Origin of the sequence: Sphingorhabdus sp., from assembly GCF_040079335.1 — a bacterium.
In the GTDB taxonomy this organism is placed as follows: Bacteria; Pseudomonadota; Alphaproteobacteria; order Sphingomonadales; family Sphingomonadaceae; genus Sphingorhabdus_B.
Genome location: NZ_JBEBKL010000019.1, coordinates 1 through 46,273, shown reverse-complemented (window position 1 = coordinate 46,273; position 46,273 = coordinate 1). Strand labels below are relative to the sequence as shown.

At 57.6% G+C, this 46,273-nt stretch carries 35 protein-coding genes and 1 tRNA gene; 13 read left to right on the top strand and 23 right to left on the bottom strand.

Annotation, left to right across the window (positions count from 1 at the left end; genetic code table 11):
* A partial coding sequence (locus tag ABL922_RS07320; RefSeq protein ID WP_349023555.1) for an OmpA family protein occupies nucleotides 1-396 on the top strand: 396 nt, incomplete at its 5' end.
* A gap of 211 nt (nucleotides 397-607) precedes the next feature.
* Here ABL922_RS07320 and ABL922_RS07315 read toward each other — a convergent pair.
* Together ABL922_RS07315 and ABL922_RS07310 are read right to left on the bottom strand one after the other, a co-directional pair.
* Complete coding sequence (locus ABL922_RS07315) at nucleotides 608-3,364, bottom strand: [protein-PII] uridylyltransferase (RefSeq protein ID WP_349023554.1); 2,757 nt, start codon at nucleotides 3,362-3,364, stop codon at nucleotides 608-610.
* Between the two features lie 39 nt (nucleotides 3,365-3,403).
* Nucleotides 3,404-5,110 (bottom strand): class I adenylate-forming enzyme family protein, encoded by a 1,707-nt coding sequence (locus tag ABL922_RS07310; protein ID WP_349023553.1) that lies wholly within the window; start codon nucleotides 5,108-5,110, stop codon nucleotides 3,404-3,406.
* 76 nt (nucleotides 5,111-5,186) lie between these two features.
* Between ABL922_RS07310 and lgt the strand changes: the two genes are divergently transcribed.
* Nucleotides 5,187-6,056, top strand: coding sequence for a prolipoprotein diacylglyceryl transferase (gene lgt / locus ABL922_RS07305; RefSeq protein WP_349023552.1), 870 nt, complete (start codon nucleotides 5,187-5,189; stop codon nucleotides 6,054-6,056).
* Nucleotides 6,046-7,122: an SAM-dependent methyltransferase gene (locus tag ABL922_RS07300; protein WP_349023551.1), complete on the top strand. Its 1,077-nt coding sequence runs from the start codon at nucleotides 6,046-6,048 to the stop codon at nucleotides 7,120-7,122. The genes lgt and ABL922_RS07300 overlap by 11 nt, the downstream gene beginning before the upstream one ends.
* Before the next feature lie 4 nt (nucleotides 7,123-7,126).
* Here the strand turns inward: ABL922_RS07300 and ABL922_RS07295 are convergent, their stop codons facing one another.
* From ABL922_RS07295 to ABL922_RS07280, 4 genes are read right to left on the bottom strand one after another with little or no spacing between them, the layout of a single operon-like run.
* Nucleotides 7,127-7,741, bottom strand: coding sequence for an ABC-type transport auxiliary lipoprotein family protein (locus ABL922_RS07295; protein WP_349023550.1), 615 nt, complete (start codon nucleotides 7,739-7,741; stop codon nucleotides 7,127-7,129).
* Nucleotides 7,738-8,712, bottom strand: a complete 975-nt coding sequence (locus ABL922_RS07290; RefSeq protein ID WP_349023549.1) for an MlaD family protein — start codon at nucleotides 8,710-8,712, stop codon at nucleotides 7,738-7,740. The genes ABL922_RS07295 and ABL922_RS07290 overlap by 4 nt, the downstream gene beginning before the upstream one ends.
* 52 nt (nucleotides 8,713-8,764) lie before the next feature.
* Nucleotides 8,765-9,550: an ABC transporter ATP-binding protein gene (locus ABL922_RS07285; protein ID WP_349023548.1), complete on the bottom strand. Its 786-nt coding sequence runs from the start codon at nucleotides 9,548-9,550 to the stop codon at nucleotides 8,765-8,767.
* Nucleotides 9,550-10,659 carry an ABC transporter permease gene (locus tag ABL922_RS07280; RefSeq protein ID WP_349023547.1) on the bottom strand — a complete coding sequence of 370 codons (1,110 nt, stop codon included), beginning with the start codon at nucleotides 10,657-10,659 and terminating at the stop codon, nucleotides 9,550-9,552. The genes ABL922_RS07285 and ABL922_RS07280 overlap by 1 nt, the downstream gene beginning before the upstream one ends.
* Nucleotides 10,660-10,740: 81 nt before the next feature.
* On the opposite strand from ABL922_RS07280, the gene ABL922_RS07275 reads away from it, so the two are divergent.
* Nucleotides 10,741-11,445 (top strand): HAD-IB family hydrolase, encoded by a 705-nt coding sequence (locus ABL922_RS07275; RefSeq protein WP_349023546.1) that lies wholly within the window; start codon nucleotides 10,741-10,743, stop codon nucleotides 11,443-11,445.
* A 3-nt stretch (nucleotides 11,446-11,448) separates the two neighbouring features.
* On the opposite strand, the gene ABL922_RS07270 is transcribed toward ABL922_RS07275, so the two are convergent.
* The 3 genes from ABL922_RS07270 to pgeF form a co-directional block, all read right to left on the bottom strand.
* Nucleotides 11,449-12,753, bottom strand: a complete 1,305-nt coding sequence (locus tag ABL922_RS07270; RefSeq protein ID WP_349023545.1) for a cystathionine gamma-synthase family protein — start codon at nucleotides 12,751-12,753, stop codon at nucleotides 11,449-11,451.
* Nucleotides 12,754-12,817: 64 nt separating this feature from the next.
* Complete coding sequence (locus tag ABL922_RS07265; RefSeq protein WP_349023544.1) at nucleotides 12,818-14,221, bottom strand: DASS family sodium-coupled anion symporter; 1,404 nt, start codon at nucleotides 14,219-14,221, stop codon at nucleotides 12,818-12,820.
* Nucleotides 14,222-14,339: 118 nt separating this feature from the next.
* A complete protein-coding gene (gene pgeF / locus ABL922_RS07260) occupies nucleotides 14,340-15,122 on the bottom strand; it encodes a peptidoglycan editing factor PgeF (RefSeq protein ID WP_349023543.1) in 783 nt (260 codons plus the stop codon).
* A gap of 164 nt (nucleotides 15,123-15,286) precedes the next feature.
* On the opposite strand from pgeF, the gene ABL922_RS07255 reads away from it, so the two are divergent.
* Nucleotides 15,287-16,108, top strand: coding sequence for an SDR family oxidoreductase (locus ABL922_RS07255; RefSeq protein ID WP_349023542.1), 822 nt, complete (start codon nucleotides 15,287-15,289; stop codon nucleotides 16,106-16,108).
* A 73-nt stretch (nucleotides 16,109-16,181) separates the two neighbouring features.
* Nucleotides 16,182-16,967 (top strand): alpha/beta fold hydrolase, encoded by a 786-nt coding sequence (locus ABL922_RS07250; RefSeq protein ID WP_349023541.1) that lies wholly within the window; start codon nucleotides 16,182-16,184, stop codon nucleotides 16,965-16,967.
* 48 nt (nucleotides 16,968-17,015) lie between these two features.
* On the opposite strand, the gene ABL922_RS07245 is transcribed toward ABL922_RS07250, so the two are convergent.
* The 5 genes from ABL922_RS07245 to gltB form a co-directional block, all read right to left on the bottom strand.
* Nucleotides 17,016-18,605, bottom strand: coding sequence for a wax ester/triacylglycerol synthase family O-acyltransferase (locus tag ABL922_RS07245; protein ID WP_349023540.1), 1,590 nt, complete (start codon nucleotides 18,603-18,605; stop codon nucleotides 17,016-17,018).
* Nucleotides 18,606-18,658: 53 nt separating this feature from the next.
* Entirely contained in the window at nucleotides 18,659-19,582 is a 924-nt protein-coding gene (locus tag ABL922_RS07240; protein WP_349023539.1) for a DMT family transporter, read from the bottom strand.
* Nucleotides 19,579-20,580: a beta-eliminating lyase-related protein gene (locus ABL922_RS07235; protein WP_349023538.1), complete on the bottom strand. Its 1,002-nt coding sequence runs from the start codon at nucleotides 20,578-20,580 to the stop codon at nucleotides 19,579-19,581. Before ABL922_RS07235 ends, ABL922_RS07240 begins: the two co-directional genes overlap by 4 nt.
* Before the next feature lie 96 nt (nucleotides 20,581-20,676).
* Nucleotides 20,677-22,113: a glutamate synthase subunit beta gene (locus tag ABL922_RS07230; protein ID WP_349023537.1), complete on the bottom strand. Its 1,437-nt coding sequence runs from the start codon at nucleotides 22,111-22,113 to the stop codon at nucleotides 20,677-20,679.
* 17 nt (nucleotides 22,114-22,130) lie between these two features.
* Entirely contained in the window at nucleotides 22,131-26,771 is a 4,641-nt protein-coding gene (gene gltB, locus ABL922_RS07225) for a glutamate synthase large subunit (RefSeq protein ID WP_349023536.1), read from the bottom strand.
* A gap of 259 nt (nucleotides 26,772-27,030) precedes the next feature.
* Between gltB and ABL922_RS07220 the strand changes: the two genes are divergently transcribed.
* Complete coding sequence (locus tag ABL922_RS07220) at nucleotides 27,031-29,016, top strand: hypothetical protein (protein WP_349023535.1); 1,986 nt, start codon at nucleotides 27,031-27,033, stop codon at nucleotides 29,014-29,016.
* Between the two features lie 128 nt (nucleotides 29,017-29,144).
* Entirely contained in the window at nucleotides 29,145-30,212 is a 1,068-nt protein-coding gene (locus ABL922_RS07215; RefSeq protein ID WP_349023534.1) for a serine protease, read from the top strand.
* A 17-nt stretch (nucleotides 30,213-30,229) separates the two neighbouring features.
* Here the strand turns inward: ABL922_RS07215 and ABL922_RS07210 are convergent, their stop codons facing one another.
* From ABL922_RS07210 to ABL922_RS07195, 4 genes are all read right to left on the bottom strand, one after another.
* A complete protein-coding gene (locus ABL922_RS07210) occupies nucleotides 30,230-30,493 on the bottom strand; it encodes a hypothetical protein (RefSeq protein ID WP_349023533.1) in 264 nt (87 codons plus the stop codon).
* Between the two features lie 33 nt (nucleotides 30,494-30,526).
* The gene (locus tag ABL922_RS07205) at nucleotides 30,527-32,467 is read right to left on the bottom strand and encodes a TIR domain-containing protein (RefSeq protein ID WP_349023532.1); all 1,941 of its coding nucleotides are present in this window, start codon (nucleotides 32,465-32,467) and stop codon (nucleotides 30,527-30,529) included.
* A gap of 154 nt (nucleotides 32,468-32,621) precedes the next feature.
* Nucleotides 32,622-33,797 carry an acyl-CoA dehydrogenase family protein gene (locus ABL922_RS07200; protein WP_349023531.1) on the bottom strand — a complete coding sequence of 392 codons (1,176 nt, stop codon included), beginning with the start codon at nucleotides 33,795-33,797 and terminating at the stop codon, nucleotides 32,622-32,624.
* Nucleotides 33,790-34,956, bottom strand: a complete 1,167-nt coding sequence (locus ABL922_RS07195) for an acyl-CoA dehydrogenase family protein (protein WP_349023530.1) — start codon at nucleotides 34,954-34,956, stop codon at nucleotides 33,790-33,792. The genes ABL922_RS07200 and ABL922_RS07195 overlap by 8 nt, the downstream gene beginning before the upstream one ends.
* 84 nt (nucleotides 34,957-35,040) lie before the next feature.
* On the opposite strand from ABL922_RS07195, the gene ABL922_RS07190 reads away from it, so the two are divergent.
* Nucleotides 35,041-35,799: a glucose 1-dehydrogenase gene (locus ABL922_RS07190; protein WP_349023529.1), complete on the top strand. Its 759-nt coding sequence runs from the start codon at nucleotides 35,041-35,043 to the stop codon at nucleotides 35,797-35,799.
* Nucleotides 35,800-35,819: 20 nt separating this feature from the next.
* On the opposite strand, the gene ABL922_RS07185 is transcribed toward ABL922_RS07190, so the two are convergent.
* Nucleotides 35,820-35,894 (bottom strand) — tRNA-Thr (locus ABL922_RS07185).
* 199 nt (nucleotides 35,895-36,093) lie between these two features.
* Complete coding sequence (locus ABL922_RS07180) at nucleotides 36,094-36,939, bottom strand: helix-turn-helix domain-containing protein (protein WP_349023528.1); 846 nt, start codon at nucleotides 36,937-36,939, stop codon at nucleotides 36,094-36,096.
* 282 nt (nucleotides 36,940-37,221) lie between these two features.
* Between ABL922_RS07180 and ABL922_RS07175 the strand changes: the two genes are divergently transcribed.
* The 3 genes from ABL922_RS07175 to ABL922_RS07165 all read left to right on the top strand — a co-directional run bounded on the left by ABL922_RS07175 (nucleotide 37,222) and on the right by ABL922_RS07165 (nucleotide 41,941).
* Nucleotides 37,222-38,262, top strand: coding sequence for a quinone-dependent dihydroorotate dehydrogenase (locus ABL922_RS07175; protein WP_349023527.1), 1,041 nt, complete (start codon nucleotides 37,222-37,224; stop codon nucleotides 38,260-38,262).
* Between the two features lie 40 nt (nucleotides 38,263-38,302).
* Nucleotides 38,303-40,051, top strand: a complete 1,749-nt coding sequence (gene ggt, locus ABL922_RS07170; RefSeq protein ID WP_349023526.1) for a gamma-glutamyltransferase — start codon at nucleotides 38,303-38,305, stop codon at nucleotides 40,049-40,051.
* A 132-nt stretch (nucleotides 40,052-40,183) separates the two neighbouring features.
* Nucleotides 40,184-41,941: an AMP-dependent synthetase/ligase gene (locus tag ABL922_RS07165; RefSeq protein WP_349023556.1), complete on the top strand. Its 1,758-nt coding sequence runs from the start codon at nucleotides 40,184-40,186 to the stop codon at nucleotides 41,939-41,941.
* A gap of 3 nt (nucleotides 41,942-41,944) precedes the next feature.
* Here the strand turns inward: ABL922_RS07165 and ung are convergent, their stop codons facing one another.
* From ung to gltX, 3 genes are read right to left on the bottom strand one after another with little or no spacing between them, the layout of a single operon-like run.
* On the bottom strand, nucleotides 41,945-42,628 hold the full coding sequence (gene ung, locus ABL922_RS07160) for a uracil-DNA glycosylase (protein ID WP_349023525.1): 684 nt from the start codon (nucleotides 42,626-42,628) through the stop codon (nucleotides 41,945-41,947).
* Between the two features lie 58 nt (nucleotides 42,629-42,686).
* A complete protein-coding gene (locus ABL922_RS07155) occupies nucleotides 42,687-43,082 on the bottom strand; it encodes a GxxExxY protein (RefSeq protein WP_349023524.1) in 396 nt (131 codons plus the stop codon).
* Between the two features lie 39 nt (nucleotides 43,083-43,121).
* Complete coding sequence (gltX, locus tag ABL922_RS07150) at nucleotides 43,122-44,633, bottom strand: glutamate--tRNA ligase (protein ID WP_349023523.1); 1,512 nt, start codon at nucleotides 44,631-44,633, stop codon at nucleotides 43,122-43,124.
* Between the two features lie 303 nt (nucleotides 44,634-44,936).
* Between gltX and ABL922_RS07145 the strand changes: the two genes are divergently transcribed.
* Nucleotides 44,937-46,273: alkaline phosphatase PhoX (locus ABL922_RS07145; protein ID WP_349023522.1), on the top strand; the 1,337-nt coding region annotated here is incomplete at its 3' end.

Sequence of the window (46,273 nt, the reverse complement as noted above, 5' to 3'; positions counted from 1 at the left end):
CCGGAGCCGGAGCCAGTTGCCCCGCCGCCGCCGCCGCGTCCGGTTTGCAACTCGGGTCCCTACATCGTGTTCTTCGATTGGGATAAATCGAACCTGCGTCCTGACGCAGCCTCGACCCTCGACAACGCGGTTGCCCAGTATGCAAATTGCGGCAATGCACGCGTCATGCTTGCCGGCCACGCCGACAAGTCGGGTGCAGCAAGCTACAACGTCGGTCTCTCGCAGCGTCGTAACGACACTGTTCGTTCGTACCTCGAATCAAAGGGTGTACCGGGCGGCGTGATCGCTACCGAAGCCTTCGGTGAAACAGCTCCGCTGGTTCAGACGGCTGATGGTGTGCGCGAAGCGCAGAACCGTCGTGTTGAAGTGAGCTACGGTCCGGGTTCGGGCATGTAATCACTTCGCAATAAGCGAATAGGAAAAAGGGCCAGCCTAACCGCTGGCCCTTTTTTTTTGTATTTTTTGATTGTTGCTCATGCCGACAACATTGGTGCGGCACGGACAGATTGGAAAAACCAAAGGCCAGTGTGGCCCAACGCACCACGCAATGGTGCTTCTCGCGTGCGTTATCCGGAAGTCCGAGAATTGCGTGTGCACTGCAAAAGTGTCAGGCGACCGCCTTGAGATCGTGGCCGGTGCCGGTGGCGGCTTCCAGCAAGCGGGATTCGAGCGCCTTCAGCCGCGCCTTGTTCTCGATCTTGCCGCCGAACAGGTCAGTGACATAGAAGGTATCGACGGCGCGTTCGCCGTAAGTCGCGATGTGCGCGCTGTGCAGCGTCACTTTTGATTGAAATAGCGCTAGCGCCAGATTGTTGAGCAAAGCGGGGCGATCAGCCGCATTCACCTCAATCACGGTGTATCGGTTGGACGCTTTGTTGTCCACCAGCACCGACGGTGCAATCTTGAAGGCTTCTGCGCGTCGCAAAGCTACAGGCTTGGCCATCAACTTGGGCGACAATTTGCTTTTGTTTGCCAAGGCATCGCCGATCGAATGTTTCAGGCGTTCGATTTGATCATGTTCCTGGAAGGGCCTACCCCAAGGATCCTGAACCAGAAAGTTGTCGACGGCCAAACCATCGGTGCTCGTGTGAATCCGCGCATCGATGATGCTTCCGCCAGCAAGATGAATGGCGCCAGCAATGCGGTAGAAAAGGCCGGGATGGTCGGCGGCCAGCACTGTAATCAGTGTCGCTCCGCGGTCCGGATAATAACAGGCATCGATCGCCAGCGGTTCAAGATCGTTTGCCTGCAATAGCCGGATGTTGCGTTCGATAATGTCATCGGGTTCGGCGATCCAGTACGCCTCAGGCATCCGTTTCGAGAGCCGCTTGAACTTGTCAGGCGCGATGTTGAGCGTATTTTGTAATGCGTCTTTCTTGCTTGCGATCCGTTCTTCGCGACCTTTTTGCTTGTGCCCAAGCCGAAGCACCTCTTCGGTCGCCTCGAAAAGGTCGGACAATAGCTGACGCTTCCAGCTATTCCAAACACCAGGCCCAACCGCGCGAATGTCGACCACGGTCAAGACCAGCAAAAGCCGCAACCTCTCCGCTGAGGTTACCGTCTGCGCAAAGTCCAATATTGTTTTGAAGTCGGACAGATCACGTTTGAATGCTGTCGCTGACATCAGCAAATGATGGCGGACAAGCCAGGCGACGGTTTCGGTTTCAGCCTCGTTAAGCCCAAGGCGCGGGCACAGATGGAATGCGACTTCTGCTCCGAGAACGCTGTGATCTCCGCCTCTCCCTTTCGCGATATCGTGCAGCAGCACGGCCACGAACAAGACCCTTCGACTGACAATCTGACGGACGATCGCAGTAGATAGCGGATGGTCTTCCTTAAGGTCTCCACGCTCGATTTCTGCGAGCAGGCCGATAGCGCGGATCGAATGTTCATCGACGGTATAGTGGTGGTACATGTCGAACTGCATTTGTGCGACGACCCGTCCGAAATCGGGGATGAAGCGGCCAAAAACCGTCGCTTCATTCATCCATCGCAGTACGGCTTCGGGGTTTCGGGGCGAACACAAGGTGTCGAGAAACAGCTGGTTCGCTCGATCGTCGCGCCTGATTTTCTGATCGATCAGTCGCGCATCGCGCCGCGCAGCCCGCATCGCGAGTGGATGGATTTCGAGCGCGTATAAATCGGCAAGGTGGAAGATTTCGATTAGACGAACCGGATCGGTCTGGAAAAAATCATCGGTGGGCAGCGCCAACCGACCACGATCCAGTATGAAACCGTGGAGTTTGCGCGGTTTGCGTGAGAAGCTCGGAAGGAACCGGCGGCCCTTTTTACCGAGAGCCTCGTCCAGATGTGCCAGAAACAGACCGGTCAGATCACCAACCGTTTTTGCATTCAAAAAATAAAGCTGCATGAACCGCTCAACGGCAGAACGACCAGGGCGCGGCGAAAAACGCATCCGTTCGGCAACTTCGCGCTGCAGATCAAATGTCAGCCTGTCTTCTGCGCGTCCCGAAATGTCGTGCATGTGGCAGCGCACAGCCCAGAGGAAATTCTCGGCTTTTTCAAATTTCCGATATTCTTCGCGGGTCAGCAGCCCCACTTCGACCAGATCTGAAGGTGACCTTACCCGGTGTACATATTTGCCGATCCAATAGAGCGTGTGCAAATCGCGCAGGCCGCCTTTTCCGTCTTTGACATTGGGTTCGACAACATACCGGCTGTCTCCCATGCGTTTGTGGCGCTCATCGCGTTCGATCATTTTTTGTGCGACAAAGTCAGCCCCGGTTTTTGCGGCCACTTCGTTCCAGAAGCGTATCGAGGCCTCCTCATATACCTCGCGATCCCCCCAAACAAACCGGCCCTCGAGAAGGGCAGTTCGGATCGTTAGGTCTTCGAGCGCCATCTTGATGGTCTCGTCGATCGAACGGCTAGATTGTCCGACCTTCAGCCCTAAATCCCATAGGAAGTAGAGCATTGCCTCGACGACCTGCTCGGTCCAGCCGGTGCGTTTATAGGGTGTGATGAAGGCGATATCGACGTCGCTGTGCGGTGCCATCTCCCCACGACCATATCCGCCGACCGCGACTACCGCGATTTTTTCGGCTGCAGAACGGTTGGCGACCGGAAACAGCGAGGTCGTGACAAAATCATAGGCAACGCGGATAATCTGGTCGATCAGAAAGGCTTGATCGGTGGCGCTGCTGCGCCCCGTCGACGGCATAGCGATCAAGCGCCGGGAGATTTCCTCGCGTCCTTCGCGCAAGGCGGTCTGCAAGATTGCAAGTGCCTTGCTGCGCTGCTCGCTGACCGAACTGTCGGCGAGAACGGCAGAAATTTCATCCGCCACCGCATTGCGATCAATGATGTCGCGTTGGCGCCTTCGGCCGAGCCCATTTTCCGTCATATGATGGCGCTTAAAAGAAGCGGGGTAGAGGAGAAAGCTCTAATCTTCGAGTTCCTTGACCTTTGCATTATATTCCCGACGCAATGTAACCCGGTCGATCTTCTGGGTGCCAAGCCGTGGAAGCGGCTCATGCACGCGCCAAAAGTGAACAGGCACCTTGAATGGCGCCAGCTTGGCCTGGAGGAAGCTCTTCAGTTCGTCGGGCGAAAGCTCGCTTCCTTCTTTGGTGAAATATACCAGTCCCGGAACTTCGCCAAAGCGGTCATCGGCAATGCCAAAGACCGACAATTCGGCGACTGCATCATGTTCATAAGCTGCGGCTTCAACCTCGGGGCAACTGATATTCTCACCGCCGCGAATGATGATGTCCTTCTTCCGGTCAACGATGAACAGATAGCCATCCTCGTCGAGATAGCCAATGTCGCCGGTGCGGAAGTAACCGTCGGATGTGAACGCAGCCTGGGTTGCCTCTTCATTCTCCCAATATCCGTTGAAATTAGCGATCGAGCGAATGCAGACTTCTCCTCGCTCGCCTTGGGGCATCTTGTTTCCATCGTCATCAAGGATCGCCAAATCGACCAAGGGCTTGGTCGCTGGCCCGGTGCTTGAAGGTTTTGCCAGATAATTGTCGGTGAAATTGCCGCAGCCAACACCGTTGGTTTCGGTGAGGCCATAGCCCAAAAGCGGGAAGCCCCATTCCATTTCCTGCTTGATGCGCTTCACATGCTCGACCGGGCGGGGGGCTCCACCTGCGGCAAAGGCGGTGCACGACGTCAAATCATATTTCAGCCGATTGGGATGCGTTGCAATCTCGATGCTCATTAACGGTACGCCAACGAAATAGGTGATCTTTTCCTTTTCAATCAGCTGCATGGCATGCTCTGCATCCCATTTAGGCATCATCACAAGTTTGCGACCGATAACGAAACTTTGCAGCAATACCGGAACGGCTGCGGTGACATGGAACAATGGCACGTTGAGCAAGGTTGCTGGCTGCATCGTCGGCGCTTCGCCTGTTGATGCCAATATCTCGAAAAACACTAATGTTTGGCCCACATAGCTCATCGCGCCTTGCACCACGCCGCGGTGGTCGGACCAAGCGCCCTTCGACTGGCCAGTTGAACCTGAGGTATAAAGGATTGTTGCCGGATCAAGGGGAGCGATAGGCGGCAAAGCCGTTTCAGCATTTCCACCTTTCGCGAGCAGGACTTTCAGCCCTTCAAGCGGAACGCAGTCATGTTCGAAAATCAGTAGATTGGCTTTGCCAACATCTTCGCCCTGTAGTCTTGCAGCGCGCTGAGCATCGGCAAGCACATATTTGCATCCGACCATGCGGATGCCCTCGGCCAGCTCGCTGCCCTGCCACCAGCCATTGAGCAACGTTGCGACGCCGCCTGCCATCAGGATAGCCATATAGGCGATGATCCAGTTGGCAGAGTTGCGTGCTGCTATGCCGACACGATCACCGACCCGAAGTCCATATCCTTCGCTCAACCCACCCGCCAGCGCGCGAGCCGCTGCGTGGCATTCTGCAAAAGTGAATCTGAGATCGCCGTCGACCAGAAATTCCTTGTCGGCGTTAAGCGCGCAGAACATGTCGAAATAGTCGCGCAGGTTTGCGGGAGCCTGCGCGATCATCGGGATTTGCACGCCATATTTCTCGACATGTGTCACTGACAATGGCCCGCCATTTTCCATCAAACGGGCAACGGTGTTGTCAATTGCCAGATCTAGTGCAGTCGGCATGGCGAATCTCTCCTTTGTTCTTTTTTATGTGCCCCTTTTGGCTATATAGGTCCGCAAATCCAAGAGGGGATGCGACTTGTTTATTGCAACGGCCGCCGCAGCTGCAGGCGACTATCTGAAATTTACCGATCTGGGGGTTGGGCCGGTGGCTCTGGACCTCGGCATTTTCGAATTGCGCTGGTATTCTCTGGGCTATCTGTTCGGGATTCTGTTGGGTTACTGGCTGCTGACCAAATTGATCCGAAAGCCCGGTTCCCCAATGTCGCGCGAACATGCCGATGACATGATTTTGTACGCGACGCTTGGTATCATATTGGGCGGCCGCATTGGATATATTCTATTCTACCAGCCGGGCATGCTGGCGACGCCACTTGAAGTCTTCAAGCTGTGGGAAGGCGGGATGTCACTGCATGGCGGAGCGCTGGGTACGATCTTTGCGATCTGGCTGATGGCCCGCAAGCACGGCCTCTCGTTCCTGCGCATGTGTGATTATATCGCCTGTTGCATACCCTTCGGACTGTTTCTCGTGCGCCTTGCAAACTTCGCCAATAGTGAATTGTGGGGTCGGGTAACCGACGTCAAATGGGCAATCATCTTCCCCAATGGCGGCGATTTGCCTCGCCATCCAAGCCAGCTTTACGAGGCGGGTGCCGAAGGGCTGTTGATGGCAGCGATTTTGTGGCCTCTCTTTTTCAAGACCGATGCGCGATACAAGCCGGGCTTCCTTTTCGGCACAGCGGCGCTGATTTACGGTGCGGCCCGTTTTTGCATCGAATTCGTTCGCGAACCTGATGCCCATTTACAGCATGTTGTCGAACAGACCGGCTTGAGTATGGGCCAATGGCTGACGATTCCGATGCTGCTGGTGGGGCTGTATCTTGTTTTGACGGCCAAAGGGCGCCGGCAGCGCGTCGAACCGGTAGCCGGAGCGGGTAGTGTCGCCTAACAACGCGAACCTCGCCGCGCGGCTTGCCAAGCAGATTGAGGCGTCTGGATCTATAAGCGTTGCGGATTTCATGCAGGCGGCCAATCAGGCCTATTATGCAAAGGGTGATCCGCTAGGCGTCAATGGCGATTTCATAACCGCGCCCGAAATTAGCCAGATGTTTGGCGAATTGATTGGTCTTTGGCTGACAGATATTTGGATGCGGGCCGGGTGCCCCGAAGACTGCAAATATGTCGAACTTGGCCCGGGGCGTGGTACGTTGGCGGCGGATGCCATGCGATCGATGCAACAGTTCAATTTTGCGCCAGAAGTTTTATTCGTTGAGACCAGCGAAGCGCTGAGAGAAATGCAGGCACAGGCCGTAGCCAATGCCACGTTTCTGGATACCGTCGACGACATCCCTTACGATGCACCACTGTTGATTGTAGCGAACGAGTTTTTCGATGCTTTGCCCGTTCGACAACTGGTGTCGACGCATTCGGGCTGGCGCGAGCGTGTCGTTGTTCGCGACCGCGGTACCAAATTCATGGCAACGCCCGGGATGACCGCGATGGATGAGATTGTTCCGTCGGAATTCCGAAATGCTCCAAGCCCAAGCATTTATGAAACTTGCCCTGCTGCAAGTTCGATCATGTATGAACTGGCTGGCCGCATTGCAGCGAATGGCGGAGCGATGCTGATTGCCGATTATGGATATACGCTTCCCGGGATTGGCAGCACTTTGCAGGCGGTTCGGGCGCATGAATATGCAGATCCATTTGAAAATCCGGGCATGCATGATCTGACGGCCCATGTGAATTTTGTCGAACTCGCCAATCTGGCACGTATGCGCGATTTGCGCGTCAGCGGTCCGGTGGAGCAAGGGAGCTGGCTAAAAGCCCTCGGAATCGACGCTCGGACCCAGGCCTTGTCGGCCAGCCGACCGGAACAGGCGGACGAACTGGCTGCCGGGCGTGATCGACTGGTCGAAGCGACCGGAATGGGCAGCCTTTTCAAGATATTGGCCATTTCCCACGCTGAATGGCCGGATCCGGAAGGCTTTGCGGTCAATCAAAGCCTAGGTTGATTATTTAGGGCGCGCTTAGCCAAGTGGCGACGTCTTCTGCTATCTTGTTCGCAACCACGTTGAGAGCTTCGCCTACCTCTTCTGGTTCGATTTTGGTTAAATCATTTCGAGCATCAAAACGCCGTTTTTCCACGGGTTGCCCTTTGCGAATGCGGACTGCATCAAAAATAGCCACGGCTTCCATACCACTTTCATCGACGCCGAACTCGACCAGTTGCCCTGAAAGATAGTTCTCCGCTTTTCCCGCCGTTTCCACTTCGCTGAGAATCAGCGTACCGTTTTTCGCGGCGAGAGTTTCGGCGAGAAGCTGTCGCATCAGGATAGCCGGTTTGTCTGTCCAGACGCTATCCTTCAAATAGGCGATGTTCCCGATGTTGATTTGCACTGGAACACGATTGGTATCGAGCTTTCGCGGCACTTCGGGTACGAGAACGACCATGGCATCCTTCGCCAGACCAGTGTAGCTCGCACCGGCAGTCACCGTCGAATTGGCAGACAACGTCAGCATCGACGTCGGCGCCTTTCCACTCAGGCTGACACAAGAGGGCAAGGCAAGAGCGGCCACTAACAGAGCCGACATGGTCTTGATCTGGCGGATTGATAGAGGTTCAATCATCATTTGCTCCTGCCCGGCTCGTAGTCGGGAAGCTTTGGTGCCGAAACCAGACCGCCAACACCTTGCTGATCAAGCCGCTCAGTTACCGACTGCAGCGACGAAGAGAGCCTGCGCAGATCGCGTGCCAGCTGATTGATTTCGGGCAGCGTCTGGGTGTTTAGGGTTTCCATGGCGGGATTTGCGCTATTGAGCGTGGTTTCCAGCGCAGTGAGGCTGCCATTGGCCGAACGCAGTGTCTTGCGCAGTTCGGTCAGCATCGGCTTCCCTTCACTATCGAGCAGGGCATTGGCGCTGGTCGAAAGCGCAGTCAGCTGTTCCGCCGCAGCCCCGGCTTTGGCGAGTGTGCTGCGCGATTCCTGAATGGCTGCACGCAGATCCGGCGCTTGTCCGGCGAGCGATCCAGACAGGCTTTCGACATTATCGAGAATCTGCTGGATCGATTGCTGGTTCTTGTCGGAAAGCACGGTATTCAGGCGTTCGGTCAGCGTCGAGAGCCGCTCGACCAATAAAGGCGCGCTATTCAATATTTCGCCCAACGCCCCGGGTTTGGTGGGGATAACGGGTCGTCCGGCCGGGCATTCGCTTTTGGGATTCGCTGAAGGGCAGCGGATCGGGGGGGCGCCCTTGATGGCGCCATCAAGCTGGATTTCAGACACGCCGGTGAAGCCCACACCGCTGATGGTTGCGGTCGTCCCCTGCAGGATGGCTGTGTCTGCATCAATGGCTATACGCACGCGTACAAAGTCCGGATCGGGGCGCCACAATTTGATGTCCTTGATTTGCCCGACCGGAACGCCTGCAAACGTTACGGCTGAACCTTTGGCGATGCCGCTGACCGATTGCTGGAAGAAAATATCATATTCGGCTTTGGTTCCGTCGCCGAAACGCGACAACCAAATAGTGAAGCCAGCCAATATGGCTAGCAGGATCAATGTGACCGTGCCGACGAGGACATAATGGGATTTGGTTTCCATTGCGTGCCTTATGGCCTCCCCGGCAATTGCTTGTCCATGCTAATTCCCATTTTCAGCTCTGCCGTTCATGGCCAAGTCGCGCCGCCCTACCACGCGGGCCGGAGAAATATTCGTGGATCCAGGGATGGTCCGTCGCCAGCAGTTCGTCGATCTCGCCGATTGCGATGACTTTCCTGTCGGCAATCACTGCTACACGGTCACAAATTGCATAAAGCGTATCGAGATCGTGGGTGATGAGGAATACGGTCAGGTCGAGCGTTTCCTGCAGGCTTTTGGTCAGTTCATCGAATTTGGAGGCTCCGATGGGATCGAGTCCGGCCGTGGGCTCATCAAGAAACAGCAATTCCGGGTCCATCGCCAGCGAGCGAGCTAGACCGGCACGCTTTCTCATCCCTCCGGAGAGTTCGGACGGATATTTATGTGCGGCTTCGGGTGGCAATCCACTCAGGTGGATTTTGTATCGTGCGATCTCGTCGAGCAGTTTCATGTCGAAATGCGGATAAAACTCACGAAGCGGTACCTGCACATTCTCAGCAACAGTCAGCGTCGAGAACAAGGCTCCGCCCTGAAACATCACGCCCCAGCGTTTGCGCACCTCAAACGCTTCGTCCTCTTCCTTGCCGCGCATCGAGGTGCCGAACACCTCGACTTCGCCTTCGACAGGTTCCTGTAAGCCGATTATTGAACGCATCAGTACGGATTTTCCGGTGCCCGAACCGCCGACCACTCCAAGGATTTCGCCGGGGCGAACATCCAGATCAAGGTGATCATGGATCACCTGATCCCCAAAGGCATTGCGCAATCCGCGAACCGAAATGATGGGCGATGCTTCGACCATCAATTCCAGCCAATCTCGGTGAAGAATACCGCGAAAAAGGCATCTAGGACGATCACGAGGAAAATCGCCTGCACGACGGCTGCGGTGGTTTTGAGGCCTACCTGCTCTGCATTGCCATGCACGCGCATGCCCTGGAAGCAGCCAGCCAGCGCGATGATTGCGCCGAACACTGGAGCCTTCACCATACCCACATAAAAATCGGTGAGCGGTGTGACCTCGCGGATACGCTGAACGAATGTGGTTGGCGGTATATCGAGCGTTATCCAGCAAAATAATCCGCCGCCAATTATCGCAACCAGCGAGGCATATATCCCAAGCAACGGCATCATGATGACGGTGGCGAGAATGCGCGGGATGACGAGCGCTTCGACCGGGACAACGCCGATCGTCCGCATCGCATCAATTTCTTCGGTAATTTTCATCGTGCCGATTTGCGCTGCAAAGGCGGAGCCGGAGCGACCGGCGACCATGATCGCAGTCATCAACACGCCCAATTCGCGCATCGTCAAGCGACCGATCAGATTGACCGTCCAGATTTCGGCACCGAACTGCCTCAACTGCACGGCGCCCTGTTGAGCGATAACGATTCCGATCAGAAAGCTCATCAATCCGATGATTCCCAGCGCTCGAACGCCGACCATATCAAAATGCTGGATAACCGAATGCATCCGAAAGCGGCGCGGGTGAATGATAAGGTTGAAGAACCCTTTTACGCACTGGCCGATGAACCCGACAAATTCGACAAACATGCGGGCGATCTCGACCACTGCCTCGCCGACTTCATGTAAGACCCGCAGTGCCGGAGATAGCCTCGGCGTTTCGACTTCAATATCGTCCGATCCGCTTACCGCCGCAATCAGCCGCTGGGCATCGGAATCCGCCCCGATAATCTGTGCGCCACGGTCGCGCGCGGTTCGATAGACGAGCCAGGCGCCTACGGTATCGATATGGTCGATTTGCGACAGGTCGATTTGTCGGACTTCAGCGCTCGACACCCGCAAGCGCTCGTCCAGTTCGCCGATTTGCGAAATAGCAAGCGTTCCACCGAGGCGGAGGATGGTTCCGCCTTCGGGCAGTTGCTCTTCAGTAAAATCAGCAGCCTGCGCCATGCAGCCATGATTGGCGCATTCTTCGCCGCTTAACAAGCGTCAAGGCTTTGCAAATTCGGAACGCGCCTTATGCTGGTGTCGATGGGCAGCGAAACCAAGATCCGCATTGCGATTTACGACATGGACAAGACGGTGACCCGTCGGGCCACCTATAACGGGTTCCTGATGCATATGGCGTGGAACAAGGCGCCGTGGCGGCTGTTGCTGCTACCAGCGTTGCCCTTTGGTCTGCTGCTCTATTGGTTCAAATTTTGGGATCGCAGCCAACTCAAACAGTTTTCGCAGAGCCTGTTGATTGGTCGAAAAGTCCCTCGCGCGCAGTTTGCAAGGCATCTGGAGCGCCATGCTGACCTAGTCCTTGGCAAAAATGTCTATCAGGAAGCCAAGTGGCGGATCGATGCGGAGAAAGCGGAGGGCTATCGGCATGTGATCGCCACCGCATCCTACCGCCTCTATGTCGATGCGATTGCGTCAAGGCTGGGCTTCGACGATGTGATAGCGACCGAGTTGGCGACCAACGACAGTGGCCATGTGCTCGCACGGATTGACGGTCATAATTGCTACGACACTGCCAAGCTCGATCGGATCAAGGCATGGATGGCGGCAGAGGGCTTGGACCGGGATCACTGCCATATCCGCGCCTATTCGGACCATGTTTCCGATGCGCCGTTGCTCAACTTCGCCGATGAAGCCTTCGCGACCAACCCGCACCCGCCGCTGGAGCGGCTGGCACGGGAAAATGGCTGGCAGATATTGGATTGGCGCGACGGCGATCCCCGTACTTGAGCCTCAAACCTGATCGAGGGCCTGCTTGAAATCGGCGATCAGGTCGTCCGGGTCTTCGATACCGATAGAAATGCGCACCAGATTGTTGGTGATACCCAGCGCCTTTTTGCGCTCTTCGGGAACCGAAAGGTGGGTCATCGCCGCCGGGTGGCTGGCAAGCGTTTCAGTGCCGCCTAGGCTGACCGCAAGTTTAGCGATCTTCAGCGCGTCGAGGAAGCGGAAGCTTTCCTTCTCCCCACCCTTGATGAAGACCGAAAAGGTTGAACCTGCCCCCGTGCAGTGACGAGTGTAGATGTCCTGCTGCGCCTTGTCTTCGATCATGCCGAGATAACCAAGGCCAACCACCTTGGGATGCGTCTTCAGGAACGCGCAGACCTTGGCCGCATTTTCCCCGGCGCGCGTCATGCGCAGTTCGAGCGTTTCGAGGCTGCGCAGCAGCATCCATGCGGTGTTGGGATCACAGATTGTCCCGATCGTGTTGCGCATCGGGCGGATCGCGTCGATCAATGCCTGCTCTCCGCAAACGCCGCCTGCGACGAGGTCCGAATGGCCGCCGGCATATTTGGTGAGGCTATAGACGACCAATTCGGCGCCCTGTTTGATCGGTTGTTGCCACAACGGACCGAGGAAGGTGTTGTCGATGGCGATGGCGGGTTTCTGATCGCCGGTGAAAGCGGCATCGCGTGCGGCGCGTACGGCCTCGACATCGACCAGCGCATTGGTCGGATTGGCCGGGCTTTCAAGATAGACCAGCGCGACCTTGCCGCCCTTTTTCTTTGCCATCTTCTGCGCGCTAGCGAGTATCTTGTCGATTTCCTTGCGGCTAGCGCCAGCAGGAAAATCGACAAAGGAAACGCCAAAGCGGGACAGGATGCGGGCAATCAGCGTCTCGGTTGCCGCGTAGAGCGGGCCCGAATGGACAATCACGTCATTCTGGTTGACCAGTGCGAGCAGAAGAGTGGCGATCGCCGACATGCCGCTCGAAAAAACCAGCGCATCGTCAGCGCAATCCCAGACGGCCAGCCGGTCTTCGAGGATTTCCTGATTGGGTCCGTTGAATCGCGAGTAGACAAGGCCGTCAGCCGGTCCTTTGCGCTTTCCGGTGATGTGTTCGAAGAAGCGCTTGCCTGCGGCTGCATTTTCGAAGGCAAATGTTGAGGTGAGGAAGATTGGCGGCTTGAGCGCACCTTCGGAAAGCACGGGATCGTAGCCATGCCCCATCATCAGCGTTGAAGGTTTGAGGGTGCGTCCGCCGATTTTCTTGATCGGCGATTTGCCCTTGCGACGGGGCGTGGTGGCATCGGTCATACGTCAATCTCCTTGACGCCGGCTTTAGCAATATTTGTTTCAATTGAAACTAAATTACGCGCCCTTAGTGAAAAGTCGCGATAAACCAGACGACACCGACGATCAGCGGAACCCCGAACAGATCGATGAGCACGCCAGCCCGCAACATACGCGGCAACGCAACATGGCCGGTTGCCCAAGCTATCGCATTGGGGCCCGTTCCCGAAGGCATCATGAAGCCCCAGCTTGCGGCGATAGAGGCGCACATGGCGAGTAGCCAGGGATCGGCACCGGTTGCTGCGACCAACCCGGCAATCACCGGCATCACGCCGCTGGCGGTGGCGACATTGCTCGCAAATTCGGTGATCAGGATGACCAGCGCAGTGACAGCCGCTGCGATAATCAGGGGATGCACGCCCGCCAGCGGTTTCAGCGCTTCGCCCAGCCAATCGGCCAGTCCGGATTCGCTGATCCCTGCCGCCAGCGCCAAACCCCCGCCGAACATCATGATCACCCCCCAGGGCGCACGGTCGGCTTCTTTCCAGTTGAGCAGCGGACGACCACTGCCGTCTGGAACAAGGAACAGCAGCAACGAGCAGGCTATGGCGATGGTGCCGTCAGTAACCGATCCCTTTGGTAGTAGCGCTTCAAGTTGCGGTTGCGCCAGCCAGAGCGCGATCGCCAACAGGATGATCGGCAGCAGTCGCTTCTCTGCGCCAGTCCAAGGCCCTTGGGCGCCGATCGCATTACGGGCCGCCTTTGGATCAAAGGCCGTTGCTTCTATCCTTTGCACCTTTGCCAGAATCAGAGCAGTAACAGGAACTGCGACCAGAAGGATCGGCACGCCGAAAGACATCCAGTCAGCAAAGCTGATGTTCATTCCAACCTGTTTTTCGATCAGACCAACAGCAATCGGGTTGGTCGGCGACCCTACCAATGTCCCGAGGCCGCCGAGCGAAGCGGCGAAGGCAACGCCCAGCACCAGCGCACCCGCCATCCCATCGGTTTCGTCGTCGGCTATCCCTCCCGCACCAAGCACCGCAAGCGCGATGGGCATCATGATCAGCGAGGTTGAAGTGTTGGAAATCCACATCGAGATAAACGCGGTCGCTGCCATAAAAGCCAGCAACAATCCAAATCGGCTTTGACCGGCAAAGCCCAAAATCCACAGCGCTATCCGCCGGTGCATCCCGGTTCGCTCAATGGTGAGGGCTATGAAGGCACCGCCCAATATCAGAAACAATATCGGCGAATAATATTCCTTCGCGACATCCCCCGCACTCAAGATGCCCATCAGGGGCAGAGCCAGAAACGGCAGCAGGGCCGTTACAGTCAGGGGGAAGGCCTCGGTCATCCACCAGATCGCCATCAGCAAGGTGAGGGCGGCAACATGCCAGGCGGGCGCGCCCATTGACGCAGGCGGACCAACCAGCAGCATGAGCAGGAAAATGGCGATACCGCCCCAAAACCCAGCTCGTCTTGTCATCATTTCCACTCACCTTCGTCATTCCCGCGAAGGCGGGAATCCAACGCCTGCCGTTTAAGTTCGCGCCTCCGGGGTTGGACCCCCGCCTTCGCGGGGGTGACGAGATGTTGGAGATACGGGATCATGTTGCCAATCCGATCAATGAAATTTCGCGCCCATAACCTGGCTCGTCCCGATGGCAGCTGCGGCGATAGCTGAAAAAGCGATCCGGCTGCGAATAGGTGTCTTCACCTAGACATTCGACTTTGGTTATACCTGCCACCGCCAATCGAGCGGCGACATAGCCCTCAATATCAAACTGCCAATGACCCGGTTTCCCGCTGCCAAAGAAGCGCTCATGTTCGTCGGCTTGCTCGACAAAGCGGCGGTAGAAGCCATCGTCGACCTCATAGCTTTTTTGCGCGATGCAGGGGCCGATTGCGCAAGCGATGCGACTACGATCCGCGCCCAACGCCTCCATCGCGACCAAAGTATTGTCGGTGATGCCTGAAATCGCACCCTTCCAACCGGCATGGGCAGCGCCGATGATGCCAGCCTTATGGTCGGCAAACAACACAGGCACGCAGTCTGCGGTCAATATGCCGAGCAAAAGGCCCGGCCTATCAGTGACCATCGCATCAGCCTGCGGGCGCGCATCCAAGGATACCGCTTCGGTCACGGTCACAACATCGGGCGAATGGATTTGGTGGACAGTGACCAGCTCGGCGCTGGACAATATAGCCTCAGCAGCGCGTCGGCGATTTTCGAGCACGGCCGCGCGGTCATCATCCGATCCCAGTCCGACATTCAGGCCTGCGTGGATGCCCACTGAAACGCCTCCGCGTCGCCCCAGAAAGCCATGCGGAATGTTGCCCAGCAGTTTGCTGCCCAAAACTTCGATAATGTCCTTGGGACCGCTCACCATTTGATTCTATTCGCAGGCCATGCAGACTTAATCAACACTCGTCATTCCCGCGAAGGCGGGAATCCATCTCCGATCGGATAGGTTTACTCCAGCGTCGCAAGGTTTAAACCGTGGGCTCAAGTGATGGATTCCCGCCTTCGCGAGAATGACGAAGAGCTAAGAATGTGAGCAAGTTATTCATTTTCGGAATGGGTTATACGGCGAGCCGCTTGGCTGTGCAATTGCGCAGCGACGGCTGGGAGGTGGTTGGCACCAGCCGGAAAGCATCATCCGCATCGATTGCCTTCAACGATGATGTCGCCATTCTCAGCGCTCTGTCTGAGGCGACGCACATTTTATCTTCTGTGCCGCCGTCGCGCGACGGGGGCGATCCTGTGCTCGAACGCTATGGAGAAGCTATCGCAGCCGCGTCTGCCCAATGGATCGGCTACCTCTCCTCAACGGGCGTCTATGGCGACACGCAAGGCGCATGGGTCGACGAAAGCGCGTCGGTCGGGTCTGGCAGGCGCAGCGCGCGCGCAGCCGCCGATTTGGAATGGCAGCAACTTCGCGATGATGTGCGCATTTTCCGGCTTCCTGGCATCTACGGCCCTGGACGCTCCGCGCTGGAAAGGGTGCGCGAAGGCAAGGCACACCGCATTGATTTGCCCGACCAGATATTCAGCCGTGTCCATGTCGACGATATTGTGTCCGGGTTGATGGCAAGCTTTTTCGGGCCATTGGGGATCTACAATCTGTCAGACGATTTTCCGTGCAGCCAGAATGCCGTCATCGAGTTTGCGAGCTTGCTATTGGGAACTGCGACACCACTGATGCTGTCCCTGGAACAGGCGCAGCTTTCGCCAATGGCCGCGGCCTTTTATGCCGAAAATCGACGGATTTCGAACCGAAAAGCCAAAAGAGTGTTGGGGTGGGGTCCGCAATATCGGGATTATAAACAAGGGCTTACTGCGCTGTTCCACAGTTTTGGGCAAAAAGTCGATTGACGGCGACTCCTGCTTAGGACAGCCTCTTCCAAAATCCGGCTTAGAACCGGCAAATATTCGCAGGAGAGTGCTATTGGCAACTGCCGCTATTGAAGACGTGTCGCGTCCCTCGCTGTTTCTCGCATTGACCGAATTGCCTCGCGCAATGGCCGAATTGGGCTCGATGCCCTGGGCAAGCCCTATCCTGATGCAGGCCCCCAAGGGCGACGGCCATCCGGTGCTGTTGCTGCCCGGCTTCATGGCAACCGAATTTTCGATGCGGCCGCTTCAGGCCTATCTCGACAAGCTGGGCTATAATGTTTTCCATTGGGAACTGGGCCGCAATTTGGGGCCCCGCGCCATTGGCCATGATGGCGAGCATCTGATTGCGCGGCTTGAGCAGATTTTTGCCGAAACCGGTCGCAAGGTCACGCTCGTAGGCTGGTCGCTGGGCGGAACGCTGTCTCGCCAGCTTTCGCGCCGTCGTCCGGATATGGTGCGGCAGGTTATTTCGCTGGGTTCGCCCATTGTCGGCAGCCCCAAATCAACCAATGCTTGGCGCGCCTATCAGTTGCTGACCGGGCACAATATCGAGGATCCCGACGTACAGGCGCAACTGGCAGAAAGCCATGAAGTGCCGCCAGTGCCTTCCACTGCGATTTTCTCGCGCCAGGACGGCGTGGTTGCATGGCAAAACAGCCGTGAACCCAAGGCACCACAAACCGACAATATCGAGGTCAAGGGCAGCCATTGCGGACTTGGCGTCAACCCGACGGTGCTGTGGGCGATTGCCGACCGGCTGGCTTTGCCCGAGGGTGAATGGAAGCCGTTCGAACGTGGTGGCGTGAAAAGCCTGATCTACCCCTCTTCAGGGCATTGATTTCTAAGACTTAACGTGAACGTGGACCGGGGGAACACCCGGGCCTTTTCACTTTTTGGTCTTGGCTTTTGGTTTGGCAACCGGCTTTGCCGCCTTTGCTAAAGTCTTTTTCACTGTCTGCTTTTTCGTTGCCGTTTTGGCCTTTACTGGCTTCACCACTGCCTTTTTTGCTGGTGCTGCCTTAGCCTCAGGCTTCACAGCTGTTTCTGCCTTCGGTGCAGCCTTGGGCGTCGCGCCCAGCAACTCCTCATAGGCCTCGTTCAACGCTGCGGCATAATTAGCCGGATCGGGGATCATTTCGCGGTCGCTGGTGAAGGAAATCGCGATGTCTGGCCCATAGCTGTAGATCGCATTGATCATGCCCATGCCGTCGAAAATCGGCCCCGTGCCCATCATCCGGACCATCTTGGCACCAGCAAAGTATAACGGGACACGCGGACCCGGCACATTGGTTGCGACCACATTGAACACCGGCGAATGCAGGTTCGAAACGCCCAGTCGCGAGTAAAGTCGAGCCCCCAGTCCGGCGAGGCCGGAGGGGATGAACTGGCTATATTCGGTCAACGTCCGCGCCCCGACCGCATTGGTCATCGCCTTCGAGTTGAGCGCTTCCTTGCGAACAAAGGCCAGCCGTTCCATCGGGTCTTCGATATGCGTGCCGAGTTGCACCAGCATCGCCGAGACCAGATTGCCCAGCGCCTCCTTTTCGCCCTCTGCGCGCACCGAAATAGGCGCCATCGCAGTCAGGCTGTCCTTGGGCAGGGCTTTGCGTTGCTGCAGATATTTGCGCAGGCCACCGCCAATAATGGTCAGGATAACATCGTTGACGGTTGCGCCCTCGATCCGGTCCTTGATCGACCTTATCCCTGCCAGCGGCAGGACAGTGCTGTCCCACACACGGTGCGGGCTGACCTTGCCGTTGAGAATGGTCTGCGGCGCCATTTTTGCGCCCTTCAGCGATACGTCGCCGCCTGCGACCTCGCGAATGAGCCGCGCTGCGCCGGGCACGGTCTGAGCCAGAGTCTTGGCAAAGCGCACCGGTTGGGTGACCGAATTCATCCATGTGCGCATCAGCATTTCGGTGACGGCAGGCTCGTTCTCGCCCTTCCATTTCGGTTTGGCGGAACGGTCCACAGGTACAGGTTCGATGTCGTGCACGGCGGCGGACAATTCGACCCCCGACATACCGTCGATCGCCGCATGGTGCACCTTCGCCACCAGAGCGAAACAGCCCTTGGGCAAGCCCTCGATATTGTCGAGGCCCTCTACAATGTTGAATTCCCACAGCGGTTTGGAAAGGTCCATTCCGCGCGCATGGAGGCGCGCGACCTGAATGCACAATTGCCGCCAGTCGCCGGGGTGGGGCAGGGCGATGTGGCGGACATGATATTCGAGGTCGAAATTGGGGTCGTCGATCCAGTAGGGATGGTCGAGATCGAAGGGAACGCGGACGAGTTTCTGGCGGAAACTGCGCGCCTTGTCCAAACGGCTTTCGACATGCGCTAAAATGTCCTTGAAACGGACAAAGCCCCCCGGTGCTGTCGACGGATCATAAATCCCCACTGATCCGATGTGCATCGGTGTATTGGGGGTATCGAGATAGACGAAACTTGCGTCCTGCCCGCTTAGCTGCTCCATGATTTTCTCCTCTCCAAAGAGGAGACTAACGCCGCTTTTGCCGCTTGGCGAGTCTAACGCGAACGCATTGCTACGACGAGGCCCAGCGTGGCCAATATGGCGCCTCCAGCAGCCAGCGCCGACCAGTCATAGCCTTCGAAAAACGTCGATAGCAGCATCGCGACAACGGGGATGAGCACGCTGGTATAGGCGGCTTTGCCGGGGCCAATCTTGCGGATGAGGTCGAAATAGAGCGGGAAGGTGACCACCGAGCCGATGATGCCCAGATACAGCACCCCGCCCAGATAGCCAGCACGCATCTCTATTGCCGGCGGACCGTGGTAGATGAAGGACCAGGCTGCATTGGCGAGCGCACCCCACAACATCGACCAGGCAAGGATCGTCGTTGTAGGATAGCGGCTGACCGAGGGAGCCACCTGCATCACGTTGGAGACCGAGGCGCATATGACACTCACCAGCGTCAGCGCGGTCCCTAGTAGCACTTCATGCCCGCCAACCGGTGCGGCACGATATTCCTGCGCCATCAGCAAGGCGACACCGGCGGTAGCGATGATGGAACCGATGACGAAGTTACGGCTAAACTGGCGACCGAGCCACCATTTGCCGAGCAAGGCATTGGGAATGATCAGCAATGCGAAGATAACGGCGACCAGCCCTGATGTGATGTGATGCTCCGCCGCATAGACGAAGTTGAAATTCAGCGTGAACTGCATCACGCCGAGCAATAAGGTCCACTTGAGACCGGTGCCGTCGATGCGCAGCGATTGGCGCATGATTGCAGACAGCATGAACATTCCCGCCGCCGCCACGGCAAAGCGGTAACTGACCGACCAGCTTGCGGGCACCGTGCCCAACTGGTCACGGATGACGAGCCACGTTGAACCCCAGATCAGCGAGACGACCAGGAAAGGGATTGCAATGCGCGGGTTAAGCAAGCCGGGTTCAGCGGCTGTGGCAGAGGGTGGGGAAGGGGTCACAGCGTCGCGATAGCTTTGGCGAGTGGTGCAATATCCTCTTCACGGTGATGCCAGCTGGTTACAAGGCGCGCAGCACCGTCGCCCCAATCGTAAAAGTCGAAGCCTTGCGACCGAAGCGTAGCCGCCTCAGCCGCAGACAGTCGAACGAATATTTCATTGGCTTCAACCGGATAGAGCAACCTTTCGGGCGCGGCCCCGGCGATGATTTGTGCAGCGGCATTTGCGGCCTTGGCGTTATCGAGCCACAAATCGGCTTTCAGGAACGCAAGTAGCTGCGCCGCCAGAAACCGCCCCTTGGATAGCAAATGCCCTGCGCGCTTGCGACGATAGCGCGCTGCATCAGCAAGCGCCGGATCGAAATAGACCAAAGCCTCGGCATTCATTCCACCATTTTTGGCGAACCCAAAGCTGAGGACATCAACCCCGGCGCGCCACGTCACGTCTGCAGGTGTGCAGCCAAGTGTCGCAACCGCATTGCCGAACCGCGCGCCATCCATGTGCAGACCCAGCTTGCGTTCGGCGCATAAGGCGCCAAGTGCCGCGACTTCTTCAGGCCGGTAAACCAGCCCATATTCGGTCGCGTTGGTCATGGAAACCGCTGCAGCCTGCACCTGATGCACATCGGGCCGGATGGTCGAAAGAAGGTCGCAGACGGTTTGCGGCGAAATCTTCGCGCCGTCGCCATCCACCAGCATTAATTTGGCGCCGCCGGTGTAAAATCCAGGCGCGCCGCATTCGTCGACTTCGATATGCGCTTCGCGGTGGCAGATGATGCCCTGATGCGGCTGCACCATTGACGCGAGCGCGAGGCAGTTGGCGGCTGTGCCGGTTGAAACCCACAACACGGCCACATCGCGTTCGAACAGTTCAGAAAATGCTATATCCAGCCGATGGCTTAAAGCGTCGCCGTCATAGGCCGTATCGACGATGTTTGCATCGGCTATGGCCTGCATGATCTTTGGATGCACGGGGGCAGCGTTGTCGGAAAAGAAGCGCATGCCGTCGCCCAACGCGAAAACGAACCTGCCGTCAAGAGAGCGAATTAGCCTGCCGCAAATGGGAAGCAGTTTAAATGCTTCCCAGACAGCTAATATCTATTGCGGTAGCTCGGATGCGCCCATCAGGTGCAAATCGACCGATCGTGCGCATTGCCGTCCTTCCCGGATCGCCCAGACGACAAGGCTCTGGCCGCGCCGCATGTCACCACAGGCGAACACACCTTCCTGGCTGGTCATATAGTCGCTGATGTTGGCAGCAACATTGCCGCGGGCATCCAATGCGACTTCGGACTGGTCGACCATTCCGGCCTTGCGCGGGCCGGTGAAGCCCATCGCGAGGAAAATCAGGTCGGCTTTGATGACAAACTCGCTTCCGGCAACCTCTTCCATCCGACCGTCCGACCAGTCGAGGCGGATGCATTCGAGCCCGGTGACCTGCCCGTTTTCGCCAATCACGCGCTTGGCATTGATCGCCCAATCGCGGTCGCAGCCCTCTTCATGGCTGGACGAGGTGCGCAGCTTGAGCGGCCAATCGGGCCAGACCATAGCCTTGTCCTCACGCACGGGCGGCTTGGGCATGATTTCGATCTGTGTCACCGAAGCGGCACCCTGACGGTTGGAGGTGCCGACACAGTCGGAGCCGGTGTCGCCGCCGCCGATGACGATAACATGCTTGCCGGTTGCGACAATCGAACCACGCGGCGCCGCGCGGGTTTCGTCGTCACCTGCATTGCGCTTGTTCTGCTGGGTCAGAAATTCCATCGCGAGGCGCACGCCTGCCATTTCGGCACCCGGAATGTTTAGCTGGCGCGCTTCTTCGGCGCCGCCGGACATCACCACAGCGTCGAAATTCTCGCGAAGAGACTCCATCGAGACATGCACACCGATTTCGGTCGATTCTTTGAGCACCACACCTTCGGCCTGCATTTGCATCAGGCGTCGGTTGATCAGGTCCTTCTCCATCTTGAAGTCGGGGATGCCGTAGCGGAGCAGACCGCCCATCCGGTCGTTCTTTTCGAACAGGGTCACGCTGTGCCCGGCGCGCGCCAGTTGCTGCGCACAGGCCATGCCTGCTGGGCCAGCGCCGACCACAGCCACCGACTTACCCGTTTTGCGCGCTGGAATTTGCGGCTGGATCCAGCCTTCCTGCCATCCGCGATCGACTATGGCGCATTCGATCGACTTGATCGTGACAGGTGCGTCATCAATGTTGAGCGTGCAGCTTGCCTCGCACGGGGCGGGGCAGATACGGCCTGTGAATTCGGGGAAGTTGTTGGTGCTGTGCAGCACTTCCAATGCATTCTGCCAGTCGCCTTCATAGACCAGATGGTTCCAGTCCGGGATGATGTTGTTCACCGGGCAGCCATTGTGGCAATAGGGGATACCGCAATTCATGCAGCGTGACGCCTGTGCCTTCAGCTTCTCCTCGGGCAGCGGCACGACAAATTCCTTGTAGTGCTTCAACCGCTCCTCGGCGTCTGAATAGCTCCGGTCTTGCCGGTCGAGTTCGAGAAAGCCTGTTGCCTTGCCCACTTTATTGCTCCGTAATCTTATTCAGCCGCGACATGGGCAGCGGAAAGGCGTTCGGCCTCGAGCTGCTTCAGCGCGCGTTTGTAATCCTTCGGCATGATCTTGACGAATTTGCCAAGTGCGTTCGGCCAGTCGTCAAGAATAGCGCGAGCGCGCTTGCTGCCGGTGTAGAGATGGTGGCGTTCGAGCAGGATGCGCAGGCGTTCTGCTGAATGGTAAAGCATATCGCCCATGCCGAAGTCGGTTACGCTCGATGCGCGCTGCGCCGGTGCGCCTGTGCTGTTTTCAGCCTCGGGACCATCGGGCTCGATTGCCTCGACATCGACCATCGCCATGTTGCAGCGTTCGCGGAAGCGGCCATCCTCGTCATAGACATAGGCGACGCCGCCTGACATGCCCGCGGCAAAGTTGCGCCCGGTCTTGCCGAGCACAGCGACAACGCCGCCGGTCATATATTCACAGCCATGATCGCCCGTGCCTTCGACCACCGCGAGCGCGCCCGAATTGCGAACGGCAAAGCGTTCGCCAGCCACGCCGCTGAAATAGGCCTCGCCTGCGATCGCACCATAAAGCACGGTGTTGCCGACAATGATATTCTCGGTCGGCTCGCGCTTCACATGTGCCGGTTGCTTCACGATCACGCGACCGCCCGACAGGCCCTTGCCGACATAGTCATTGGCATCGCCAGTGAGTTCGAGCGTGATGCCATGCGCGAGGAACGCGCCAAAGCTCTGCCCCGCAACGCCGGTGAAGGCGATCTGAATGGTGTTTTCGGGCAAGCCCGCATGACCATATTTCTTGGCCACCTCACCCGAAAGCATCGCGCCGACGGTGCGGTTGAGGCTCCTCACCTCCCGTTCGATCCGGACGGCTTCGCCCTTTTCCAAAGCGGGGGCGGCAGCAGCGATCAGATCCTGATCGAGCGCCTTGTCAAGCCCGTGATCCTGCGTTTCCGTGTGGTGCAGCGGCAGGCCCTTGGTGTCGACGACATGCAGCAGGCGCGACAGATCAATGCCCTGCGCCTTCCAGTGATGGATCGCCTTCTTCATGTCGATGCGGTCGACGCGGCCGACCATTTCCTCAAGCGTGCGAAAGCCCATTTCGGCCATGATCGCGCGCAATTCTTCGGCGACGAAGAAGAAGTAATTGATAACATGCTCAGGCTGGCCGGTGAAGCGCGCGCGCAGAACTGGGTCTTGCGTTGCCACACCCACAGGGCAGGTATTCAGATGGCATTTGCGCATCATGATGCAGCCCGCCGCGATCAGCGGTGCAGTGGCAAAGCCGAACTCGTCCGCACCCAGCAACGCGCCAATGGCCACGTCGCGTCCGGTGCGAAGCCCGCCGTCAACCTGCACCGCAATGCGGCTGCGCAAATTGTTGAGCAGCAGTGTTTGCTGGGTTTCGGCGAGGCCGATTTCCCAAGGTGAACCCGCATGGGTCAGCGAGGTCAGCGGCGATGCGCCGGTGCCGCCCTCATAACCCGAAATCGTGACATGGTCCGCACGCGCCTTTGAAACACCAGCGGCAACCGTGCCAACGCCGACTTCGGAGACGAGTTTCACCGAAATCCGCGCACCGGTGTTGACGTTTTTCAGGTCGTGGATCAGCTGCGCCAGATCCTCAATCGAATAGATGTCGTGATGCGGCGGGGGCGAGATGAGGCCGACACCCGGAGTCGAATGGCGGGTTGCGCCGATGGTCTTGTCGACCTTGTCGCCGGGCAGCTGGCCGCCTTCTCCGGGCTTTGCACCCTGCGCCATCTTGATCTGGATATCGTCGGCATTGACCAGATATTCCGCGGTCACGCCAAAGCGGCCGGAGGCGACCTGCTTGATCGCCGAGCGCATCGAATCGCCATTGGGCAGCGTCTTGAACCGCTTCGGGTCTTCGCCGCCTTCGCCGGTGTTTGATTTGCCGCCAATGCGGTTCATCGCCACGGCAAGCGTGGTATGCGCCTCCCACGAAATCGAGCCATAGCTCATCGCGCCGGTGGCGAAGCGCTTGACGATTTCGGATGCGGGTTCAACCTCGCTGATGTCGATCGGCTTTTCCGCTGGTTTCAGCTCCATCAGCCCGCGGATGGTCAGCAGGCGTTCGCTCTGTTCGTTGATCGACTTGGCGAACTCGGCATAATTTTTGGGATCGTTGCCGCGCACGGCATGCTGCAGCTGGCCGACATTGGCTGGCGTCCAGGCATGGTCCTCACCCCGGATGCGATAGCCATAGATGCCGCCGACATCGAGCATGTTTTTGTAGATAGGATTGTCGCCATAGGCTGCGGCATGGCGACGGACGGTTTCTTCTGCGACCTGCGCCAAGCCGACGCCTTCGATCGTGGTTGCGGTGCCGGTGAAATAGTTACCGACAAATGCAGACGACAGGCCGACTGCGTCGAAAATCTGCGCACCGCAGTAAGATTGGTAAGTCGAAATGCCCATCTTGGACATGACCTTGAGCACACCCTTGCCCACCGCCTTGATATAGTTTTTCTGAACCTCGTAAGTCGATAGCGAGAGGCCCTGACGCACGCGGATTTCCTCGAGCGTTTCAAAGGCGACATAGGGGTTGATCGCTTCGGCCCCATAGCCCGCGAGCACGCAGAAATGGTGCACTTCGCGCGCTTCGCCGGTCTCGACCACAAGGCCAGTCTGCATACGCAGGCCTTGACGGACGAGGTGGTGGTGGACGGCAGCCGTTGCCAGCAAGGCGGGCATGGCAATCCGGTCGGGCCCTTGGGCGCGGTCGGAAAGAATGAGGATATTCTTGTCCTGCAACACCGCTTCCGTGGCGGCCCAGCACATTTCCTTGATCGCCATTTCAAGGCCCGCGGCGCCGCTCGCCGCATCCCAGGTCATATCGACGGTTTCGGCGCGGAACGCGGCATCGAGCGCATGTTCGACCGAACGGATCTTGGCGAGATCGGCATTGGTCAGGATTGGCTGGTCAACCTCAAGCCGCTTGTGCGTGCCCGCATCATGGCCGAGCAGATTGGGTCGCGGGCCGATCATCGAGACGAGGCTCATTACTAGCTCTTCGCGGATCGGATCGATCGGCGGGTTGGTGACCTGCGCGAAATTCTGCTTGAAATAATCGTAGAGCAGCCGCGACTTGTTCGACAGCACAGCTATCGGAGTGTCGGTACCCATCGAGCCCAGCGGGTCGTCGCCATTGGCAGCCATCGGCTCAAGGAATTTGCTGATATCCTCTTGCGTATAGCCAAAGGCCTGCTGGCGATCGAGCAAGGCGGCGTGATCGTTGACCAGCGGCGCTTCGGCGACTTCGACATCGTCGAGGTCTTTCAGCTTATACTGCGCGGCTTCGAGCCATTTGGCATAAGGCTCTGCCGTCGCCAGCTCTGCTTTGATTTCCTCATCCTCGATGATGCGGCCCTGCTCCATATCGATGAGCAGCATCTTGCCCGGCTGGAGCCGCCATTTGCGGACGATATTGTCTTCCTTGATCGGCAGTACACCGCTTTCCGACGCCATGATGACATGGTCGTCGTCAGTCACACAGAATCGGGCAGGACGCAGGCCGTTGCGGTCGAGTGTGGCGCCGATCTGGCGGCCATCGGTGAAGGCGACGGCGGCCGGGCCATCCCATGGCTCCATCAGCGCTGCATGATATTCATAGAAGGCGCGGCGGTTGGCATCCATCATCGGATTGCCGGCCCATGCCTCTGGGATCAGCATCATCACCGCATGCGATAGCGAATATCCACCAGCGAGCAGCAGTTCGAGCGCATTGTCTAGGCACGCCGTGTCCGACTGGCCGTGCGGGATGATCGGCCACATCTTGTCGAGATCTGGCCCCATCAGGTCCGATTCCATCGTGCGGCGGCGCGCATTCATCCAGTTCACATTGCCGCGAACCGTGTTGATTTCGCCATTATGTGCCACCAAGCGATAGGGGTGCGCGAGTTTCCAGCTGGGGAAAGTGTTGGTCGAAAATCGTTGGTGGACCAGTGCGAGAGCAGATTGGCACAGCGGGTTGCGCAGATCGTCATAGAAGCTGCCGACCTGGCCCGCGAGCAGCAACCCCTTATAGACCACCGTGCGCGTCGACATCGACGGGATGTAGAAGCTCGAAAGACCGGGCAGTCCATGCTTTTCTTCAAGCGCCGCCAACGGATTTTGTGCCTGCTTGCGGATCGCTAGAAGTTTGCGTTCAAACGCTGCTTCGTCGGCACAATTCTCGCCACGCCCGATGAATAGCTGACGGATCACCGGCATCTGCTCGATCACCGCCTTGCCAAGGCCATCCAGCGTCGTTGGCACATCGCGCCAGCAAAGGATTGTCTGGCCTTCCTTGACGATGAAGCTCTCAAAATTTGCGATACCGAATTCGCGCGCCGCTTCATTTTGCGGCAGGAAGCACATGACAACGGCATAATCACCCGGCGGCGGCAGGGTGACACCTGCGCCCTTGGCCCAGTCACGGTAGAGTGCATCAGGAATCTGGATCAATATGCCAGCGCCATCGCCCAGCAACGGATCGGCGCCCACCGCACCACGATGGTCAAGATTGACGAGAATCTGCAGGCCGCGCTCGATGGTCGAATGCGTTTTGGTTCCCTTTATATTCGCGATGAAGCCGACGCCGCAGGCGTCATGCTCATTACGTGGGTCATACAGTCCCTGTGCCGGAGGAAATCCCATGGCGTACCCTTGTCGTCCGAATCTGGTGAAATTTGATTCGCGGTAGCGGGATGTTTGCGTAATTAAAAGTCATCTTGCGACGTTTGTCGAAAGTAAACTTGCAGGGCTGTTAAGCTAGGGTTTCCACCGATCGTCTTTCAAAAGCTCCATTCCGCAAAACAGCGACGGTGGAACGACAGCAGAGGATTCAGAGAGCTTGAACTAGCCAATCTCTCGCTTTAGTCTTTCAAACGAATTGTCAGAGGGGCAGGGACAGCGAATGCTACGAGACGATGCCGACAATTCAGGCTTGATTGCGCCAAAAGTCTCGCTTGATATCGGCATTACCGGCCATCGCACTAGGCACCCGGTTTTTTCCGCAAACAGTGCAGCGATTGCCCGCAGCCTTACTGAACTGATAGCGTTTCTCGATCAAACAGCTGTCAAAATGGCCCAAACCTCAGACAAAGCGCGCCCGCTGGTTCGGCTGCATTCATTGCTCGCCTATGGTGCGGACTTGATGGCCGTCAAATCCGCAACCGCCACTGGTTGGCCGGTGATCGCGCCGCTCCCTTTCGGTCGGGCGCTCAATCTGGCCGTCAATGCGCAGCCGACAAGTCTGGATGATATGCGCGCATTGTTGAACGGGCAGGACCCGATTGATCCGATGACCTCCGACCGCGCTGCCGAAATCCGTTCGACTGAATATGAGGTCAGTGCATTCGAACTCGCCGAACAGGACGATGTCGTAGAGGCTCTGTTCGCAACCCACCTCACCGACACCAGCGATGGCGCCGCCGAGCAGGCATTTTTTGCGCTTTGCTCGGATCGTGCGGCAATGGCGGCGCGGGTGATGATTGAGCAATCTGATATCGTCATCGGGATTTGGGACGGCGTAACGCACGGGTCGATTGGCGGCACAAGGCACACGATAGAGGCTGCTCTTGAGCAAGGTGTCCCAGTCATCTGGATCGACGCCCGAGACCCGCAAGGCTGGCACCTGCTGCAAGCAAAGGAGCAACTGGCTGCACTTACCGGTAGGGCGTCTGCAGCAAGAGATAAGTCAGGCATATCGGCGTTGATACATGTTGCCCTTTGTCCTTCCGGGGATGGCTGGAAGGGCGTCAGCCGGCATGAAAAATGGCGGGACAAAAGCAATCCTTTGCTCCATGCCTACCGCCGTATCGAGGCCATGTTCGGCGAGCCACGGAACCGGCCACTGCGAAACCTGACCCAGCATTATGAGAAGCCTGACGCCATTGCCGCGGGTAGTGGAGCAGAGATGCTGGCTGCGGCGGCCAAGCTGGACGGCATTGATCCTGCCATGCCCCCGCGTATTGCAGACGAAGTGATGCGTCCTTTTGCCTGGGCCGACGGCGTTTCGACCTGGCTGTCTGATGCCTATCGCGGCAGCATGGTCGCCAGCTTTTTCCTCTCTGCCTTCGCGATCGTCGGTGGGATCGCCTATCTGCCCTTTGCCAGCATTGAACAGAAATGGTGGTTCGCTGCCTTTGAATTCGTGTTGCTTTTTGCCATCATTGGCATCTTCTTTACGGGCAAACGCAAGCGTTGGCATGAGCGCTGGTTCGAAATCCGGCGCGTCGCCGAATATTTCCGCCATGCGCCCATCCTGCTGTTGCTGGGTGCAGCACGCCCTATCGGGCGATGGCCGCGCGGATCAGGAGGAAACTGGCCCGAATGGTATGCGCGGCACGCGTTGCGAAACATCGGTTTGCCGCAGATCAGGATAACGTCGACCTTTCTAAAAGGTGCCCTGGCGCTGATGTGCGATCATCATGTTTGCCCGCAGCGCGATTATCACCGCATCAAGGCCGCCCGGCTAAAGCGTGCGCAACACAATCTGGACCGCTTGTCCGAAATATTGTTCCTGTTTGCTGTAATATCTGTGGCGGTGTATCTGTTGATCGAGATTGGCGCGGTAACTGCCTGGCTTCCGGCGGGCTTGCCGCATTCGGTCGCCAAGCTTTTCACCTTTCTGGGAGTTTTGTTTCCGACAATGGGTGGAGCGTTTGCGGGTGTACATTATTTCGGAGATTTTGAACGCTTTGCCGCGATATCGGAAATCACGGCTGAAAAGCTCGACGATATAGCAACGCGGATCGGCTTTTTGCGGTCGGCGCCGGACAGAGAGATCACCTATGCACGCGTTTCTGGTCTTGCCCATGCCATTGACGATATTGTGGTGGACGAAATCGAAAACTGGCAATCGGTGTTTGCAGGCAAACGCATAACCGTTCCGGTTTAAAAGCGAGCCACGGTCGACAGTAAGGCGACATTGACTCGTCCTTTTTTTGGGTGCCTTATCGCCACAATTCGGCAGACAGAACCTGGAGAGAGCCCATGTCTTGGCGGTCCATTTTTTTTTCGATTATAGTGCTGGCGACCAGTAGCGGTGCATTCGCACAAGCCGATGGGGATATTCAAGCAGACCAGCAAGAGGTTGACCAACAAGAAGAAGAGCAACCGCTCCCCCCAAATGTCGGAGTTGAGTATCTCTCGGCAGAGTCGCCCGAATCCTCCTGGCTCGAATCTGATCTGACCGACAGCAGTGATCCTGAAGAAGAGTCGGACAGCAGTGAACGCGGGGAGGAGCTTATTCGCGAACCCACCGGTATTCCCGACGTCGAAGCTGTATATTTCGACGCATCTGATGCCGAGCAATCGGCAGGTCCTACACGTGGTTCGTTTGGCGGCCACACGGTCAACGATGCCGAGGCGCCCTGGCAAGCCCAGATTTTCTATCCGGGGAATGCGCCCGTATATGCTAAATATCTCGCCAAAGGGGAAAAATTGTGGGCCTTGCAGCATGTCTGTGGAGGCGCGCTGATTCATCGACAATGGGTGTTAACTGCGGCACATTGCGTTGATAAATCGATGAAAGAGTCAGGGCACAGAATCAGGCTGGGTCAGGAAGATATCTCAAAGTCCGGAGCATGGACCTATGACATAATCGATGTCAAAATCCATGCTTCACCGCCGAGCGGAAATGGACTTCGGACAAATGACATTGCGTTAATAAAAATTCAGATCGATCCGAATAAGGCACCGCCGGTTTCACAAGTGCGGCCAATAGGCCTTTATCGCAGGCAAGATCCTGCACATGGCTATGGAGTAACGGCATTTGGCTGGGGTAAAATAAGCAATGCTGGACGTACGAACTCCCTGTTGTTGCAAGTTCCGCTAACGATTCAGAATCGTACCGATTGCAGGAAGCAACTCGCCGCATTGATTGATCAACGGGTGGTTTGCGCCGTATCGCCTGTCCGGAAAACCTGCACCAATGATAGCGGTGGGCCGTTGATCAACAAATCGCGAGAGCTGGTGGGTATTGTCAGCGGAGGCGGTACATCCTGTTCGCCCGATGGCGTGCCCACCGTGTTCACTTTTGTCTCCAACTTTTACCAATGGATAAACAAGGAGACGGGCGGGGCGGTGCGTTAGCACCGCCCCGAAGTCATTTAGTTGCTCGGACCTACCTTTACGGCACCCGTTTGTTCACCCGCAGCAGCGGGAGCGGCAGCGGCTGCGTCGTCAGCAGCAGCTTCACCTTCCTTGGCAGTATCAGCGGCCGGCGCCGCAGCGGCATCGGCGGGTGCAGCGGCCGCATCAGCAGGTGCGGCTGCTTCTTCGGTTGCCATCGTTTCTTCTTCAGCAGCTGGTTGGCAAGCCGCCAAAATCATGCTCGACGCGACAATGGTCGATGCAATTATCAATTTACGCATGGTCTCTCTCCCCTGTTGAAATGGGAGTTTAATTTACCCGAACCCCATCGCCTTAAGCAACCGAATAAAATCGGGCAGTTTGCGCAGCGGGTCGAGCATCGGATCATAGCCGACCGCCGTCATGCCGCCATCGCGTAGCTCACGTGCTTTTGAGAGCGCCAGCACTGCTTCTGCAGTCTTGCCCCATTGCGCAAGTATCTGGCCCTGTTGGTATAAAGATACCGTCTCGGTGTCGTTGACCAGTTCGTCATAGGCCGCTTTGGCGGCGGCGGTATTTCCCAAGCGGTGCTGGGCAATGGCGACACCGGCGAGCTTCGACCATTTGTGGCTGTCGGCCTCGAACTCGCCGAGCGCCTCGCGGTTCTTGTTTTGCGCAAGGAGCGCCATGCCGATCCGCGAACGGGTGTCGGTCAGTTCGGGGCTGATCCTGATGGTTTCACGGACGGCGGCGATCGACTCCGCATAGCGTCGCGCCGCAAAATGTACCGTCCCCAAAATGCGGTGGATCAATGCGTTGAGCGGGTCGAGCAGCACCGAGCGGCTGATCGCCGTCATCGCCTCACTGTCCCGACCGGTCGCGGCACAATAGACTGCGAAACGGGCGAGTACCGGAGCCTCCCCTTCGCCGAGCTTATAAGATAGATCGAATGGTGCGCGCGCCGCTTTTATGTCGAGAACGCCTTGAAACAGGATCAACGCCAAGGCTGAATGTGCATCCGCCAGACGCGGTGCCAGCTCGACCGCACGTCTGGCCGATGAAATCGCGGTATCATAATAGAGCTTTATCTCGGCCGCGCTGCCATATTGGCCGGCCACCGAAGCCAGCGCGCGGGCTCGGCCAGCATGCGCAGCTGCAAAATCGGGGTCCGCCGAAATAGCGGCCTCGAACCGAGTTACCGCTTCACGTTCTTCAGCTTCGTTGCTTGCATGGGCATAAAGGTCCTTGCCGCGCAGATAACGATCGTAAGCGACGACATTCGATGTCCCGCCAACAACAGCGCCGCCGCTGCCCAATTCGGTTGCAAGTTCCGCAGCGATCGCCCCGGCGATTTCCCGCTGCACCGCAAGGACATCGTCGAGTGGCTTTTCAAAAGTGCGTGATGGACGGTTTACGCCGGTCTTACCGTCGATAAGGTCGATCGTCACACGTATAACGCCATTAGCCACCCTGACGGCGCCGTCGATGAGAAGCGCTGCGCGCAACTTCCGTGCGAATGCCACAATGTCTTCCTTGCCGCGATCGAACGCTTCGGAAGATGCTTGGCCAACCACCTGCAAAGCCCCGTTTTGCGACAGGGTAGATCGGATCTCGGTCGACAATCCATCCGCGAGATAGCCAAAAGCCGGATTTCCGCTGATATTGTCGAACGGCAAGATGGCGACGCGGTTCGCATTTGCGGCATTCCCGCCGAACAAACCTGATCGATAGGAAGCAAAACCCGCCGCCAATAGGGCAGTCGCTGCTCCGGCGCCAATCACCGCATTGCGGCGATTGAGCAACGGCTGTCGGGGAGCCGAACGGGGGATGGCCTCCTGCGGCCTCGCGCCGTGCATCGCGCCTACCGCCTGCAGCATGCGTTGCACTTCGGTGTCTTTCGCGCTCAGTTTGGAGTGCGAAAGATCAATCGCCTGGAATTGCCCAAAACCCAATGGAGGAAGCGCGCCGTCGAGCGAAAGTGGAACCAAAACCCGCCGGTCTCTTCCCCGCGTCGCCTCGTCATGGACCCAGTGTGACTCGATGGAGTTTTTAGACCACAACACGACAACGGCTTGCGCCCTTTCAAGCGCATCCGCGGTTGTGCGTGAGAAGCGGTCTCCACCTCCCAGCAGTCCATCCCACCAGACAGAAAAACCAGCGGCTTCGATCAGGCCGATGATTTGTTTGGCTTTGGCCTGATCCGCACGGGCGTAGCTGAAGAAAACGGATGCTGATTTTGCGCCGGGATCGGCGTTTTCCGGGTCGTTAGCGGTCAATTCTCAGCGCCCCTTCCCGTCCAAAAGGGCTGGCCACCATCGCAGCCCTGTCAGTCAGTATTTGTCCCATTGTTTACCAATGGTTGCAACCGGTTTCTGTGCTGCAATCTGCCATCAAATTGGTCGGGAAGCAGGTTTAGGCAGGACGGATTGCTCAGGCCTGTGCAGCTTTCCAGTCGCGTCTAATCTTTTTGGCGAGGCTCCATTTGTGCACCTCGGTCGGGCCGTCATAGATGCGAAAGGCGCGGACTTCGCGGAAGATTTGTTCGACAATGGTCTGGTCGGTCACCCCGGTGCCGCCCATCACCTGAACGCAGCGGTCGGCGATACGCATCAACGCTTCGGACACCGCGACCTTGGTCATAGAGCTTTCGACTGTTCCCAGTGAGCCGGTGTCGAGCACCGAGGCGCACCAATCGATCATCAACTGCGCCTGCTTCAGATCGATGAGATTTTCGGCCAGCATGAAGCCGACGCCTTCATGGTCGATCAGTGGCTTTCCGAATGCCTCACGGCGGTTGGCATAGTCTGAGGCGATTTCATGCGCCCGTTCGCAGCAGCCGTGCCAGCGCATACAATGCGACAGCCTTGCGGGCGAGAGACGGATTTGGGCATATTTGAAGCCTTCGCCGGCTACGCCGAGCATCTGGTCGGCAGGGACGCGCAGATTGTCGATAATCACCGTTGCATGTCCGCCGGGCATCGAATTGTCGATGGTGTTGGGCACATGTTCGATGCGGATGGCAGGGTCGGGCAGATCGACCAGAAACATGCAGGCCCCTTCATCGGCCTTCGCCATAACAATGCCGACGGTCGCGCCTTCGGCCCCAGTAATGAACGCCTTGCGGCCATTGATGACCCAGTGATTGCCTTCGAGCTTGCAGGTTGTTTTCATCATCGACGGGTCGGAGCCTGCGCCGTTTTCTGCTGCCGGTTCGGTCATGAAAAAGGCCGATCGTGCGCGACCTTCGACCAGCGGCTTCAGAAAGCGCTGCTTCATCTCCGGACTGCCGACATGGCCGATCAGGTACATATTGCCCTCGTCAGGGGCCATGGTGTTGACCGCAAGCGGACCGAGCGGCGACAAGCCGGATTTTTGCAGAACAAAGGCGGTTTCAAGCTGGGTCAGATGCGAACCATCGGCCAAGACATGCGGCGTCAACACACCAGCCGCGCGTGCCTTGTCCCGCATCTCATAGACCAGTGCGTCAAGCGGCGCGCCATGATGGTCGCGGCGCGGATCCTTTTCGTAAGGGATCACGACGTCGCGGACGAAACGCTCAACATTCGCGCCAATTTCGAGTGCGCGTTGGGAAAGATTGTCAGCCACTTATGGCCCTCCATAATATGTTCTTCTGAATTTCGGTCGAGCCGCCATAGATGGTCTGTGCGCGTTCGAAGAAATAGGATTGCGGGGCAATGGCGCAGGCGGGTGGAACCAGCGGTGCGACCTTGGCCCAATCGGCCTGTGCATGGTCTGGCATCGGCGCGCGGCCCGGCCCGGCTATGTCGACTGCCAACGCAGAGATTGCCTGCGCGCACTCGGTGCAGGCGATTTTCAGGAAGGCCGCGGTTGCCATCTCCATGTCGGTGCCGAGCACGCGCAAAATTGCAGATTCGATGACATCGAGTTTGGCCTCGATACCCGCCAGCTTATGGACCAACGCTGCCTTTTCACCGCACTCGCGCCATTGTGCCAAGCGGGCGCGCAACCGCTCTATATCGCGCCGCTTCGCGCCAATATGCGCATAGGACAGCCGCTCATTCTTCAGCAGGACATTGGCATAATGCCAGCCCTTGCCCTCATCACCGATGCGAAATTCGGCAGAGACACGGACATTGTCAAACTCGACGCGGTTGAGCTCGGCAGAACCGTCGATCAGCGGAATCGGGTGCACTGTAACACCAGGCAGATCCATCGGTACGCAGATCATCGAAATGCCGTCCTGCTTGCGCGCCTCTTTCGATGTGCGTGCGAGGCAGAAGATCCAGTTCGCCCAATGCGCGCCCGAGGTCCAGATTTTGGCACCATTGATGACATAGTCATCACCATCGCGCACCGCAGACAGTCGTAGGCTGGCAAGGTCAGACCCCGATTCAGGTTCCGTATAGCCCTGCGCCCAGAAATCGCGCGATTCGAGGATGCCAGTCAACCAGCGGGCCTTTTGCTCTTCGGTTCCAAAGGCGCAAAGTATCGGACCTATATAGATCACCGACATCGGAATGATCGGCGCGGCACCGGCAAGGTCGAGTTCCTGATCGAAAATATAACGTTCAACCGCCGACCAGCCTGTGCCGCCATCCTCTTTGGGCCATCCGACGCCCAGCCAACCCTTGGCGTTCAGCGCCTGTTGCGACAATATCTGATCGGATTTTTTCAGCCGCTGCCCGCTCGCGATTTTTTCGCGGACCGATTGAGGATAGTCGGTCGCGAAAAAATTGCTGACCTCTTCGCGCAATTCGGCCAATCGATTTGGACGGTCGGACAATGCGCCTCTCCTATTGGGGCTTGAACTTAATCTAATGCTATTCGATCAATACTTTGAACTACATATCAAGGGATGACGGGCAAAATGCAACTCACGGCAGACTTAACGGGCAAACGGGCGCTGGTTACGGGCGCATCAAGCGAAGGCTTCGGCGCACATTTCGCGCGTGTACTCGCCTCTAGTGGCGCCCAAGTGGTGGTAGCTGCGCGCCGGCGGGAACCTTTGGAGGCGTTGGTTGCCGAAATACAGAAAGCGGGTGGAAAGGCCTTAGCCGTTACCGTTGACGTTTCGGATCATGCAAGTGTCGAACAGGCAATTTCCGAAGCAGGTCCGCTCGACATCATCGTCAATAATGCCGGGGTGGAGAAATCCGGCTCGGTCATGGATCTCACCGAGGGCGATTATGACTATGTCATGGACATCAACCTGAAGGGCGTCTGGCAAGTCGCGACGGCCGCCGCCAGGCAGATGCGCGAACGGGGGCAGGGCGGATCAATCATCAACATAGCGTCGATCACCGGGCACCAAGGGATGAAGGGCGCTGCACCTTACAGCGTATCTAAGGCGGGCGTTCTGCACATGACGCGGCAACTGGCGCAGGAGCTGGCGCGCTACAATATCCGGGTGAACTCGATCTCGCCGGGTTATTTCGCGACCGATCTCAATCGCGAATTTCTGGCTTCCGAAGCGGGTGAAGCGATGCGCAAGCGGATTGCGATGCGCCGCTTTGGCGATTTCCCCGATCTGGACGGTGTGCTGCTCTTGCTGGCGTCAGATGCGTCGCGTTTCATGACCGGCAGCGACATCATCGTCGATGGCGGACATCTGCTCTATTCGCCTTGATTTTAGACAGGAAAAATTAGTGGTGCTGCTGGCGAGGATTGAACTCGCGGCCTCTCCCTTACCAAGGGAGTGCTCTACCACTGAGCTACAGCAGCGCCGGAAGAGGCGGCCCTATGCTTAGCGGCGCGACGCTTGTCAAGCCGCTTGCGCGCTTCGATCAGCTTTGGCATCGGGAATTTATGACAAAGCCCCAAACCCCTTCGCGTGAGCAACGTCTTGCAGAAGCATTGCGTGCCAATTTGCGACGACGCAAGGCACAGGATAATGGTGCGCAACGCGAGAAAGCGAACGAATCTAGCTCTCCGAAATCAACGGACTGACTTTGTCGCCAAGTGCGCTCCGTCCCATCATCGTCGCTTTTGTAAGTTCCGATTTTCCTGCGCGTAATTGCCCCGGAGTGAGCCCGGTGAATTGCTTCACTTCCCGGGTAAGGTGCGACTGGTCGTAAAATGCGAGGCCAAGGTCGGTGTCATCAAGGCTGTCGCCATGTGCGATCCGGTTGGCAGCCCGCAGCGCCCGGTATTTCCGTGCCAGCTTTTTAGGAGGCATGCCGTAATAGCGGTTGGTCATTCGCTCCAATTGCCGAGGTGATAGCCCGGATTCGGTAATGAGTACGTCGACATCAGGGTCACTATCGTCGACCAGCCAGCGATCGACCATCGCCGTGAACTCGAATGGCGCCCCGTCGAGCTTGCGATAGATTTCGGCGGCAGCCGCATCGCCCAGCGCAAATTGGGCGGCTGGCTCGGCAAGCGCAATCAGCTCTTCACGCAATTCCATGATGGTGTCGCCGAACACACGGCGCGCATCGAACGCCTTGTCAATCCAGTTTTCCGCTTCGGCGCCCATCAGGACTGCCCAACCCGCAGGTAACATGCCCCAGCCAAATATGCTGACCGGCTCGGACGCGATTGCCTCGAACGGGCGGGTGGTGGGGCCGATAACCGTTACCGGATAGGTCGGATATTCAACACCATCCGAAAAGCGATAGGAGCCGTGGCCCGACAGCATGATGCGGAACTGGGCACGATCGGCGCGTTCCACTTCGTGCAGCGCATCGCCGCTATAGTCGAAGCGATATAGGGAGGACACGAGTTGTTGAAGCTGCTCTGTCGGCGCTTGATATTGCACATTGATCATTTTGCGACCGGGGCTCCCTATGGCCGCATGATAGGGAAAGTTACGACAAAAAAAAGGCCTGCCGCAAGGGCAGGCCTCAATAGGTCAAGAACTCTCGTCTTTCGACATCGAGCCCTTCGGGTCGCAAACACTGTATGCACCAACTAAGTGACAGTTTCTTGCACGGAATCGTCATCGTCGCAGTTTACATTTGACATTTACGGCCAATCATCGCCCTCGGTGCTTCAAAACAAGACGTTATAACGATTGCAAGTTTACGTTTGCCGCTGCCATAGCGAATCGGTGACTTACCAACTGCTCCGTCCCTTTTTGTTCGGTTTTGACGCCGAGTCGGCACACGGCCTCTCGCTGGCTGCACTGCGTGCCCTCCCATATTCCGGGCGAAAGAAGCCCCTCGCCGCGCTAGCTTCCGAACTTGCCGGTCTGCATTTTCCTTCGCCTGTCGGGTTGGCCCCGGGCTATGACAAAAATGCAGAGATTTTTGCCAAGGCCCCGGCTTTGGGTTTCGGCTTTGTCGAAATCGGCACGGTCACCCCGCGCCCGCAATCAGGCAATCCGCATCCACGCTTGTTTCGATTGGTCGAAGATCGCGCGGTCATCAACCGCATGGGTTTCAATAACGACGGGATGGAAGCCGCCGCTGGCCGCATCGCCGCCGTTTCGCGCGAGCGGCGATATGGACCTCTCGGCATCAACATCGGCGCCAATAAGGACAGCGAAGACCGGATTGCGGATTATGTTTTGGCTATGCAGCGGCTCGCACCACTGGCCGATTATGTGACCGTCAACATCAGTTCGCCGAATACACCTGGTTTGAGAGCATTGCAGGACAAGGCTGCGCTCGACGATTTGCTGCTGCGTGTTCGCGAGGCATCGCCCGCCGGACCGCCCTTGTTCCTGAAAGTGGCCCCCGATCTGGAGCCTGCCGATATTGACGATATCGCAGCTGTTTTGATTGACCGTGGCATCGATGCGTTGATCGTAAGCAACACCACGATTACCCGCCCTCCGCTAAAATCGCGCCATGCCGGTGAAGCGGGCGGCCTGTCGGGCGCTCCGCTCACGGCATTGGCGCAGCAGCGCCTGATCGACTTTCGCAAGGCAACCGCAGGTCAGGTCCCGTTGATTGGTGTGGGAGGAATAGCCTCTGCGGAAGATGCCTATGCGCGCATAAGGGCAGGCGCTTCCCTCGTGCAGCTTTATAGTGCACTGGTCTATGAAGGGCCGTTCCTGGCGCGGCGGATCAACATGGGGCTCGCCCAGCTGCTGCAGCGCGACGGGTTTGACAATATTACACAGGCAATCGGCGTCGATGTCGATTGAGGCTTTGCCTCGCGCATAAGCACCGTTACGGAATAGTCCTATGAAAAAACTCAGCCTGTTTCTAGTCGCACTGTTTGCATTTGCCGCATCACCACTCGCTGCCCAATCGAAGGGCATAGCCACCTCTGCCGACCCCCGGGCGACTGCCGCTGGAGCCGAAATTCTGGCTAAAGGTGGATCGGCTTCCGATGCGGCGATGGCGATGATGCTCGCGCTAACGGTGGTTGAACCGCAATCCAGCGGAATCGGTGGTGGCGGTTTTCTGGTGCACTACGATGCCAAGGGTGCGACGATCAGCACTATCAACGGCCGCGAAACTGCCCCTGCTGCCGCTACACCTCAGCGCTTTACCGATGCCGAGGGTAAACCGCTGCCCTTCCTGCAGGCTTTTCCGGGCGGTAAATCGGTGGGTGTGCCGGGCAATATCAGCCTGATGGCAGAGGCGCATCGCAAATGGGGCAAGCTCAAATGGGCCGAGATTTTCAAACCGGCGATCCGGCTCGCCGATAAGGGCTTCGTGGTCAACCAGACGCTCGATTCCCGGTTGTTGATGATCGAGCGGCTTTGGCCCCAGTTTGAAACTGCAAAGTCCATATATTGGGTCAACGGCAAACCCGCCAAGGCAGGCATGACGTTGCGCAATCCCGCGTTGGCGAAAACCTTGAAGCTGATCGCGAAGAAGGGCCCCAATGCCTTTTACACTGGCGCGATTGCCAACAGCATCGTCGACAGTGTGACCAAAAGCCCGGTTGCGCCGGGAGATATGACGCTTGCTGATCTTGCTGCCTATAAGGCGGTTGAGCAAAATGCCGTCTGCGCGCCATACCGCGTTTATGTGGTGTGCGGCATGGCCCCGCCCTCTTCGGGTGCGACCACGGTGTTGCAGATACTCGGCTCGCTTGAGCGTTTCGACATGAAGGCTATGGGCAAGGACGACCCGAAGAGCTGGTATCTGATCGGGCAGGCGATGCAGCTGGCTTATGCTGATCGCGAAAAATATCTGGGTGACGCGTCGTTCGTGCAGGTTCCGGTATCCGGCCTGATCGACAAGGCCTATCTGGCTGAACGCTCCGCGTTGATCGATCCGGCGAAGGCGCGTACAGACTATCCCGCAGGCAGTCCTCCCGGCGCGATGCCCCGTACAGCGGCGATTTCGGGCGAAGTGGCCGGGACGACGCATTTCTCGGCGGTCGATGCAAAGGGCAGCATCGCCAATATGACTTCGACCATTGAGGGGCCGTTTGGCAGCCAACTGATTGCAGGTGGTTTCTTTCTCAACAACGAACTCACCGACTTCACCTTCGCCCCTGAAAAGGATGGCGCGCCCGTTGCCAACCGGGTGGAAGGCGGGAAGCGGCCATTGTCGTCGATGGCCCCGACGATTGTTTTCGATCGTGATGGCAAACCGGTACTCGCGCTCGGGTCTGCCGGCGGCAAGCGTATCATCATGCACGTCACCAAGACGCTCGTCGGTGTGCTCGACTTTGGCCTGCCCCTGAAAGAAGCGATTGCATTGCCGAACATCTATTTTGGCGGCGGGTCGTTGTTGGTCGAGGAAAATACAGCGCTGGCCAATGCCCTCGATATGATTGCAGCTTTCGGCCAGCAGGTGAAACCTGCCGATCTGGGATCGAAGGTTAACGGTGTACAATTGGTTGATGGCAAATGGACCGGTGCCGCTGATCCACGCAGCGAGGGCACTGCGGTTTCTGTCGATGCTAAAGGCAAGCAAGAATTGATCGACGGCGACAGGGCGAAAGATGGTGCACCCGCAGCCAGCGTAGGCTGACCCGGCCTTGCCTAGTGCAACCGGCGGCGCTAGCGTTTGAAAGTCGAATGAGTCCGCAATTGGACCACCCCGGGAGAGTTTTTGGTGGCAGACAATTTCAACGATTTTGAAACCGTTCCCAATCTGGTGAGCATGTTCCTGTCGCGCGCGGCATTGCGCGGCGACCGGCCGTTTCTAGGCTTCAAACATGGCGACGAATGGCGCACGATCAGCTGGGCCGAAACAGCGCGCCGCGTTGCAGGCCTTGCCAAAAGCCTGAGGGCGATGGGCCTCAAAAAAGGCGATCGGGTGATGCTCGTTTCTGAAAACCGGCCCGAATGGTGCATCGCCGACCTTGCTATCATGGCGGCGGGTTGCGTTACCGTGCCAACCTACACCACCAATACTGAACGCGATCACCAGCATATATTGGACAACAGCCAGTCGCGGGCGGTGATAGTTTCTACGGCCAAACTTGCCCAGCATCTGATGTCTGCCGTGGTGCGGTCGTCCGAATGTGAATTTGTGATCGGCATGGAGCCGCTCAAGGTCACCCAGCGCGGGCAGCAAAAGCATCATGACTGGACGGATCTGGTGCAGGGCAATGATGCCGATGTGAAGGCACTAACCGAAGAAATGGCACATGTCGGCAGGCGCGAACTCGCATGTATCATCTACACCAGCGGCACAGGTGGTGCTCCGCGTGGAGTGATGCTGCACCATGGCTCGATCATCTGCAATGTCGATGGTGCAGCGCAGGTACTTCGTGAAGATTTCGGGCTTGATAACGAACGATTCCTATCCTTCTTGCCCTTGAGCCATGCTTATGAGCATTCAGGCGGGCAGTTCCTGCCCATCGGGGTCGGCGCGGAAATCTATTATGCGGAGGGTCTCGAAAAGCTGGCGAGCAATATCGAGGAAACCCAGCCGACGATCATGGTCGTTGTCCCGCGTCTGTTCGAAGTGCTCCGCGCGCGCATGATCAAGCAGGTCGAAAAACAGGGCAAGGTGCCAAGCTATCTGCTCGACAAGGCGCTTACCATTGGCGAGCGCGACTATGGCGGCAAGAAGCGCCTGCGCGATGCGCCGATGCGCGCGATTCTATCTCGCACATTGAAGCCCAAGATCAGGGCACGGTTTGGCGGACGGATGAAGGCGATGGTATCGGGTGGCGCTCCGCTCAATCCAGACATCGGCGTGTTTTTCCAGTCGCTGGGTATCACGCTGCTGCAAGGCTATGGCCAGACCGAAAGCGGTCCGGTAGTCAGCTGCAATCGGCCCAAGACCGGGATCAAGATGGACACGGTCGGCGCGCCGTTGAAAGGCGTAGAAGTCAAAATGGCCGACGATGGCGAAATCCTTGTGCGCGGCGAGCTAGTAATGCTCGGCTATTGGAACAACGATGCCGAAACGGCGCGGGTCATCAAGGATGGCTGGCTGCATACGGGCGATATTGGCCATTTCGATGAAAAGGGCCGGATCAAGATAACCGACCGAAAGAAAGACATCATCGTCAACGACAAGGGCGACAACGTCGCGCCGCAAAAGGTGGAAGGCATGCTGACGCTGCAGCCCGAAATCCTGCAGGCAATGGTTTCAGGCGACAAACGGCCGTATATCGTCGGCCTGATCGTACCCGATCCCGAATGGGCGCTCGATTGGGCACGCGGGCAAGGAATGCGTTACGACTTCTCCGAATTGCAGGATAATCCCCAGTTTCGGGCGGCGGTGCGGGCTGCAGTTGACCGGGTGAACAAGGACCTGTCAGTGACTGAAAAGGTCCGCCAGTTCGAATTTGCTGATGAACCTTTCACTATCGAAAATGGCGAAATGACGCCCAGCATGAAGATACGACGCCATATGATCCGCGAACGCTACAAAGATCGCGTCGATGGGATGTATAAGGGGTAGTCGTCAGACTTCCGGTAGCGCCCAGTCAATCGGCGGCAGGCCTTTGCTTTCGAGAAACACGTTGCACTTCGAAAAATGCCGACACCCAAGAAAGCCGTTGTGCGCCGACAAGGGTGAGGGATGTGCGGCCTTTAGCACCAGATGCTTTGACGCATCGACAAAGGCTGCTTTCTTCTGGGCATAGGCACCCCATAGAAGGAACACGACCGGCTGCTCTTTGGCATTAACCAGCCGGATGACGGCATCGGTGAAGCGCTCCCAACCCTTGCCCTGATGTGAGGCGGCCTTGGCCATTTCGACGGTGAGCACGCTGTTGAGCAAGAGCACACCCTGCTGCGCCCAATGCTCAAGAAATCCGTGGCGCGGGCGTTCGATACCGAGGTCCGACTGCAGTTCCTTGTAAATGTTCACCAGACTTGGCGGTGGTGGAACGCCGGGCTTTACGCTGAAGCACAGCCCATGCGCTTGCCCCGGGCCATGATAGGGATCCTGCCCCAATATCACTACACGGACTTTGTCGAGCGGTGTCAGGTCCATTGCCCGGAACCACTCGCCGCCTTTGGGGTAGATGTGCTTTCCGGCAGCCTTTTCGGCGACGAGGAACGAGCGCAACTGCGTCATATATTCGGCGTCGAACTCAGGAAGCAATGGCGCCTTCCAACTTTCGTGTAATTGGATTCCAGGCATGGCCTAACGCCCTTTCCATTTGTGAAAGAGGCAAGAGGGGAAGAGGTGACGGCGCTTTTCAGCCATGTCGATCATTGACGATACGGCGCATTCCTTGACGAAAAACTTCACTGCCAAAATTGAGCAGGAGGCCATAGCGAAGGTTCATTAGACGGATGTAAGTAAGGACTTGCTTGCTGTGGATCGGCCCGAGCTTCTCTATTGATTTGATTTCTACGAGTAGAATTTCGTCAAGCAATAGATCGTAGCGAAAAGCGTCATCATAGCGTTTGCCATAGATATCTACGTGGACCGGCTTCTGCCGATCCACTTTTACCCCCAATTGCTGCAAACGGTCCGCTAGTACCCGTTCATAGACCGATTCGATCAATCCGGGGCCGACATCCTGATGGATGGTCATGCCGATATCAAAAGTGAGCTGGATCAATGCTTCGATATCTTGCTTGCCTTGCATAGAAACGCTGCCCCCTCTCCCTCTCTTGCCTCTTTTACATCATTCCGAAGCTTCAGCCCTCGCCAGCGCAGCAGTCCAAGCCTCAGTCTCCTTCTTTGTCGCCGGTCCTAGCAACTCCATCGAATGACGGAGGCGTTCGCGGAGGATGTCGCGGCCGAGATGGGTGATGGCATCGAACAGCGGGACACCTTGCGGGCTACCGAGGACAGCGAGATAGAAGGCGCGGATCATGTCCTTCAGCTTGATCTCGAGTACCGCCGCTGTCTTGCGAAGCGCGGCGTCGACGCCTTCCTTGTTCCATTCAATCATAGCGTCGAATTGCTGCAGTGCGAGGGTATAGGCCGCGCGTTGCTGGTCGGCTTCGATCTTAACGCCGTCGCGCAGTTTTTCGGCTGTCATGCCTTCGATGCGGTTCATGAAGAAGGGGGCAACGAGCGCGCCCAGATCGCCGAGTTTGACGATCCGGCTCTGTGCCATTTCTGCGATCGGGGTCAGATATTCGTCGTTGAGCGCCCATTTGCGCACTTCTTCGAGGAATTGCGAGGTGGTCAGCTCTTCGCGCATGTAGCGGCCATTGAGCCAATCGAGTTTCGAAGTATCGAACACCGGGCCACCCAGAGAAATATGACCTATGTCAAAGCCCTCTATCAGATCGCGCATACTGGTCTTCTCATCCTCCTCACCGGAAGATTTAATGAACAATCCCAAGAAGTTAAGCATCGCCGCCGGCAGATATCCAGCGCGTTGGTAGTATAAAATGCTCGTCGGGTTCTTGCGCTTCGACAATTTCGACCGGTCGGCGTTGCGCAGCAACGGCAAATGCGTCAGCACTGGCGGCTCCCAACCGAAATATTGATACAGCAACAGATGCTTGGGCGCGGAGGAAATCCACTCCTCGCCGCGCATCACATGGGTGATCCCCATCAGGTGATCGTCAACGACATTGGCGAGGTGATAGGTCGGCAGGCCGTCCGACTTCATCAGCACCTGCATATCGACCACCGAATATTCGAACTCGATCGGCCCACGCAGCGTATCCTGCACCACACACACGCCTTCGCTTGGCACCATCATGCGCACGACATGGCTCATGCCCTTGGCATCGCGCTCGGCACATTCGGCCTGAGTCAACTTGGCGCAGCGACCGTCATATTTGGGCGGCTGCTTCGCCGCCATCTGCTGCGCGCGCATACTGGCAAGCTCTTCGGGCGTGCAATAGCATTTGAAGGCATGGCCATCGTTCAAGAGCCGGTTGCAATGCTCGGTATAGATCGCGCTGCGTTCAGACTGGCGATAGGGGCCATGCGGGCCGCCGACATCGGGGCCTTCATCCCAGCTGAGGCCGAGCCAGCGCAGCGAATCGAGGATCTTCTCTTCGGATTCGCGGGTCGAGCGCACCTGATCGGTATCCTCAATCCGCAGCAAAAACTGCCCACCATGCTTTTTGGCAAAGCAATAGTTGATCAGCGCGATATAGGCGGTGCCGACATGCGGGTCGCCGGTGGGCGAGGGGGCAACACGGGTGCGGACAGGTTTTGTGATTTCAGTCATGCGGCGGGCCTCTAACAAGCAATAGCTTTTGTGCCAAGTTATCCCTCTCCCATAGAAAGCAGGTCTTGGAATCTTCGCTTACCCTCATACTTGCTTCGTCATTCCCGCGAAGGCGGGAATCCAACTCCTGCCGTTTAAATTTACACCACGGGAGTTGGACCCCCGCCTGCGCGGGGGTGACGAGGTTTTGGGGAGGAAAGTAGTCGAAACTACAGGTCACGCACCACCTAGCTTTACATCGCAACCGTCTTGTCATCTTTGCGGTTCAACGGCAAACATTCGCAAAAGCCAGAGGGATTCCAAATGCAAATCAGCCGCCGCAACTTCAATTTCGGTCTCGGAAGCCTCGCCTTCGCCGGGATAGCCGAGCGCGCCTGTGCGCAAATCCCGCCCGCGGCGCGCAGCGAGGTTCCGGGCTATGGCGCTTTGATCCGCGATCCGAACAACCTGATCGACCTGCCCAAGGGCTTTTCCTACCGCGTCATTTCGCGCTTCGGGAATATCATGGACGACGGCTATCTGGTGCCGAGCGCAGGCGACGGCATGGGCGCTTTTGCCGCGGGCAAGGGCAAGGTTGCGCTGGTTCGCAACCATGAACTCAACATCCGCGATGGCCGTTTTGGTCCGTTCACCGGCAAGGTGGCGGATGATTTCGCCGCCTATGATCGCGGCAAGGACGGCATGCCCTTGCCAGGGGGAACGACGACCCTGATCTACGATCTGAAATCGCAGAAGGTCGAAAAGCAGTGGCTCAGCCTGTCGGGCACTATCCGCAACTGCGCGGGCGGCATCACGCCCTGGGGCAGCTGGCTCACCTGTGAGGAAAATGTGACGCGCGCTGGCGATACTGTCGGCAAGGATCATGGCTATATCTTCGAGGTACCGTCGAGCCATATGGGGCTGGTCGCACCGGTTCCATTGAAGGCGATGGGCCGTTTCAACCATGAAGCCGCCTGCGTCGATCCGCGCACCGGCATCGTCTATCTGACCGAAGATCGCGACGACAGCCTGCTCTATCGCTTTTTGCCCGATGCCAAGGGTGATCTTGCGAAGGGCGGTCGGCTCGAGGCGCTGGCGCTTGATGGCATCGGCGACAGCCGCAACTGGAGCGAGGCCGCCGTCGCGCGTGGAAAGGCCTATGCCCCGCGCTGGATCCCGCTCGATAATCCCGAAGCGCCCGATGATGATTTGCGTAAACGCGGTGCGGCGAAAGGCGCGACCCTGTTCGCGCGCGGTGAGGGCATCTGGTGGGGCAAGGATGAGCTGTATTTTGCCTGCACCGATGGCGGAGCCGCCAAATGTGGCCAGATCTACCGCTTGCGCCCCGGCACTGGCGGCGCGGCAGACCAGCTCGATCTGTTCTACGAATCCGCCGATGCAGCCGCCTATAATTATGGCGACAATCTTTGCGTGATGCCGACCGGGCACCTGATGGTCTGCGAAGACCAATATACCAACATCGTCGACAACCACCTGCGCGGCATCACGCCGTCAGGCAAAGCCTATGTCTTTGCCAAAAGCCGCGTGCAAACCGAATTCGCCGGGGCCTGTTTCTCACCCGACGGCTCAACCTTCTTCGTCAACCTGATGTGGCCGACAATGACGCTGGCGATTACAGGGCCGTGGGGGCGGGTGCGGGT

Excerpts from the sequence above, each read along its gene's own strand:
- ABL922_RS07315 (WP_349023554.1), bottom strand. The coding sequence starts at position 3,364 with ATGACGGAAAATGGGCTCGGCCGAAGGCGCCAACGCGACATCATTGAT.
- ABL922_RS07310 (WP_349023553.1), bottom strand. The coding sequence starts at position 5,110 with ATGCCGACTGCACTAGATCTGGCAATTGACAACACCGTTGCCCGTTTG.
- ABL922_RS07295 (WP_349023550.1), bottom strand. The coding sequence starts at position 7,741 with ATGATGATTGAACCTCTATCAATCCGCCAGATCAAGACCATGTCGGCT.
- ABL922_RS07290 (WP_349023549.1), bottom strand. The coding sequence starts at position 8,712 with ATGGAAACCAAATCCCATTATGTCCTCGTCGGCACGGTCACATTGATC.
- ABL922_RS07285 (WP_349023548.1), bottom strand. The coding sequence starts at position 9,550 with ATGGTCGAAGCATCGCCCATCATTTCGGTTCGCGGATTGCGCAATGCC.
- ABL922_RS07280 (WP_349023547.1), bottom strand. The coding sequence starts at position 10,659 with ATGGCGCAGGCTGCTGATTTTACTGAAGAGCAACTGCCCGAAGGCGGA.
- ABL922_RS07275 (WP_349023546.1), top strand. The coding sequence starts at position 10,741 with ATGGGCAGCGAAACCAAGATCCGCATTGCGATTTACGACATGGACAAG.
- ABL922_RS07270 (WP_349023545.1), bottom strand. The coding sequence starts at position 12,753 with ATGACCGATGCCACCACGCCCCGTCGCAAGGGCAAATCGCCGATCAAG.
- ABL922_RS07265 (WP_349023544.1), bottom strand. The coding sequence starts at position 14,221 with ATGATGACAAGACGAGCTGGGTTTTGGGGCGGTATCGCCATTTTCCTG.
- pgeF (WP_349023543.1), bottom strand. The coding sequence starts at position 15,122 with ATGGTGAGCGGTCCCAAGGACATTATCGAAGTTTTGGGCAGCAAACTG.
- ABL922_RS07245 (WP_349023540.1), bottom strand. The coding sequence starts at position 18,605 with ATGGAGCAGCTAAGCGGGCAGGACGCAAGTTTCGTCTATCTCGATACC.
- ABL922_RS07235 (WP_349023538.1), bottom strand. The coding sequence starts at position 20,580 with ATGCGCTTCTTTTCCGACAACGCTGCCCCCGTGCATCCAAAGATCATG.
- gltB (WP_349023536.1), bottom strand. The coding sequence starts at position 26,771 with ATGGGATTTCCTCCGGCACAGGGACTGTATGACCCACGTAATGAGCAT.
- ABL922_RS07220 (WP_349023535.1), top strand. The coding sequence starts at position 27,031 with ATGCTACGAGACGATGCCGACAATTCAGGCTTGATTGCGCCAAAAGTC.
- ABL922_RS07210 (WP_349023533.1), bottom strand. The coding sequence starts at position 30,493 with ATGCGTAAATTGATAATTGCATCGACCATTGTCGCGTCGAGCATGATT.
- ABL922_RS07190 (WP_349023529.1), top strand. The coding sequence starts at position 35,041 with ATGCAACTCACGGCAGACTTAACGGGCAAACGGGCGCTGGTTACGGGC.
- ABL922_RS07180 (WP_349023528.1), bottom strand. The coding sequence starts at position 36,939 with ATGATCAATGTGCAATATCAAGCGCCGACAGAGCAGCTTCAACAACTC.
- ggt (WP_349023526.1), top strand. The coding sequence starts at position 38,303 with ATGAAAAAACTCAGCCTGTTTCTAGTCGCACTGTTTGCATTTGCCGCA.
- ABL922_RS07165 (WP_349023556.1), top strand. The coding sequence starts at position 40,184 with ATGTTCCTGTCGCGCGCGGCATTGCGCGGCGACCGGCCGTTTCTAGGC.
- ung (WP_349023525.1), bottom strand. The coding sequence starts at position 42,628 with ATGCCTGGAATCCAATTACACGAAAGTTGGAAGGCGCCATTGCTTCCT.
- ABL922_RS07155 (WP_349023524.1), bottom strand. The coding sequence starts at position 43,082 with ATGCAAGGCAAGCAAGATATCGAAGCATTGATCCAGCTCACTTTTGAT.
- gltX (WP_349023523.1), bottom strand. The coding sequence starts at position 44,633 with ATGACTGAAATCACAAAACCTGTCCGCACCCGTGTTGCCCCCTCGCCC.